Raw genomic sequence first — 53,537 nt, forward strand, 5'->3', positions numbered from 1 at the left:
CGAAGTCGACGTCGACTGCCTGTCAGACGGCACCAACGTCTACGTTGCCGGGATCATGGAGCATATCGAAGAGGCCGGCATCCACTCGGGCGACTCGGCCTGCTCGCTGCCGCCGCGCACGCTGTCGCCGGCCATGATCGATGAGCTGGAGCGCCAGGCAAAGGCCATGGCCAAGGCGCTGAACGTTGGCGGCTTGATGAACGTGCAGTTCGCCATCAAGGATGACACGGTCTACGTGCTTGAAGTCAACCCGCGCGCTTCGCGCACCGTACCCTTCGTCGCCAAGACCATCGGCGCGCCGATCGCCAAGATCGCCGCCCGCGTCATGGCCGGCGAAAAGCTGGACGCGACCTTCGCCGCCTATGGCGAAAAGCCCGATCCGCGTAAGCTGAAGCACATCGCCGTCAAGGAAGCCGTCTTCCCCTTCGCCCGCTTCCCCGGCGTCGACACCCTGCTTGGACCGGAAATGCGCTCGACCGGCGAAGTCATCGGGCTGGATACGGATTTTGCACTGGCCTTTGCCAAGTCGCAGCTCGGCGCCGGCGTCGAGTTGCCGCGCGACGGGACCGTCTTCGTCTCCGTTCGTGACGACGACAAGCCGCGTGTTCTGCCCGCTATCCGCATGTTGACCGAGCTAGGCTTCAAGGTGCTCGCAACCGGCGGCACCCAGCGTTTCCTCGCTGAAAATGGCATCGAGGCGACGAAGATCAACAAGGTTCTGGAAGGCCGCCCGCATATCGAGGACGCTATCCGCAACCGTCAGGTCCAGCTCGTCATCAACACGACCGACAGCAACAAGGCGATCTCGGATTCGAAATCGCTGCGCCGCGCGACGCTGATGCAGAAAGTGCCCTATTACACCACCATGGCCGGCGCCGAAGCCGCCGCCATGGCGATTAAGGCACTGAAGGCCGGCAACCTCGAAGTCCGGCCTCTGCAGAGTTACTTCTGAGAGCTGTTTTCACGATGACGGGGCCAAATAAGGCTTCGTCATCGCTAGCGCCGACGCTCGTTCCTCTCGTTTGAGTGGATAGGCGCTCTACGGACATAATCGCAAAAAGATTGCCGCGCCGCCCCAGGCGCAATTACACGTTCCTCCCAACGATGCAGGGTAAATCCGCCGCAGCGGTTGGCGCCGTTCGTCGCCGCCAACAAGCCCGTCGACGAGCGCATGAAATCACACCTCAACGAGGATCGGCGAAGATCAGCTTCGCCATAAGTCACCGAATTTTCTGGAAATCGGCCTTCGCAATCTGCTATAGATGACAGAATAATGGCTCTGTATGGTTCCGAAGTACCGCTTCGGGACCTGTTTTCTTTTTGTGTCTGCGACAGAGCAACGCAGGGAGTGAAGGACAAGAAAAATGGTTGAAAAGGTACCGATGACGCAGAACGGGTTCGTCAAGCTGCAGGAAGAACTGCGCTGGCGTCAGCAGGAAGAGCGCCCGCGAATCATCGAGGCAATTTCGGAAGCACGTGCCCATGGCGATCTCTCCGAAAACGCCGAGTACCACGCCGCCAAGGAAGCCCAGAGCCACAACGAGGGCCGCATCACCGAGCTTGAAGACCTGACGGCGCGCGCCGAAGTCATCGACCTTTCGAAGATGTCCGGTTCGAAGATCAAGTTCGGCGCCAAGGTGAAGCTCGTCGACGAGGACACCGAAGAAGAGAAGATCTATCAGATCGTCGGAGACCAGGAAGCGGATGTGAAGGCCGGCCGCATCTCCATTTCCTCGCCGATCGCCCGTGCGCTGATCGGCAAGGAGGTTGGCGATTCCATCGAGGTCAACGCGCCCGGCGGCGCCAAGGCCTACGAAATCCTCTCCGTCTCCTGGGGCTGATCGCCCGTGCGCGATCGCGACGTATCGCACTCAAGCGATCTCAGCGAAATCGAGGTCATCGCGACGAACTTCAAACGCCGGCTCTCCGGCGTTACCTCGACGATCGTGCAATTGATCCCGAAGCAGATCGAGCTTGGCTGTCATATCGCCACGCTCGGTCCGGGTTTGCCGGAAGACCTGCCAAAGCTTGGCTGGTCGCGGCTGCCCGGTCTCTGGACGAAACCGCGCCGCCACCGCGTTCGTGTCTGGCATGCCCGCCGCAACAATGAGATGCTGGTCGGGCTGTTGCTGCGCTCCGTGCTGCGCATGCCGCTGAAACTGGTCTTCACGTCGGCCGCCCAGCGCCGCCACACCGCCTATACGCGTTGGCTGATCCGCCGCATGGATGCCGTGATCGCCACCAGCACGCGCTCCGGCAGCTTCCTGCAGGTGCCGCACACCGTCATCCAGCACGGCATCGACTTGAACATGTTTCATCCGCCGGAAGTGCCACACGACCGCATGGCCGCTACCGGCCTGCCCGGCACCTATCTGATCGGCTGCTTCGGCCGCGTCCGCCATCAGAAGGGAACGGATCTCTTCGTCAAGGCGATGATCGAGCTTCTGCCGCGCTATCCGGACTGGACCGCCGTTATCTGCGGCAGGGTCACCGCCGAGCATCGCGGCTTCGGCGACGAATTGGTTAAGATGGTCGCTGCGGCCGGCCTCACCGACCGCATCCGTTTTCTCGGCGAAGTCGACGATATCAGGCCTTGGTATCGTCGCGCGACGCTTTATGTCGCCCCTTCCCGCAATGAAGGTTTCGGCCTGACGCCGCTGGAGGCCATGGCCTCCCGCACCGTCGTCGTCGCCTCCGATGCGGGCGCCTATGCCGAATTGGTCGTACCCGGAGAAACCGGCGCGATCGTGCCCGCCGGCGATGGCGAGGCGCTCACGAAAGCAATCGCCTTCTATCTCGCCAATCCCGAAGAGGCGCTTCGCCAAGGCGAAAATGCGGTGCGACACGTCCGCAGCGAGTTCGCTTTGGAAAAGGAAGCGACGGCGATCGGCGACATCTATCGACAATTGCTCGGCGGCGCCCGCTGAAACGACGGCTTACTGGCCAAGGTCGATGCGGTTGCGCTCGATGAAATCGACCATCGCCCGATCCTCGACCAGATCTTCTTCGATGCTTTTGACGACGGACAGCACCTTGTCCCGGTACTTGGTCGGCGAGGCGTCGTAGGACCATCCGCGCGCCAGCTTGGCCATCAGCTCTTCACGGGATTTGGTGTAGTAGTGGTTGAGCTGCAGGAACCGGTTCGAATAGAAATCCGCCGATTTTCGTGCGCGGCGCGTGAAACGCTTTCCGGCATCATTCGCCGTCAGATCGCCGAATGCTCGCGTCTGAAACTGATGCACGCTGACTTCCGTTACTTCGCAAGGATCGATGATGCATTTGAAATTGCTGGCATTTTCCTTGCGTGTCATCGGATCGGCACCACGCATCGTGTAGTTCAGCGCCAACGGACCATCTGGGCGCTTCTCGTGACCGCTCGTCGTGAACATATGCCATGGCAGCGAGACATTTGGAAAATCGCCGACCGCAGCCAACGCTTGTTCGACCGTTTGCCCTTCCTTCGGCAGCAGGAATTCGTCGACGTCGATGAAGGCCATCCAGCGGTACGCGCCGCCGAAATTGAGGATGGCGTGGGCGAAGACAATGACTTGACCGTTCAGGGGTGCTCCTGTGGTTGCATCGATCATACGTCCCGCCCAAGGGATGATCGTCAGCGTGTCGGCATCGAGGAGATCTCGCAGTATGGCGAGGGTCTCGTCCGTCGAACCGTTGTCATACATATAGAAGTGACGAATACCGACGGCCCGGTGGAAGCGCACCCACTCCTCGATATAGGGTGCCTCATCCTTGACGCAGGCGGCGATCGCGATGCCGTGCCTGCCCTCCTGCGGCTTCGGCGGATCGATCGTAAGCCGCTTCGCATCCGATATCTTCGGCTTCAGCCAACCCATGCGTCCATTCCCAGCAACTCAGATTATCGATACGGCGGCAAAGCGCGCATCATAACCAAATCCATGCTTCAACAGCGCCGAAACCGGCGAATAATTGACAAATGTCACGCCCCGCTCCGAGGCGATTTCCTTGGCCAGCACCAAGTGTTCGAGGATACGGCCTTCGGCCTGAGCGATTCCGGAAAAGGCGGTTTCATCGCTGGTCTCGTAAAAACGGGGCTCGCCGGCGTTGGAAATATCAATGCCCAGGAAGCCGATCGTTTTAGGCGAGCAATAAAGCGCGAACTGCAGCGCCGACACGGCCACCGAACCGCCTTGGAAAACACCGCGATCCGGCGCGAAGGAAAAGCCGGCGGAACCCGTTGCATTGAGTCGCACGAAATCGAGTTTCCTGATGTCATCCATGGAGCGACGGCGCGCGCCGTAAGGCTTGCGGATATCGTCGATCAGAATGACCGTCTTGTCCGCCAACCAGCGGCTGTCGAGCTCCGAGAGCGCCCTCAGCACGGCGACCGAAAACAGGCAAATCGTATCGGACTTGATCCTGCGTCGCATCATCTCGGAATGCCGCCAGACGAAACGCTCGTCCTCCACGGCGATGGCAAGCGGTTCGGCAATCTGTTTGCCGATCAACCGGATGGCACCGTTCAGCAGGATGGCGCTGCCCTTCTCAAGCCCGGTCAGATCGCAGTCGCGGATCGATGGGCCGGAGCCGACGATATGGATKACTTGGTCKGACTTTTCGTGCAGACGATCCACGGAAGAAAGGGCCGCGACTTTGGCGCGGTGATGATACACCTCACCTGCGCCGTTCCCTCGCACGATGTTGAGCCCCGGAAACCAATCCTGCGCATGGGCGCGCGAACCGCCAAGCAGCAGGCGTGCGCCCGTCTTGATAAGAGATCGGTGCCATGGGCGATCCGCCATGTCCTAGAGCTCCACCAGCCCGAGTTTCTTCACCTGCCGAATGGTCAGCATGGTGCGCACCGTGTCGACATGCTCGTTCGCCGTCAGCACCTCGATGACGAAATCCTGGAACCGGGTGAGATTTTCGGCGACGCAATGCAGCAGGAAATCGCTGTCGCCGGAAACCATCCATGCCTGCCGCACGAGCGGCCACTCCGCCGTCACCGCCGCGAAAGCTTTGAGATTGGCCTCCGACTGATGTTTGAGACCGACCATGCAGAAGGCGACGAGATCGAAGCCGAGCTTCGGGCTGTTCAGCATCGCATGATAGCCCTCGATGACGCCGGCTTCTTCCAGCTTGCGCACCCGGCGCAGGCAGGGCGGCGCGGAGATGCCGACGCGATCGGCGAGTTCGACATTGGTCATGCGCCCGTCGCGCTGGAGTTCCCGCAAGATCTTGATATCGATGGCGTCGAGTTCAGCCCGCAGCACTTTTCTTGCCTTTCTTTAATTCCCAATCGGCAGCTTCTATATAAAGCGGGAAAATACGCAAGAAAGTTTCCCTCGCGTAACCGAATCTTACACAAAGCAGATTTGCTCTGTTAGTAATGCAAGGCTGCCCTTGAATAAATGCATGCGGCAATCATAAATGGGGCGGCGGATCGTGAAATCGCCTGCTTTTACCCGTTTGAAGCCGCGGCTTCCGAAGCGCTTAGATTGAAAGGACTTCTTATGCCTGCCCGCCACACCAAGGTGCTCATCATCGGTTCCGGCCCTGCCGGCTATACGGCTGCCGTCTATGCCGCGCGCGCCATGCTGAAGCCGGTTCTGATCGCCGGCCTTGAACAAGGCGGCCAGCTCATGATCACCACGGATGTCGAAAACTATCCGGGCTTCGCCGATCCGATCCAAGGACCATGGCTGATGGAGCAGATGCTGCTGCAGGCCCAGCATGTCGGCGCGGAGATCGTCAACGATCTCGTGACCGAAGTCGATACCACCAAGCGCCCGTTTGTTGCGCGCACCGACAGCGGCCAGGTCTGGACCGCCGACACGCTAATCATCGCGACCGGCGCCAAGGCCAAGTGGCTCGGCATCGAAAGCGAGCAGCATTTCCAAGGCTTTGGCGTTTCCGCCTGCGCTACCTGCGACKGCTTCTTCTATCGCAATAAGGATGTGATCGTGGTCGGCGGCGGCAACAGCGCCGTCGAGGAAGCGCTCTATCTCTCCAATATCGCCAAGTCGGTGACGGTGGCGCATCGCCGCGATTCGTTCCGCGCCGAAAAGATCCTGCAGGAGCGCCTGTTCGCCAAGGAGAACGTCAAGGTCCTCTGGAATACCGAGGTTGCCGAAATCACTGGCACGCCGGCCAAGCCGCCGATGCCGCCGTCAGTTTCTGGCGCACGTCTGCGCGACACCCACACGGGCGTTGTTACGGACGTTACGATCGACGGCGTCTTTGTCGCTATCGGCCATGCGCCGGCCACCGAGCTTTTCAAGGGCAAACTGAAGCTCAAGGACAATGGTTATCTCTGGACCGCACCCGATTCGACTGCCACCAGCGTCGAAGGCATCTACGCCGCCGGCGACGTGACGGACGATACGTTCCGACAGGCGATCACGGCAGCCGGGATGGGCTGCATGGCAGCGCTTGAGGCGGAACGCTATTTGACCGGGCACATGCCCGTCGCCGTAGCTGCGGAGTGATGCAGCCGATGAGGGGGAACGGCATGCCACTGGACTGGGACAAGCTGCGTATCTTTCACGCGGCTGCCGAAGCGGGTTCGTTCACGCATGCGGCGGATAAATTGCATCTGTCCCAATCCGCCATCAGCCGCCAAGTCAGCGCTCTCGAGCAAGATGTCGGCATCAAGCTGTTCCATCGTCATGCCCGCGGCCTGATCCTGACCGAACAGGGCGAATTGCTGTATCGCACCGCGCATGACGTTCTCTTGAAACTCGAAACGGTCAAGATGCAATTGACCGAGACGACCGACAAGCCGAGCGGCAAGCTGCGCGTGACGACGACTGTCGGCCTCGGCCAGGGCTGGTTGACCGACAAGATCCAGGAATTCCTGCAGCTTTATCCCGACATGTCGATCCAGCTCATCCTCGACAATGAGGAGCTGGATGTGAACATGCGCCATGCGGATTGCGCTATCCGCCTGCGCCAGCCACAGCAGTCGGACCTGATCCAACGTAAGCTTTTCACCGTGCATATGCATGTCTACGCTGCCCCCTCTTACATCAACCGCTACGGCGAACCGCAGTCGGTGGAGGCTCTGGACGAGCATCGCATCATCAGCTTCGGCKAACCGGCGCCGAACTATCTGCTCGACGTCAATTGGCTGGAGATTGCCGGCCGCTCGTCTGACAACAAGCGCGTGCCGCATCTGCAGATCAACAGCCAGACATCGATCAAGCGCGCCTGCCTGCTCGGCATCGGCATCGCCGTTCTGCCGGACTACATCGTCGGTCGCGATCCGGGACTGATTCAGCTCGCGATCAATGCCGATGTGCCGTCCTTCGACACCTATTTCTGCTACCCTGACGAAATGAAAAATGCCGCCAAGCTCAAGGTTTTCCGGGATTTTATCGTCGCCAAGGCACGAAACTGGAACTTTTAGTTGAGCTAAGACTCTGTGCTACAAGCGTTTTTCGCCGTAACATATCTGTCACGCGTATGACGCATAGCTGATATGCACAAAACAGAGTTGAAGCCTGCCCAATTAACTACCATATCGCACATAGCTGATGCACATGGTGGCTTTTCCTCCCAGTTCCACCGCATTGGCTGTTCCCCTCTGGAGGTTTTTTAACCTTCATACCTATAGGGCCCTGGTTATTACCGGTGGCCCTTTTTTTTGCCTTTTTGCGCCAGAAGTCGCAAACGCATAACTGCCATGCACAAAAAAGCATTGCGCACTGCACAAATTAGCATCATACAGCACCTAGCTGATGCACATGGTGGCTTTTCCTCCCAGTTCCACCGCAGCAGCTGTTCCCCTCTGGAGGTTTTTACCTTCACACCTACAAGGGCCCTGGTTTTTCCGGTGGCCCTCTTTTTTTGCCCAAATTCTGAGCATGCCGCCGCCGTGAATTGCGTAAAATAATTTGCTGCGGCTCACCTTGATATATCGAAAATCGACGATACATAAATCGTCTCTTTTCGATATTCACTTGGTGAGCATCATGGACAGAACTGAGATACTGAAGGCATTGGCCCATCCCGCCAGGCTCGAAATCCTCAATCAGCTCAAAGATCCGCACACCCATTTTCCGACCCAGGAACACCCGCTGGAGCTGGGTGTCTGCGCCAGTCAGTTCGAGCGTTGCGGCCTGTCGCAATCCACTGTTTCCGCCCATCTCGGCACACTGCATCGTGCCGGCCTGGTAACCACCAAGCGCCTTGGCCAGTGGATTTTCTACAAGCGCAACGAGAAAACCATCGCCGAATTCCTTGCCACCCTACAGAAGGAGCTTTGACATGCCGCTCGCTCTCCTTGTCCTGGCGTTGAGTTCTTTTGCCATCGGAACGACCGAATTCGTCATCATGGGCCTGCTGCCCGAAGTTGCCACCGATTTGTCCATCAGCATCCCGCAAGCCGGCTGGTTGGTGACCGGCTATGCGCTGGCGGTGGCAATCGGTGCGCCGATCATGGCCATCTCCACAGCGCATCTGTGCCGCCGCTCGACGCTGATCATGTTGATGGGTCTCTTCATTCTCGGCAACCTGCTCTGCGCCATCGCACCCGGCTATTGGGTCCTGATGATCGCCCGCATCGTCACCGCGCTTTGCCATGGTGCCTTCTTCGGCATCGGTTCGGTTGTTGCTGCAAACCTCGTCACCGAGGACCGCAAGGCTCGCGCCCTCGCGCTGATGTTCACCGGTCTGACGCTCGCCAATGTGCTTGGTGTGCCGCTCGGTACCGCGCTCGGCCACGCTTTCGGCTGGCACACACCCTTTTGGATCATCACCCTGCTGGGCGTCGCCTCGCTTATCGGCTTGGTGCTTGTCCTGCCCAAAGGCGAAGAAGTCCGCCAGGGCAGCCTTGCCCGCGAACTCCTGGCGCTACGCGGTCTCGGCCTGTGGCTGTMGCTGATGACAACGGTATTTTTCGCCTCGTCCATGTTCGCGCTGTTCACGTATATTGCGCCGCTGCTGAGGGAAATCACCGGCGTTTCGCCGCGATGGGTAACCTTGACGCTATTGTGGATGGGCATCGGCCTCACCATCGGCAATCTCATCGGCGGCAAGCTCGCGGACTGGCGTCTCGGCACCACACTTGCCGGCACCTTCCTGGCGATCGCGCTGACCTCGGCCATCTTCAGCATCTCCAGCCATTTCTTCATCCCAGCCGAGATCACCCTCTTCCTCTGGTCTGCGGCAAGCTTCGCCGCAGTGCCGGCGCTGCAGATCAACGTCGTCGGTTTCGGCAAGGATGCGCCGAACCTCGTGTCGACCATCAATATCGGCGCCTTCAATACCGGCAACGCACTCGGAGCCTGGGTCGGTGGCGTCGTCATCGACGCCGGCTTCTCGCTGTCGCACGTACCGCTCGCCGGTGCCGCCATGGCCCTCCTCGGCCTTGCCACCGTGGCGTTGACCTTCGCGACCGTCAGAGCGAAGAGCGCCGCTGCCGCCTCCTCCTAAACTTTGCCTTCAACACTTCATTCCGTAAAACAGGAAAGGACCTCCCATGAGCAAACTCTTTGAACCGACTAAGCTTGGCGATATCTCCCTCGCCAACCGTATCGTCATGGCACCGCTGACGCGCAATCGCTCTCCGAATGCCGTGCCGAACGACTTGAACGTCAAATATTATGGTCAGCGCGCCACGGCCGGCCTGATCATCACCGAAGCAACCGCCATCACCCATCAGGGCCAGGGCTATGCCGACGTGCCCGGTCTCTACACAAAGGAAGCTCTCGACGGCTGGAAGAAAGTGACCGACGCCGTGCACGCAAACGGCGGCAAGATCGTCGTGCAGATGTGGCATGTCGGCCGTATCTCCCACACCACACTGCAGCCGAATGGCGGCAAGCCTGTTTCCTCCACCTCCAGGCGCGCCAATGCCAAGACCTATCTGGTCAACGGCGATGGCAGCGGCGCTTTTGCCGATGTCTCGGAACCGCGCGCCCTTGAGGCCTCGGAAATTCCGGGAATCATCGAGGATTACCGCAAGGCCGCTCGCGCCGCGATCGAAGCCGGATTTGACGGCGTCGAAATCCATGGCGCCAACGGCTATCTCATCGACCAGTTCCTCCGCGCCGACGTGAACGATCGTACAGACCAATATGGCGGCTCGATCGAAAACCGCGCCCGTTTCCTTTTCGAGGTTGTGGACGCCGTGACCAAGGAAGTCGGCGCCGGCCGCACCGCGATCCGCATCTCGCCGGTAACGCCGTCGGGCGATGCCAGCGATCCGCATCCGCAGGCGCTCTTTACCTACGTCATCGAAGGCCTGGCAAAATATGGTCTCGCCTACATCCACACCGTCGAAGGCCAGACGGGCGGCGCCCGTGACTTCCTGCCCTTTGACTATGACGCCCTGCACGCCGCCTATAAGGCTGCGGGCGGCAAGGCAGCCTGGATGCTCAACAACGGCTACAATCGCGAGATGGCCATCGAAGCGGTCGAAAGCGGCAAGGCCGACGTCGTTGCCTTCGGCAAGCCGTTCATCGCCAACCCGGACCTCGTCCGCCGTCTGAAGGAAAACGCCCCCCTCGCCGTCCTCAACCAGGCTACGCTCTATGGCGGCGGTGCAAACGGCTACGCTGACTACCCGACGCTCGACGAAGTGGCTTAACTCCCACCGCTCCGATCATGACGGAAAATCCCGCTGCCAGGCGGGATTTTCTTTTTGGGGATAGCCGTTAGAGTGCACGCATGTTTGAGCCCTATTTGAAGCGCTGGTCGCTCGCACCGGATGGCGAGGCGATTATCACCCGTTCCAGTCATCTTCTGCCAGTCATTTGGCGCGGCGTGCCCGCCATGCTGAAGGTCGCACTCGATATTGACGAGAAGCTCGGCAGCCAGGTCTTGCGCTGGTGGGATGGCGACGGTGCGGCGCAGGTCTTCGAACACGACACCGACGCAGCACTTCTGGAGAGAGCAACCGGACCAAGGTCCCTGCTGACGATGGCGATGGAAGGTGGTGATAACGAGGCAAGCCGGATCATCTGCCACACGGCCGCTAAGCTCCACGCGCCGCGGGCAACGCCGTTGCCGGATCTCGTCCCGCTTGACCGCTGGTTCCGAGAGCTGGAGCCGGCGGCGCGCGCCCATGGCGGCGTTCTCACCACCTGCGCCGAGATTGCCGGTCACCTGCTTGCGGATCAGCGCGACCTCACCGTTCTGCATGGCGATATCCACCATGAGAATATCATGGATTTCGGTCCGCGCGGCTGGCTCGCCATCGACCCGAAGCGCGTTCACGGTGAACGCGGCTACGATTTCGCCAATACCTTCTGCAATCCGGAACTCCCCATCGTCACCGCTCCCGGTCGTCTGCAGCGTCAATTGCCGATCGTCTGCACCGAAGCAAGATTGAAACCGAAGCGGATGCTGCAGTGGATCGTCGCCTATGCCGGTCTCTCTGCCGCCTGGTTTCTCAGCGACGGCGATACCAAGAATGCCGAGTCGGACTTTACCGTCGCCAGGATAGCGCTTGCCGAACTCCGGACCTAACGCGCCTTACCGTGCCGGCAGGCAGCCGAGTGCCGCCAGGCTCGTCTTCACCGCCTCGTCGATCGGAGTATGCGGCTCCTCGCCGAGCACAGCCAGCAGTTTGTCATTTCTCATCTGCAGCGGCACTTTCCAGAGATAGCGCATTTCACGCAGCTCTTTCATCAGCGGCACGAAAGGCGCGGCAAGCGGCAGTATCCACCAGGGAAAGGATTTCGCTTTCACCCTATGTCCGACCACCCGCTCGATCGCGCCAATCATCTGCTGGCCGTCACCATCCCAATGGCCGCGCATGTGGTAGACGGCAAAAGTGGGAAGCGCGTCACCCTTCTCGATCAGCCGGATCATTGTTTCGGCGACGTCAGGCAGATAGGCGCATTGATGGCCGATGCCCGCCCTACCCGGATTGGTCACCGACGCCACCGGCTTGCCGGGTTTTACAACGCCCTGAGAGAACCAGCTATTGGTGACGCGCTCGCCGAAGAAATCCCCGGCGCGGAGGATAATGACCGGCGTGCCGGCCTCTGCCGCCGCCTTCAGGCGCCGCTCCATTTCGACGCGGATCGCGCCCTTGCGTGTCTGCGGATGCTGCGGGCTGTCCTCGGTCACATTGGGAAGGACGTCCGGCCCGAAATTGTAGACTGTGCCCGGCAGGACAATCCTCGCGCCGACCGCTTTCGCCGCCGCGATCGTGCTGTCGAGCATTGGCAGGACCAATTGCCCCCAATTGCGATAGCCGGGCGGGTTGACGGCATGCACGATAACCTCAACGCCCGCCGCCGCCTTCAATACATCGCCCGCCTGCATTGCATCACCCTGCACCCAGTCGAATCCGGGCTCGCGGCGCGCGGCCTCGGCTGCGTTGCGGTTCAGCGCCCGGATGCGCCAGCCACGGGCAGCGAGCCCGCGAGCGACGGCGCCGCCGATACCGCCAGTGGCGCCTAGTACGAGAGCGGTCTTTCCAGTGTTCGTCTGCTCAGTCATCGTCATCTCCATCGGTTGATGAGATGACTATGCCGCGCAGCTGCGATAAACGAAATTGCCAAAAAATCTGCACATGATATACAAAAATATATGGCATCCACATCAGAACCAAGCTGGGATTTCTACCGCACCTTCCTCGCCGTGCTCCGTCACGGCTCGCTTTCGGCTGCCGCCCGGGAACTCGGCCTGACCCAGCCGACCATCGGCCGCCATATCGACGCGCTGGAAGCAACTGTAGGCGCCGAGCTCTTCACGCGCTCACAACAAGGCCTTCTTCCGACCGACGCGGCCCTCGCCCTCAAACCCTATGCGGAAACCCTGGCCAGCACGACTGCCGCACTGCTGCGCGTCGCGTCCGAAGCGCGCGATAGTGTCAGCGGCACCGTGCGCATTAGCGCCAGCGAGGTCATCGGCGCGGAAGTCTTGCCGCCGATCCTGGCGGAGCTGCAGGCCGCGCATCCCGATCTGATCATCGAGCTCTCCGCCTCCGACGCTGTTGAGGACCTATTGCAGCGAGAAGCAGATATCGCCGTGCGCATGGTCGCGCCCACACAGGATGCACTGCTTGCGCGCCGTATCGGCGTCATCCCCCTCGGCTTGTTCGCGCATCGCAACTATCTAAAGCGATACGGCGAACCCAAGAGCATTGCGGACCTGCGTCACCACAAGTTGATCGGTTTCGATCGCCAGACCGCTTACATCCGCACGATGTTGAAGCGCTATCCCCTGTTTGACGGCATCTCCTTTGCCTTCAAGTCGGATCACAGCATAGCGCTGCACAACGCATTATGCGCCGGCATCGGCATCAGCTTCTATCAAGTGCCGCTTGCAAAAAGGGATGAAAATCTTGTCCGGCTGCTGCCCGAGATCGAACTCGCGCTAGACACCTGGGTCGCCATGCATGAGAACCTGAAGACGTCACCGCGCTGCCGCGTGACGTTCGATGCGCTGGTGGCCGGATTGCTGGACTACGTCAAAGCTGACGCATAGTGGGGCCGCCGCGAAGCAAGACTTCATCGACATGAGTCGACCAGGCATCACGGGAGCGGTAGCGCTCAGGCGCCAGGAGCCGTATCGACAGGCGGGAAACGCACCTTACCGTCGACAACTTCCGTTTCCGGACGGTCGCCGCCATCGGTGTATTCTTCGTGCCATTTGCCCCGCTCGTCCTGCCAACTGATCTCTGCCGAATCGCCGCCAACCTGCTGTTCGGCCGCCACGATCCTGGCCGCCTCCACTGCTTCGGAATGAGTCGGAAACGCCTCGGAATAGACTTCGCCAAAACGATACGCCCATCCGCCGTCATGTGGCACAATTTCGTAAGTGACCTTGACCATTCACAGCCTCCTTCTCATCTGCCAAGACCTTAGGCTCCGGGTGCCACCCGGCAGGACCGCGGTCCATCTCAGACGAATTGCAAGGATGCCGCGATATTGGGTTGGGCAGACCGATCCGGACAGTATTCCATTAAACGCCGTGGACTGCAAATCTTGTCATCTACGCGCATGCTTGATGTGAGAAATCATTGATTTAGACTGAGAAAGTGAATCCGTGCGAAAGGTGAGGACTTGGCAATATCGAGCTGGCTGAAGCAGGAAAAGTTCCTGATCATCGCGTTTGCAGTCGCCGTCGTGGCCTATCTCGGCGAACATGCGGTGCTGGATATGGGGCGGATCGCATCGCTGTTGGCCGCCGCCGGACTGATTGCAACCATCGTCCTTGTCTCAATGCGCGTCGCCCATCACGCCGAGATTCTGGCGACCAAAGTCGGTGATCCCTATGGCACGATGATCCTCACTCTATCGGCCGTCGCTGTCGAAGTGATCATGCTGGCAATCCTGATGGGTGGCGAAAGCTCGCCAACGCTCGTGCGCGATACGATCTATTCCGCCGTCATGCTCGACATCAACGGCATCCTCGGTCTTGCCGCCCTGCTCGGCGGCCTGAAGCACGGCGAACAGCCCTATAATGACGATTCCGGCAAGACCTACGGCGTGATGATCCTAACCGCCATGGGCATTTCGATGATCGTGCCGGAGTTCATCCCCGATGCAAAATGGCACTATTACTCCGCCTTCACCATCGCCGCGATGATCGCGCTTTACGGTCTTTTCCTGCGCATGCAGGTCGGTCAGCACAGCTATTTCTTCAGCTACAGCTATCCGCGCGTCGAGAAGAAGCATGGCGCACAAGAGGATCATCATGGCGAAGACTCCACCGCAGCCTCCATCGTCACCATTCTGATCGGCGTCGTGTTGATCGGCGGCCTTGCCGAGTTCATGTCGGCCTTCATGGATGTCGGCCTCAGGGATAGCGGTGCGCCGCCGGCGATTGCCGCCATCGTGGTCGCCGCCATTTCCGCCGCCCCGGAAATCTTGACGGCACTGCGCGCGGCACTGCGAAACCGCATGCAGGCGACCATCAATATCGCCATGGGCGCCTCGCTGTCGACCGTCATCCTGACGGTGCCGGTCATGGAGGCAATCGCGCTCTATACGGGCCAGCCCTTCGTCATGGCCATGTCGCCGGTACAGACCGTGATGATCATGATCACGTTGATTGCCGCAGCGATCAATCTCAACGACGGCGAGACCAATGCCATCGAAGGCATGACCCATTTCATCCTCTTCGCCACGTTCATCATGCTGACGGCGCTCGGACTTTGATTCTGATTTCAAGGACTTGCGCCGACGGGCGGACTCAAATCGCGAAGCGCTTGACTCAATTGATGAACCCGAAACCATCGGCCTGAACGCAAAAAGCCCGCCATCTCTGGCGGGCTTTTTATTTGACTTATCTTCGACTGCTTACTTGCAGGCCGCGCAGAAGCGCTGAATGCGGCGGCAAGCTTCTTCGAGAAGGTCTTCCGAAGTCGCGTAGGAAATGCGGAAATTCGGGCCGAGGCCGAAGGCGGAGCCGTGGACCACGGCGACGCCTTCCGATTCCAGCAATTCCGACACGAAGTCTTCGTCCGTCTCGATGACCTTGCCGGTCGGCGAAGTCTTGCCGATCAGGCCGGCGCAGGACGGATAGACGTAGAATGCGCCTTCCGGAACCGGGCAGGAAATGCCCTTCGCCTGGTTCAGCATCGATACGACGAGATCGCGGCGGCCTTCGAAGATCTTCTTGTTGCGCGGAATGAAATCCTGCGGACCGTTCAGCGCTTCGACAGCAGCCCATTGCGCAATCGATGTCGCGCCCGAGGTCTGCTGGCCCTGGATCATGTCCATGGCCTTGATGAGCTGCAGCGGGCCTGCGGCGTAACCGATACGCCAGCCGGTCATCGCATAGGCCTTCGAGACACCGTTCATCGTCAGCGTGCGATCATAGAGGCTCGGCTCGACTTCAACCGGCGTGGCGAATTTGAACTCGCCATAGGTCAGGTGCTCGTACATGTCGTCCGTCAGAATCCAGACGTGCGGATGCTCGACCAGCACGTCCGTCAGCGCCTTCAGTTCGGCGTGCGTGTAAGCAGCGCCCGACGGGTTGGACGGCGAGTTGAACATGAACCACTTCGTCTTCGGCGTGATCGCCTTCTCAAGATCGGCAGGCTGGAGCTTGAAGCTGTTCTCCTGCGTCGTCGCGACAAAAACCGGAGTGCCGCCGCAAAGCGCCACCATTTCCGGGTAGGAAACCCAGTAAGGCGTCGGGATGATGACTTCATCGCCGGCATTCAGCGTCGCCATGAAGGCGTTGAACAAGATCTGCTTGCCGCCGGTGCCGACGATCGTCTGCTCCCAGGTATAGTCAAGATTGTTCTCGCGCTTGAACTTGGCAGCGATTGCCTTGCGCAGTTCCGGAATGCCGGAGACGGGCGTGTACTTCGTCTCGCCGCGGTTGATCGCGTCGATGGCGGCCTTCTTGATATTGTCAGGCGTATCGAAATCCGGCTCGCCGGCGCCGAGGCCGATCACGTCACGGCCTTTTGCTTTCAGCTCGCGCGCTTTCTGGGAAACGGCGATGGTGGCAGAAGGCTTTACACGGGAAAGAGCGTCGGCAAGAAAGGCCATGATGATCGGTCCTAATCGGTTGGAAGTGGGCAGAAAGCCTGTGGACCAGATTTCTGCGCTAAGCTCTATGTCGAATGTAGGCCGCCGTTTCAAGCACAAAGGCGTCACAGTGACGTTATTTCGAGACATGCAGACGGCGCGCCACACGCCATCGTTGGGCTGCCATACGCCCGCCATTTTCCGAAACGAAGCTCACCCACACGCTCCGGCTGAATAGAGCGATTGAAAAGCGGTCAGATGCGAACGCTCTGCCCGTCGGTTGAATCATTTTGTGAAGCGGCCGATTCAATCTCTGAAGCCGGCGGAAATTCTTCACGAAAATCATACAGATCGTTATACATCTTGATTGCCACAAATTAGCCTTAACAAATGCTTTACGGCGTCGCAATTCGGTCCTGAAGCAGCCTGCTTCCCACACTCTTATCGTGCAATCGCAGCCAGTCACGCAGGGGGTAGCCATGTTTCTGGATGACGAATGCACAACCGAGCGCCTGCGGGCGCGCAGTCTCCTTTCTTCTTTCTCAATCGTAATGATAACATTGGCCGCATTGGCGGTGATGATGCTGAGTCTCATCACGACCGCACGCGCCGAAATCGCGGATCAGCCAGGCCAATCCGGCCAGCAGCTCGCCGGCCTTATTCGCCCGAATGACGTCAACAGCGGCTCGCTGCTCTTCCCGTCCAAGGAGCCCGGCTATTATGTCGAAGCGCCGCGCCTGAAGACGGACGTCGAGATCGACGTCACCGGCCCTGTTTCCCGCGTGAAGGTGACGCAACGGTTCCAGAACCCGAGCAAGGGCTGGGTCGAAGGCACCTATGTCTTCCCGTTGCCGGACAATTCAGCCGTCGACACGCTGCGCATGCAGATCGGCGACCGCTTCATCGAGGGTCAGATCAAGCCGCGCGAAGAAGCACGGCAAATCTATGAGGACGCCAAAGCGCAGGGCAGGAAGACGGCGCTGCTCGAGCAGCAACGGCCGAACATCTTCACCAACCAGGTTGCCAATATCGGTCCCGGCGAAACCGTTGTCGTGCAGATCGAATACCAACAGACGGTCCATCAGTCGGCCGGCCAATTCTCGCTACGCTTCCCGATGGTTGTCGCTCCACGCTATAACCCGCAGCCGATCGTCCAGAGCGTCGAGTTCCACAACGGCACTGGTTTTGCCGTGCAGGACCCGGTCCCGAACAGGGAAAAGATCGAAGCCCCGGTTCTTGATCCGCGTGAAAACGCCAAGATCAATCCGGTATCGTTGACCATCAACCTCAGGGCTGGCTTCCCTCTCGGCGAGGTAAAATCCTCATTCCATGAGATCAATCTCACTGAGAACGGCGAACAGAGCCGCACGATTTCGCTGAAAGGCGACACCGTGCCCGCCGATCGCGATTTTGAGCTGACCTGGGAGGCGGCTCTGGGCAAGACGCCGAGCGCCGGCCTCTTCCGAGAGGTAAAGGACGGCAAAACCTATCTGCTGGCCTTTGTCACGCCGCCGTCGACGCCGGATGCGACGACCCAGCAGCCGAAGCGCGAGGTGGTCTTCGTCATCGACAACTCGGGCTCCATGTCCGGCCCGTCGATCGAACAGGCCCGTGCCAGCCTGGCGCTTGCAATCTCCAAGCTGCAGTCCGACGACCGCTTCAACGTCATCCGCTTCGACGACACGATGACCGATTATTTTCACGGCCTCGTCGCCGCCACGCCCAACAACCGGGAAAAAGCGATCGCCTATGTCAACGGCCTCGACGCTGCCGGCGGCACGGAAATGCTGCCGGCCCTGTCGGATGCGCTCCGCAATCAGGGACCGATCGCCAGCGGCGCGCTCCGCCAGGTCGTCTTCCTGACCGACGGCGCAATCGGCAATGAGCAGCAACTCTTCCAGGAAATCAGCCAGAACCGCGCCGACGCTCGCGTCTTCACCGTTGGCATCGGCTCCGCGCCAAACACCTACTTCATGACCAAGGCCGCCGAAGTCGGCCGCGGCACCTATACCGCCATCGGTTCGCAGGATCAGGTGGCCGAGCGCATGGGCGAGTTGTTCGCCAAGCTCGAAAATCCCGCCATGACCGACATTGCCGCCAGATTCGACAATGCCAAGGCGGACGATATCACACCGAACCCGATGCCTGACCTCTACACCGGCGAACCGGTCGTGCTGACAGCCGAACTCTCCGACGCACAACCGAATGGCAAGCTGCAGATATCGGGCAAGACCGGCGCCCAGCCCTGGCGTGTCGAAATGGATATTGCCGGCGCCGCCGAAGGCAAAGGCATTTCGCAGCTTTGGGCACGCCGCAAGATCGACGATATCGAAGCTCGCGCCTACGAGATCCAGGATCAGGGAGCGCTGGACAAGCAGGTCGAAGCGGTGGCGCTCGCCCACCACCTCGTCTCGCGCGTCACCAGCCTTGTCGCCGTCGACGTTACGCCTTCACGTCCCGCCGACCAGTCGCTCGGTTCTGCCAAACTGCCGCAGAACCTTCCCGCCGGTTGGGATTTCGGCAAGGTCTTCGGCGAAGGCGAAGCGCCGGTCACGGCACCTAGCGGCGAACGCAAGGCCTCGGTTGAGCCGATCGGCGCGGCGGATGAACAGGCAGAGGCGGATCAGGCCGATGTCAACGGCGCTATGCTCCCTAAGTATGGGTCAGCAAAGCGACAGGCGGCGCTGGCAAGCCAGATCGCCGCCGCGCCGACGCCGGCCACCGCCGGCATGATCGCCCGCCAGGCCACATCCAGCGTCAACCTGCCGCAAACGGCGACACCCGCCGAGCGCAACATCATGATCGGCTTGGCCCTGCTCCTTCTCGCGGCGATCATTACTGTGCTCATGATGCTGCGTCGCCGCGTGTTTGGACGGTGAACGCGATGAGGGACGACGGCCATTTCCAAATGTCCAAAGCCCCTCACCCCCACCTTCTCTCCGTGCGCGGGGAGAAGGTGGCCGAGAGGCCGCATGAGGGGCCTTTCCATCGTCTCACACACCTCGAAAAACTCGCTCTCGCCGGTATCATCGTCCTTGCAATGACGGGGCTGAGCTTTCTCGGCAATGGCCTCGATATGAAAGCCAAGGCCGAGCTCGCACAGGTCCTGCTGAAACGCGCCTTCGCCGCGGAGCTTCGCGGCGAAGATGCAAAGCCCTGGCCTTGGGCGGATTTCACCACCGAGGCTGAGGTGCGGGCACCGCGGATCGGCGCGGAAGCGATAGTGCTTGCCGGCGCCAGCGGCCAGGCGCTGGCTTTCGGGCCGGGCTGGCTGACGAATACGCCGCAGCCGGGAGAAGAAGGCACCGCCGTCATCGCCGCCCATCGCGACACGCATTTCCGCTGGTTGAAGGATGTCAAACCGGGCGATCTGATCGAAGTCACGCGCCATGACGGCAAGGTGCTCACCTTCCGGGCCGGTCAGGGCCGTGTCGCACCGTGGGACAAGAACGGCATCGATCCCGCCACGCCCGGTCGGCATCTGGCGCTGGCCACCTGCTGGCCGTTCGATGCCATCACGCGCGGGCCGCTGCGTTATATCGTGGACGCCGAGCTGGTGGAGACTGCCGAACAGACGGCCTTCGCAGACACAAAGACGTTACCCTCGCCATAGCGCGCCTTGACCGGCAATCCGCCCACCCCACGTTGCGTAAATAGTTCATGGAAGGGAGGAGACGGATTGAAGCGCTTTCACAGAATTAGCTGCTGCGCCGTTCTTACGGCTTCCACGCTGGCGATGGCGAATGCCGCCCCTGCCGATCCGGTCAAGACGATCGACACGCAGAAGGTCAAGGTCAAGATCGAGACGATCGCAAGCGGGCTCGACCATCCTTGGGCAGTCGAAGTGCTGCCGGACGGCGCCTACCTCGTGACGGAGCGGCCGGGCCGGATGCGCGTCATCTGCGACGGTAAGACCTCCGACCCGATCGCGGGACTGCCGGATGTCTATGCCCGCGGCCAAGGCGGCCTGCTCGACGTGGCCCTCGATCCGAAATTCGCTGGCAACCGCACCATCTATTTCACCGCCTCCATTGCCGCGGACGGCGGCAGTGGCACGGCGGTCTTCCGCGCGGTCCTGCCGCCGGACGAGCGGCGGCTGACCGATGTGAAGCGCATTTTCGTGATGAACAAGATGTCGCGCGGCAGCATCCAATATGGCTCGCGCATTGCAATCGCCAAGGACGGCAGCCTGTTCGTCAGCCTCGGCGACCGCGGTGAACAGGATCGCGCCCAGGATTTCCACGACGATGCCGGTTCGATCGTCCATATCAACGCCGACGGCGGCATTCCCACCGACAATCCGTTCAAGGACGGCGCAAAAGCCCTGCCGGAAATCTGGTCCAAGGGACATCGCAATCCGGAAGGCATTACCTTCGATACCGCCGATGGCAAGCTTTATACGGTCGAACACGGCGCCAGAGGTGGTGATGAAATCAACACTCCGGAGGCGGGCAAGAATTACGGCTGGCCGGTCATCTCCTACGGACGCAACTATTCCGGCACCAAGATTGGCGTCGGTACGGCAAAGGCAGGCATGGAGCAGCCGCTCTTCTATTGGGACCCGTCGATCGCGCCCGGCGCCATCGCCGTCTATCGCGGCAAAATGTTCCCGGAATGGAAAGGCGATTTCCTTGTCGCCGCGCTGAAATTCGAGCTGCTGTCCCGTCTCGATCGCAACAGTAGCGGCAAGGTGACCGAACGCGAACGCATATTCGACGGAGAATTCGGCCGGTTGCGCGATGTCGTGGTCGCGCCGGATGGAGCGTTGTTGCTGACGACCGACGAGGACGACGGCGCACTGCTGCGCGTTTCCAGGGCAGCGGAATAGGCTCACATCCTTCAGCCTTTTCACCTTGCCCCAAAGAAAAGCAACTGCTAACGGTCAGCCTCTTTCCCTCTCCCGTAGGATGCAGATGACTCGCATACAGGCGAATTTGGTATTGTTGTTGGCTGCCGCCATCTGGGGCGGAGGCTTCGTCGCGCAGTCTACCGCGATGAAGGCGATCGGACCGTTCTGGTTCATCGGCCTGCGCTTCGCCGTCGCCACCATCGTCGTCCTGCCCTTCGTCTGGATGGAAAACCGCAAGGCCAAGAAACCTCTGACGCGCCGGAACTGGCTTTCCTTTTTCCTCGTCGGCGTCGCGCTCTTCGGTGGAGCGGCAACGCAGCAGATCGGGCTTTTGACGACGACCGTCACCAATTCCAGTTTCATCACCGGCCTCTATGTCGTCTTCGTGCCGCTGATCGCCGTCGTCTTCCTGCGCCGCCCGCCGCATTGGATCGTCTGGCCGGCGGCACTGACGGCGCTTGCCGGGATCTATCTCTTGTCCGGTGGCTCCTTCTCGCGGCTGACGGTCGGCGATTTCCTGACCGTCATCTGCGCCCTCTTCTGGGCAGCGCAGATCACCCTCGCCGGCTCTTCCGTCAACGAAACCGGCCGGCCGCTCGGAATCTCCACGATGCAATTTGCGGTCACTGCAGTCGCAGCCCTTGGGGTCGCTGTGATTGCCGAGCCGATCAGCATCGCCGCTATCCAAGGCGCGCTGGGCGAAATCCTCTATGTCGGCATCTTTTCGTCCGGCCTCGCATTCGTGCTGCAGGTCATCGGCCAGCGTTACACAACCGCGCCGCAGGCTGCGATCTTCCTCTCTTCGGAGGCTCTGTTCGGTGCCTCGCTGGGCAGCCTGCTGCTCGGTGAAACCATGGGGCCGCTAGGCTATGCCGGCTGCTCCCTGATGTTTGTCGCCATGCTTGCMGTGGAATTGGTGCCGGAACTCGTTCGGCGACGCGGCGCCATCGCGTGAAAATTGTTGAAAATACGCGTTATGGCTGTTTTGAACGGCTCTTAATGAAATTTTTTCGAATGATCCAAAAGATGGATTTTGGCTATATCATTTGGGAAAATTTCGCCAAAATTATATCGCAAACGATACAAAAACCTTAGAAACCCATTCTCGGCGTGGGAAAATTTGCGATTCGCGCTAACACACTTGCATTACGGCAGTGTGCTCACCAGAACACGTTAAAAAACTTTTGCTTGCCAATTCCCAATAAACACAGCACTCTCACCGCTGTTCGGGCATTTTTAGAGCATGGGAAGTCCTTAATAGAGTTGCGCGCCGGAAACGCTAAATTATTCCGGTCAGCTTGGTTGAGAAACGGATGCGCGAATTCGCTTCGAAACCACGCCGAGGTATAGGGGACCTTTTCCTTCAAATTGCGAGAACTGCCTGCAAGCGCCCGCAAGGGCAATACAGCAATGCTGCCCGTGTGGATGGTGGGCAGAGAGAAAAGGACCTGAGGCATGGCCGAGACTGGCACTGTAAAGTTTTTCAATACCGATAAGGGCTTCGGTTTCATCAAACCGGACAAGGGTGGCGCGGACATCTTTGTGCACATTTCCGCAGTACAGGCTTCTGGTCTGGCAGGTTTGTCGGAAAACCAGAAGGTAAGCTTCGACACGGAACCGGATCGCCGCGGCAAGGGACCGAAGGCCGTCAATCTTCAGATTGCGGGCTGAGACGCCTTACGGCTTTCATTCGAGTTGAAGCCCGGCAGTGATGCCGGGTTTTGTCATTCAGTCTGCATTCAGCTTGCCGCGTCTAGTCATGGCCTCCATGAAAGATTGGGAACTACGGTCTTCCCGGTTCCCCTTAGAGGACAGACTAATGAACATGCTCGGCAAATCGCTCCTAATGTCCGCCGTCGCTGCAGCCCTGACGCTGACGACGATTTCCACAGCTTCGGCCGACGATCACTGGCATCATCACAATGGAGAGGGTTGGGCGATTGGCGCCGCAGGTCTCGCCACCGGCCTGATTGTCGGTTCGGCGATCGCCAGCCAGCCGCGCTATGTCGAACCTGACCCGGTCTACGTCGACCCCGACTATGCGCCCCAGCCCTACTACTATCGCGCCGCGCCGCGCCGCGTCTATGTCGAGCGTGACGTCAGTTATTACGCTCCGCAGCCTGTCGGCTTACGCCCGTGGTCTTCCCAGTGGATGCGCTATTGCTACGATCGCTACAGCAGCTTCGACGGCCGCAGCGGCACCTATCTCGGCTACGATGGCATGCGCCACTTCTGCACAGCCAACTAACCCTACACAAGCTAATCTCTTGAAAGAAAGCGCCGCCATCGAGCGGCGCTTTTATTTTGGCTCAGAGCGGTTCAGCGGTTCAAGGAACTGCTGAACCGCTCTATCCTTTTGTTTTTACGCAATTCCGGACGGAAAACCGCTGCTTTAAAGTCCACGCAGAAAAGGATTGGTGCGGCGCTCCTCGCCGATCTGGCCACCAGGGCCATGGCCGCAGATGAAGCCGACGTCGTCGCCTAAGGGAAATACCTTGTCGCGGATCGATTCCAAAAGCTGCTGGTGATTGCCGCCCGGCAGGTCGGTACGGCCGATCGAGCCATGAAACAGCACGTCGCCGACATGGGCGAATTTCTGCGCTCTGTTGAAATAGATGACATGGCCCGGGGCATGGCCGGGACAATGGAAGACTTCGAACTCATGCTCGCCGAAGGAAACCTTGTCACCGTCCTTCAGGAACCGATCCGGCACCACGTTGCGAACGCCCTCGATGTTGAACATCTTGCTCTTCGCCTCGATATCCTGCAGCAGCGGGCGATCGTCTTCATGCGGGCCAATGACCTCCAGACCGAGCGCCTCCCGAAGTTCGTCAGCGCCGCCGGCATGGTCGATATGACCGTGCGTCAGCCAGATCGCCTTCAGCACAATGCCATTTTCGCGCACCGTCTGCAGGACGACGTCGACGTCGCCGCCGGGATCCACCACGACTCCCTCCTTCGTTTCCGGATCGAACAAGATGGTGCAGTTCTGTTCGAAGGGTGTCACCGGAATGATGCCGGCCTGGAGCATGCCCATGGGAAGCGCCTCGTCTGTTGAATGCATATCCCGCCGATATAATCCCAAACACCAGGCAAAACAGCCCCTCCTCCCCGGAAAATGCCGAGACTGCCGGACAGTGCGGCGGAACCCTCCGCCTTTGCGAGCGTTTGCAAAGGTAGACTGCCAAAGCAAAGGAGAAAGGCCAATGTTTGCAAAGAGAAACTTGCTGCTGATGGGGGTGGTGCTCCTGGGCAGCGCCGGGTTGGCGCAAGCGCAGATGTCGGCGACAACTGCGACCGATCTCGACGTTCGCACCGGCCCTGGTCCGCAGTATCCAAGTGTCGGCATGGCAACCCGCGGCTCTGAAGCGAGCCTCGACGGCTGCATCCAAGGCAGTAGCTGGTGCCGCATCGATGTCAACGGCATGCGCGGCTGGGTAGACGCCGAGGCCTTGAGCGTCGAGCAGAACGGCAATCCGGTCGTCGTCGAGGAGCACTACAGTCAGCTCGGCGTACCAACCATAACCTATAGCACAACCGATCAGACGACGACGGGCAGCGTTTCCCCATCGCCGGACGACGAATTGATCGGCCCGGTGAGTGAGGTCGATGCCGTCGCCCCGCCGACTGAAGTCCGTACCTATATCACCCAGAACCGGGTCAACACCGTGCGGCTGCGCGGCAACGTCGTAGTCGGCGCCACCCTGCCGCAAAGCGTCGTCATCCACCGTATCCCGGATTATCAATACAGCTACGTGGAAGTGAACCGTCAGCCGGTGCTGGTCGATCCGAATACCCGCCGCATCGTCTACGTGTATCAATGAATCGCTGCTGCTAAGCAGCAATTCGTCAAAATCGCCGGCGGCCGAGGGGCCGCCGCTCTTTTTGCGCGGACTTTCCATCGGATTGTTGCGGAATTCTCCCGTGTGAGTTGCCTTCCTGTTTCCACCGGCCGATACATGATGTATTTCTAATATCGATAGAGATTACCGCCACTCCCGAGGCTCAATCCGGGACGTGGCAGAGGGCATTCCGGAAAGGGATTCCGGGACAAGGGGAGAAGGTAATCATGGAAAGTCTGGGGCCAATCATCACGCAACTGATCGCCGGTGCAATCGGCGGTAACGCGGCCAGCGCCGCCCTGAAGCAGGAAGGGATCAATATCGTCGCCAGAACGATTGCCGGCGCCGTCGGCGGTCTGGGCGGCGGCCTCATCCTCAACCTGATCGGCAGCGAGGCGCTGACCGGCCTTATCGCGCAGGGCATTTCCTCGCTGATCGCCGGTGGCGTGCTCTCGGCGATCGTCGGCGCGGTTCTCGGCCGGAAATAAGACGAGGCATCGGACAGAATAAAAGCCGGGGCGAACCAGCCGCACCCGGCTTTCGTAAGCTGTTCTACATCCTTATGCGGCGGCAGCCGCAGTCGGATACACTTCCTTCATGTAATCGTTCATCAGCGTTTCGCTGATCGATGCCGGCGTGAAACGATAAGGTCCGATTTCCGAGACCGGAGTTACTTCCGCCGCCGAACCGGTCAGGAAGCATTCGCTGAAATCGGGAAGTTCTTCCGGCATGATCGCCCGTTCGATCACCTGCAGTCCGCGGCGTTTGGCGAGTTCGATCACCGTCTGGCGCGTGATGCCGTTCAGGAAGCAATCCGGCGTCGGCGTATGGATGACACCGTCCTTGACGAAGAAGATATTGGCGCCCGTCGCCTCCGCCACCTGGCCGCGGTAATCGAGCATCATCGCGTCGGCATAGCCCTTGGCCTCGGCCGCATGTTTGGAGATGGTGCAGATCATGTAGAGGCCGGCGGCCTTCGAGGCGCAAGGCGCAGTCTTCGGATCGGGACGGCGATATTCGGCGATATCGAGGCGGATGCCCTTCAGCTTTTCGGCCGGATTGAAATAGCTGCCCCATTGCCAGATCGCGATCGCAACATTGATGCGGTTGTTCTGGGCGGACACGCCCATCATCTCGCTGCCGCGCCAGGCGATCGGGCGCACATAGGCCTCGGAAAAGCCCTGACGCTTCAACAATTCGATTGTCGCCGCATCCAACTCGGCAACGCTGTAGGGAATCTTGAAACCGAGGATGTCGGCGGACTTGTGAAGACGCTGATTGTGCTCCGTCAGCTTGAAGACCCGGCCGCCATAGGCGCGCTCGCCCTCGAAGACCGCGCTTGCATAGTGCAAACCATGGGTCAGCACATGAATCTTAGCGTCCTTCCAGGGCACGAACTCGCCGTTGAACCAGATCTCCCCATCCAGTTGATCAAAAGGAACCGATGCCATCTTGCTTCTCCTCCGGCGCCCGGACGCCATGACAGTTGATTGTTGTCCCCATTCCGCATTATCCACGATGCAAGTGGGGAAAATATGAGACGTGTTGGAGTTTTGCGCAGCCGGGCTTAGTTTCCAAATATGGCCATATCCGTCCGGGCGGCGCAAGATCGGCGAAAAACTAGCAGCGGCGTAAAAATACGTCAATAATGCTGACATATTTTTGCGTAAGTTTCCCGATTGCCCCAAAATAAGAAAGGAAATGCCAAGGTGCCACGACAGACGAGCCAAAAAGCAGCAAAACCGGAGCTGCTGGCGACGCCGATGGAGAATGCGGGGATCATCGATTTCGAGATCATCGAGCTGCTTTTCTTTGCCTATCGGGACTTCGTGTCCGATCCCGACCAGATTCTGGACAAGAGTGGATTCGGACGCGCCCATCACCGCGTCGTTCATTTCGTTAACCGCGAACCCGGCATGACGGTTGCGGACCTGTTGGAAACATTGAAGATCACCAAACAGAGTTTGGCGCGGGTTCTCAAACAATTGATCGATTCAGGGTATATTCATCAGGTAACCGGGCCTGAGGATCGTCGGCAGCGTAAGCTCTACCCCACACAAGCCGGCCGCGATTTGGCATTGGCGCTGGCCGAGCCGCAATCGCGCCGTATTGAACGGGCATTCGAAGGCGCGTCCGATGCGACGCGCGAAAGCGTCAAAAGGTTCCTGAGGGGAATGCAGGACTAAGTTATGGTCTCGGACCGAAGAGCCGCAAGGCGGTGTCTTGGATAAGATCATATCAATCAAACGGATAGAACAAGATCGAGACGGATTGAATGACGACAAAGACAGCAATTTCGGACGATGCAGCGCACCTCCTGGTCGTGGATGACGACACGCGTATCCGCGCCCTTCTCAACCGTTATCTCATGGAAAAGGGATTCCGCGTGACGGCCGCCGCCGATGGCGCCGAGGCCCGCCGCAAGCTCGAAGGGCTCGATTTCGACCTGATCATCATGGACGTGATGATGCCTGGCGAATCCGGAATCTCGCTGACCGCGAGCCTTCGCGCCATAAAGAACATCCCGATCATCATGCTGACCGCCCTTGCCGAGTCCGAAGCCCGCATCGCCGGCTTGGAAGCAGGCGCCGACGACTATCTGCCTAAGCCGTTCGATCCGCGCGAACTGGTACTGCGCATCAACAATATCCTGCGTCGCAACGCGCCTGCCGACGCGCCGAAGATCGAACAGGTGATGTTCGGCCCCTACACCTTCTCGCTGACCCGCAAGGAGCTGAAGAAGGCCTCCGAGCTTATCCGCCTGACCGACCGCGAGMAGGAAATCATGCTGCTCTTTGCCAAGCGCGCCGGCGACACGATCCCCCGCCACGAACTGATCGGCACCGACGCCGAAGTCGGCGAGCGCACCATCGACGTGCAGATCAACCGCCTGCGCCGCAAGATCGAGGACGATCCGGCCAACCCCATCTGGCTGCAGACGGTGCGCGGCATCGGCTACCGGCTGAGCATAGATTAACCTAGGATCAGCGGCGATGGTGACATTCGACTCGATCAGGCGCGATCAGGAGCACACGCCCTCCAATGGCATGCGCTGGCTTTCGCGCTGGTGGCGGCGACGGCTGCCGACCGGCCTTTTTGCGCGCACGCTGCTGATCTTCATTCTGCCCATGATCATCCTGCAGGCGGTCGTCACCATCGTCTTCATGGAGCGCCACTGGCAGATGGTGACCCAGCGCCTGTCGATGGCCACCACCCGCGACATTGCCGCCATCATCGACATTATCCAAACCTACCCGCAGGATGCCGACTATTCCGCTGTCACGCAGATGGCCCGGCAAAAGCTCGACCTCGCCATCTCGATCGAGCCGGGTGGCGAGCTGCCGCCGCCGCGCGAGAAACCGTTCTTCTCGATTCTCGATGGCATCTTGAGCGACGAAATCCGCGATCAGATCAATCTCCCCTTCTGGGTCGATACGGTCGGCAATTCCAGCCTGGTCGAAATTCGCGTCAAGCTGCCGGATAAAGTGCTGCGCGTCTTTGCCAAGCGCAGCCAGACCTACGCCTCGAATACGCATATCTTCATTCTTTGGATGGTCGGCACATCGCTGGTGCTGATCGGCATTGCCGTGCTGTTCCTGCGCGGCCAGATCCGGCCGATCCTGGCGCTGACGCAGGCTGCAGAGAGCTTCGGCAAGGGGCAGCGGCTGGAGAATTATTCGCCACGCGGCGCCGACGAGGTTCGCCGCGCCGGCCTCGCGTTCATCCTGATGCGCGAGCGCATCGAACGGCAGATCGAGCAGCGCACGGCGATGCTCTCCGGCGTCAGCCATGACCTGCGCACCGTGCTCACGCGCTTCAAACTGCAGCTCGCCCTTGTCGGCGACAATCCCGATCTCGTCGGCCTTAACGAGGACGTCGAGGATATGCAGAGCATGTTGGAAGGCTATATGGCCTTCGCTCGCGGCGAGGCGGAAGAGGATGTCGGCAAGCTTCGGCTCAGCGATATTCTCGACAAGGTCGAGCAGGACTTCTCGCTGCACGGCAAATCCATCAGCTTCTCCATCGATGGCGACGATGAAATCTCCGTCCGTCCGAACGCGTTTACACGGCTGGTGACGAACCTCGCCTCCAATGCACGCCGCTATGCGCACACGCTGCGCATCGAGGCCAAGCACAGTCCCAAATGGCTGACGATCAATTTCGACGATGACGGCCCCGGCATTCCCGTCAATGCGCGCGAGGATGTGTTCAAGCCGTTCTTCCGGCTGGACGAGGCGCGCAATCTCGACAATTCCGGCACGGGTCTCGGCCTTGCTATTGCCCGCGACATCGCGCGCAGCCATGGCGGCAACGTCACGCTCGGCGACAGCCCGCTCGGGGGCCTGCGCGCCACCATCCGCATTCCGGCCTAGAGCGGCTTAGCGTTTCACGGAATCGCTTTCCCACTCTATCCCTTTGTTTTACGCATTCCGGACGGAAAATCACTTCGCACTTTTCCTGGAATTGCTCAAAGAGAGGACAGTGCATGCCGATCGATATCAACGACATGCATTGGCTCAATCTGCCACCGACCTGGGAAATGAACAACGGCCGGCTTTTCGTCCGTTCCGGCGACAAGACCGATTTCTGGCAGGGAACCTATTACGGCTTCCACCGCGACGACGGCCATTTCCTCGGCCGGCAGTGGCACGGCGACTTTACCGCCGAGATCACCTTCATCGGCCACTATCGCGAACTCTACGATCAGGCCGGGCTGATGGTCCGCCATGACGACACGCACTGGATGAAATGCGGGATCGAATATACCGACGGCGCCAAACATTTCAGCGTTGTCGTCACCAACGGCAATTCCGACTGGTCCGCCTTCCGGCTCGATCATGAGTTTGAGGCGCTGTCGGCGCGGGTGACCCGCAACGGCGACGCGCTTTTCATCCAATACCGCACCGACAAGATGAGCGAGTGGCGCATGGCCCGCCTCGCCTGGTTCGATCCGGCCCTCGAAGACGTCTCCATCGGCCCCGTCTTCTGCTCACCCCAGCGCGAAGGTTTCGAGGCAGAATTTCTGGATTTCAGTGTGACAGATCCCGTGTCGCGGGAGATTCACTGACAGATTACCTTCTCCCCGAGGGGAGAAGGCAAAATCACATCATCTTCCTGCCATTCGGCACCGGCTGGGTCACTGCTGCAAGCACGATCGCGCCGGCTTCATCCTCGAAGCCGAGGGTCAGCACTTCGGAGCGGACGGGCCCGATCTGGCGCGGCGGAAAATTGACGACGCCGAGGACCTGGCGGCCGACGAGGGATTCCGGTGTGTAGTGGACGGTGATCTGCGCCGAGGAGCGCTTGATGCCGATCTCCGGTCCGAAATCGATCTTCAACTTGAAGGCCGGCTTGCGTGCTTCCGGAAAAGGCTCCGCCTCGATGATCGTGCCGACGCGGATATCCACCCGCTCGAAATCGCCATAGGTGATCTCTTCCGCCATACGCATACCTCTTGATACAGGGAGATTAGCCCGCCAGTTCCTGCGCGCGCTTGCGCGCTGCCTCCAGCGCCTCGTCGAACAGAGGCTGCATGCCATCTTCCGCCATCAGAACGGCAAGGGCGGCGGCAGTGGTTCCGCCGGGAGACGTCACATTCTGACGCAGACGCGAAGCGTCATCGGGGGACTGATGCAACAATTCACCAGCCCCCGCGACAGTTTCCCGTGCGAGGCGCATGGCGAGGTCCGCCTGCAGGCCGAGCTTCCGGCCTGCCTCCGCCATGCACTCGACGAGATAAAAGACATAAGCCGGCCCGCTGCCGGAAACGGCCGTTACGGCATCGATATCGGCCTCCGCCGGCACCCATTCGACTGGACCGGACACCTTCAGAAGATTTTGCACCAACTGTCGCTGGCGCTCGCCGACTTTGGCGTTGGCAAACGCGCCGGTGACGCCACGGCCGACCATCGCCGGCGTGTTCGGCATGGCGCGCACCATCGCCGCTTCACCCAGGCTTTGCTCAAGGAACGCAAGCGTCTTGCCGGCAGCGATCGACACCACCACCGTATTCGGTCCGATCGACGCCTTGAACGGCGGCAATACGGCTTCCATAACCTGCGGCTTCACCGCAATGAAGAGAACGCCGGCGATAACCCCTTCGGGAACGCCGGCAACATGCTTCGCGCCGGCATCGGCGATCAACTTCAGCATCGCCTCGGACGGCTTGGGATCGACGACAGTTACCGAGGAACCCGGCACGCCGTTTTTCAGCCACCCCGTCAACAGAGCGCCGCCCATGTTCCCGGCCCCGATCAGGATGATGGGATCGGAGGATGCAAAAGCGCTCGATGATGCCTCTGTTGCCATATCAGGCTTCGCCCACGGTTTCGAAAAGAACGGCTTCCATGGCGCGATTTGCGTCAAGGCCGGACCATACTACAAATTGGAAGGCCTGATAATAAGCCTCACAGGTGTCAAGGGCATTGGACAGCAGCACTTCCACCTGCCGGTTGGTCGGCTCGGCGCCGCCGGAAAGCAGCAGCGACTGACGGAAGATCACGATATCCTCCTGCCGCCACAGATCGAAATGTCCCATCAGCACCTGACCATTGATGCAGGACAGCAGCTTGATGACCTCGTTGACACGAGGATCGGGAACCTTGATGTCGAAGGCGCAGGCAATGTGCAACGCCTCGAACTCCTCCATCCACGAAAAGGAGACATGATAATCCGTCCATCGACCTTCGACGGTCATGGCGATTTCATCCTCGCCGGACCGCTCGAACGACCAGTCGTTATTGGCGGCTACGAATTCGATCATATCGACCGGATTCGATTGTCGTTCGATTTCCAATTCCATAAGGCTCATGCAGCACCTTTTTGACCGGAATGAATGCAGCTTCCCGTGCTCGAACACTGAAAGAACGCAAACAGTTTTACTCCGGAAACATCCTCGGGATGATGTTGAACGGCTGCCAGACTAACGCATCCACCCTGCCCGGAGCTTACCAAGTCCGTTTCGAATCATCATTTAAAATCAGTGTATAACGGCATGCCCGACATGCCAGCCCCTCATCGGAGATTTGGCGAAGGGCGCTGTGGACAGCTCCTCCGACGTCTATTCAGAAGGGAGTCATAACTGACTCTGACGATTGGCTTTTTTGCCTGTGTCCACAGGTGGAAAAACTGTCGAAAATTTTAGAGGAAAAATGCGCGGCAGACGCGTGCCGCGCCGATTTTACGCAAAATGAATTGCGATTACTTGCTTTCGGAGGAAAGACGCGCTTCCAGCGCTTCGATTCTGGCAAGCAGCGCTTCGTTTTCGTCGCGTGCCTTGATCGCCATTTCGCGAACGGCTTCGAACTCCTCGCGCTTGACGATATCCAGGCTGTTCAGCCAACGCTCGGCCTGGGCATTGAACGCGGTTTCGATCTCGCGGCGCACGCCCTGGGCAGCACCGGCGGCATCGGTCATCAGCTTGGCGAATTCATCCAAGATACGGTTCGGTCCAGTGCTCATAGTGATCTCCTTGCGGCCGTCGGCCCCGAAAATGGACGGCATCATATGAGGGGCCAGATAGATCTGAGGTAAGATTTCCCAGGGTCCGATGCAAGCAAATTGAGATAGAGCGGGACAACCAGTCCCGCTCTGCGAGACACACGAATAATCGACTTGACCGTTTCAATAGTGAACGCCATGTTCCGCGCACATTGGATTTAGCATGCTCTTATCCAAAAAAACGCACAGAGTTTTTGGGAATCATGCTGTAACGGACGCGAAAATCTTGCTGACATCAGCCAATCTTGCCGCCATCCTGCCGTTTCCGGATATCAATCCGATCGCCTTTTCGCTCGGCCCGCTGTCGGTCCACTGGTACGGTCTTGCCTATGTTGCTGGCATTCTGCTCGGCTGGTTCTATGCGAGACGGCTCGTCGACAATGGCAAGCTTTGGCTGAACGACACCGCGCCGGTGACGCGGGCGCACCTGGACGACTTTCTTCTGTGGGTGGCCTTCGGCATCGTGCTCGGCGGACGCATTGGTTACATCCTGTTCTACGATCTCGATCCGGTACTCGCCAATCCGATTCGCGCCATCGAGGTCTGGAATGGCGGCATGTCTTTCCACGGTGGATTGATTGGCACGACCATCGCCATGATTTTGTTTGCCAATCGCAACAAGATTCCGGCCTGGAGCCTGTTCGATATCGTCGCCGCCGTCGCCCCGATCGGCCTTTTCTTCGGCCGCATCGCMAATTTCATCAATGGCGAACTCTGGGGCCGGACCACCGATGTGCCCTGGGCAATGATTTTCTGCAGCCCGCATATCATCGCCGCTCACCAGGGCGCCTGCCCTGCCGGCCTTGATCCGCGCCACCCCAGCCAGCTCTATGAAGCCGGCATCGAGGGCATCGTGCTCTTCACCGTCCTCTTCATCCTCACGCGCTGGGCGTTGGCGCTGAAGAAGCCCGGCACCGTCAGCGGCGTCTTTGTCATCGGTTACGCCTGCTCGCGCATTTTCGTCGAATTCTTCCGTCAGCCTGACGAACAGCTCGGCTATCTGCTTGGCACGAACTGGCTGACCATGGGCATGGTGCTCTCCCTGCCGATGGTAGCGATCGGCCTGTGGGCCGTGATCCGCGCCCGCCACGTTGCAGCCAGACAGACGGCTTGAACTCTAGGTTTAATGTCGCATGATCCGCCCGGAAGCCGTTTCATATTTTTCGGGACCATGCTTTAGCGAGACCAAATGATGACGACCGCGCTCGGAGAAAAAATCAAAGCCATCATCCGCGCCAACGGACCGATCAGCATCACCGACTTTTTCTCGCTCTGCCTCGCCGATCCGCAGCATGGCTACTACAAGACGCGTGAGCCCTTCGGCCGCATGGGCGATTTTGTCACGGCACCCGAGATCAGCCAGCTTTTCGGCGAGATGATCGGCGTCTTCATGGTGCATGCCTGGCAGCGCCACGGCACGCCGGCCGATATCCGCCTCGTCGAAATCGGCCCCGGCCGCGGCACGATGATGGCGGATATGCTGCGCGTCATCGCCAAGCTCGCGCCGCCGCTCTATGACGCGATGAGCGTGCATCTGGTCGAGACCAGCGAGCGGCTGCAGGGGTTTCAGCGCCAGACGCTTGAAGCGCATGGCGATAAGGTTTCCTGGCATTCGGATTTCGATGACGTACCGGCGGGCTTCACGCTTCTTGCCGCCAACGAACTGTTCGACGCCATTCCCATTCGCCAGTTCGTCCGCACCGCTAACGGTTTTCGCGAGCGCACGGTGGGGCTCGACGTCGATGACGAGCTGACTTTCACGGCCGGCGTCGCGAGCCTCGACCCCGCGCTTCTTCCCGCCGGGCCGCTGCCGCCGATCGGCACGATCTTCGAGATCGCCCCTGCCCGTCAGGCGGTCATGACGACGATCTGCGACCGGATCGCAGCCCATGGCGGCACAGCGCTCGCCATAGATTACGGCCATATGGCAACAGGCTTCGGCGATACGCTGCAGGCCGTGCGCATGCATGAATACGACCCACCACTGGAGCACCCCGGCGAAGCGGACCTTACCAGCCATGTCGATTTCCAGCATCTGGCCGAAACCGCTCTCGCATCCGGCCTGCATATCAACGGATGCTGTCATCAAGGCGATTTTCTCATCGGCCTTGGACTGCTGGAGCGGGCTGCAGCGCTTGGCCGCGACCACGACGCCGCTATGCAAGAGAACATCCGCGCCGCCGCCGAACGGCTCGCTGGCGCCGGCGAAGGCAAGATGGGTGAGCTTTTCAAGGTGCTGGCCGTCTCCAGTCCGGCGATCGATCTTTTGCCCTTTCGTCCAGTCCGCTGATCAACACTATTGACTTCCGCGGATTGACAGAACGCGCATCGCTGGGCCAACATCCCCCTCAAATCGAACCGCTTCGCCACAGAAGCGTTATTTCCAGCACGAAAGAACATATCAAGGGACGCAGCATTGCCGACTCCGATCGAAAGCACGCTGCTGAGCGCCGCCAAGAGCGCCGGCATCCGTCACGGTTATTTCACCCGTGACGGCGGCGTTTCAGAGGGCCTTTATCGCGGATTGAATGTCGGCCTCGGTTCCAACGACAGTCGGGAGCATGTCCAGGAAAATCGTCGTCGCGTCGCCGCCTGGTTCGGCCTGCCGTTGGAACGGCTTGCAACCGTACATCAAATCCATTCGCCCGACGTGATTGCAGTCKACGCGAACTATGACGGCACTCGCCCGCAAGCCGACGCCATGGTGACGGCGACGCCGGGGATTGTGCTCGGCGTGCTCGCCGCCGATTGCGGGCCGATCCTCTTCGCCGATCCTGCAAACCGGGTGATCGGTGCCGCCCATGCCGGCTGGAAGGGCGCACTGACAGGCGTCCTGGAAAACACCATCGAAGCCATGCTTGCGCTTGGCGCCAAGCGGGAGACGATTATGGCCTGCCTTGGCCCCTCGATCAGCCAGGCGAGCTACGAGGTCGGCCCGGAATTCGTGGATCGTTTCGTCAGCCACGATCCAAGCTATGCCAAGTACTTCATTCCGTCCGAGCGGACCGGTCATGCGATGTTCAACCTGCCAAATCTGACGATCGACCGCCTGCGCAAGGCCGGCGTGATCGCCGAAAACCTCAATCTCTGTACCTATCCCGATCCCGACCGCTTCTTCTCCTATCGCCGCACCACGCACGCGAAGGAGCCGGATTACGGCCGGCAGATTTCCGCCATTGCCATCGAGGAGACGTTCTAAAATGGCCCTGCATTTCGAGCGCAGCGAATTCGACGCCCGCCTAGCCCGCCTTCTTGCAAAAATGCAGGAGGAAAAACTCGACGCCATGCTGCTCTTCGCGCAGGAAAGCATGTACTGGCTGACCGGCTACGACACCTTTGGCTACTGCTTCTTCCAGACGCTGGTGGTCAAGGCTGACGGCACGATGGTGCTGCTGACCCGCTCGGCCGACCTTCGCCAGGCACAGCTCACATCGGTCATTTCCGACATCCGCATCTGGGTTGATCGCGTCAACGCCGATCCGACGCTCGATCTCAAGGAATTGCTGGTCGAGCTCGATCTCCTCGGCAGCCGCATCGGCGTCGAATACGACACCCATGGCATGACTGGCCGCGTGGCGCGCTTGCTTGACAACCAGATTTCCACCTTCGGCCAGATCATCGACGCCTCCTACCTCGTCAGCCGGCTGCGCCTCGTCAAAAGCCCGACGGAAATTGCCTATGTCGAGCGCGCCGCCGCGCTCGCCGATGATGCGCTGGACGCAGCGCTTGCCTTGATCAAGCCCGGCGCCGATGAGGCCGACATTCTCGCCGCCATGCAGGGCGCGATTTTTTCAGGCGGCGGCGATTATCCCGCCAATGAATTCATCATCGGCTCCGGCGCAGAGGCCCTGCTCTGCCGCTACAAGGCCGGCCGCCGCAAGCTGGATGCCCATGACCAGTTGACCCTCGAATGGGCTGGCACCTATGCCCATTACCACGCCGCCATGATGCGCACGGTCGTCATTGGCGACCCCACGCACCGCCACCGCGAACTCTACAATGCCTGCCTCGAGACCATTCAGGCGATCGAAACGGTGCTGAAGCCTGGCCATACCTTCGGCGACGTCTTCGATATGCATGCCAAGATCATGGACGAGCGCGGCCTTGCCCGCCACAGGCTGAATGCCTGCGGCTACTCGCTCGGCGCCCGCTTCTCGCCCTCCTGGATGGAGCACCAGATGTTCCATATCGGCAATCCGCAGGAGATCGAAGAAGGCATGTCGCTCTTCATCCACATGATCATCATGGACTCCGACACCGGCACCGCGATGACGCTCGGCCAGACCTACCTGACGACCTCTCAGGCTCCAAAATCTTTGTCGCGTCACCAGCTCGAATTTCTTAACCGTTAGCGGCTTAAAATAGCGATCCTGAACGGGGTGACCGTCTAAGGAAGGGATCGCGTAAATGGGACTGGTCAGGACAACGTTTGTTTCCGTTGGCTTCTGCTTCGCGCTCGCCGCCTGCAACACGACGGATGCCCTGACCCCGCCCGAGACGATCGGCGATGCCGGCTCCAGCCCCGTCACCCAGCGCGATGTCGAGCGCATGGCCGCCGCGCCGCAACGCCAGCAGAACTATGAAACCGCGCAGGACAGCTACAGCTATCAGCGGCAGGGCTATCAGCAGCAGGGATATCAGTCGCAAAACTATGGCGGCGGTGGCTCGCTCGACGATCAGGCGGCTGCGCTGAGAAGCGGCGGCCGCAATCCCTATGCCTCCCGCCCGCTCGACGGCTCGCGGACCGCCTCCATCCAGTCACAGGATTCGCAGGCTTCGGAAACCGACGAGCAGCGCGAGGCCGACCGCCGCCTCTCCGATGATCCTCAGCCACAGCCGCAGCGGCAACAAGCGGCTGAAGACCAGCAGGACGATCAGCAGCCTGAACAACAGCAACAACAGCAAGCCTCCCGTCCCCCTGCCGCAGCGACGGATAGAAACAGCGTCCGCTTCCTGCCGATCATCGGCGCCCCGGTTGAGGCAGTAACACCGCTGTCGCGTCAGCTTGGCGCAGAGGCCCGCGCGCTCGGCCTGACGATCAAGAGCTCCAGCGATTCCAGCGCGAGCTTTATCCTGAAGGGCTATCTCTCGGCCTTCCAGGACGGGCCGCAGATTTCCGTGACCTATGTCTGGGACGTTCTCGACAACAGTGGTGCCCGCCTGCACCGAATCCAGGGATCGGAAAGCGCGCCGCTGAAGCGTGGCGATCCGTGGGCCGCCATCCCGCCCTCCGTCATGCAAAAAATCGCCACTGAAACCATGTCGGAATTCAATTCTTGGCGCGACTCTCGCCGTGGATAGCCACAAGCTTTTCAGAAATATGAAAGCTATCGCACTCTAGCCCCTTGCATTCGAGAGCAAGGCGGTTAAAAGCGCGGCTATCAGGTTGGTAATAGGCGGGCCACAATGAAGGTTTTCGCAGGGAATTCGAACCGGCATCTCGCCGAAGCGATCTGCAATTATCTCAACGTTCCCTTGGGAAAGGCCAGTGTCCGGCGTTTCGCGGACCAGGAAATTTTCGTTGAAATTCAGGAAAACGTGCGTGGCGAGGATGTTTTCGTCGTCCAGCCGACCTCGTTTCCGACCAACGATCATCTCATGGAACTGCTGATCATGATCGATGCGATGCGCCGCTCGTCGGCGCGGCGCATAACGGCAGTCATCCCCTATTTCGGCTATGCCCGCCAGGATCGCCGCGCCTCGGGGCGCACGCCGATCTCGGCCAAGCTGGTAGCCAATCTGATCACCGAGGCAGGCGCCGACCGCGTTCTCACCCTCGACCTGCACGCAGGCCAGATCCAGGGCTTCTTCGATATCCCGACCGACAATCTCTATGCGATTCCGGTGCTGACCCGTGACATCAAGGCCAATTACGACATCAGCAATGTCATGGTTGTCTCCCCTGACGTCGGCGGTGTCGTGCGCGCCCGTGCGCTCGCTAAACGCCTCGACTGTCTGTTGGCGATCGTGGACAAACGCCGCGACCGCCCGGGCGAATCCGAAGTGATGAACATCATCGGCGAAGTGGCCGGCAAGGATTGCATCCTGATCGACGATATCGTCGATTCCGGCGGCACGCTCTGCAACGCAGCCGATGCCCTGCTCGCACAAGGCGCGGCAAGCGTCACCGCCTATATCACCCACGGCGTTCTCTCCGGCGGCGCCGTGACCCGCGTGGCAAACTCGAAACTGAAGGAACTGGTGATCACTGATTCCATTCAGCCGACKACCGCCGTGCAATCGGCGCCCAATATCCGCGTCATCACCACTGCAAGCCTTATCGGCGAAGCCATTAATCGTACCAGCCAGGAAGAATCGGTTTCGAGCCTGTTCGACTAAAGGCCACCGGATTTTCTCATGCGGGTTTCGCATCGACTGGATGGCTTTGCCTCCAGGCGAGCAATCCTATGCCAATAAGCCCGGAGACAAAGACCGCCGCACCGGCACCCATAATCGATGGGCCGATGCCGAACCAGGCAAATAGGCTGGGCGACATGAGATAGGCCAGGAAAAGGCCGAGGAAGATCGCGCACATCAGCAAGCGATAGACCTGCGCCAATCGATGCGGCTCGCTGCGCGTCTGCATCAGGTGCAGCATGGCGAGGTTCTCGAACGGGCCATTGATGGCGGCGAGAGATGCGACGACCATCAGCCATATCCGGTCATGCATCAGCGGCAGCAGAAAGACGCCGGCGCCAAAAATAAGCTTCGCCGCAATGATCCACACCACCGGTCGACGCGGTTTGACACTGCTGAGGATCAAATTGGTCGTCAGATTGCCAACGCCGTAAGCCGTCATCATCAGACTGTAATCCGTCAAGGGATCGGCGCTGGTCTCACGCAGGTGCAGCAGCATTCCGAGCAAAATGCCCATCGCCCAGGCGATATTCCCCATCAGGTTCGTAAACAGCCCATAGAGTATGGCGGCATGGCCCCGCGCCATCCGCCAGCCGCCCAACACGCCGTCGATCACCGCCGCCGTTCCCGAGAAATCGCGACGCCGCGGCGCGGACGGCAATTTGGCGACGGCCAGCCACACCGCGAGAGCCGAAAGCAGGAAAGTCGCCGCCGTCACCGTGAAGAACTGCGATTTCGGCAGGAAGCCGTTGACCAGCGCAATCATGCTCGGCCCGAGGATACGGGCCATGCGCCTCGTCGCGTCGAACAATCCATTGGTCGCATGACGAATATCGGGATCGACCGCGATGGTGGGCAACGTTGCCTGGAGCGACGGATCGAAGGCGGCCGTCAGCAAGGCAATGCACCCGGCGAGCACCATCAACAATGGCAAGCTCATGAAATGCATGAGGCCGGTGACGGATAGCACCAGCAATAGAAGCGTACGCAGCACGTCGGCCGAGATCATCGTCGTGCTGTGCCGCCAGCGATCCGTTAGAATGCCACCGAACAGGCTGCCGAAGAGAAGCGCCCCCGATTGCAAGGCGGAAACGTAACCCGCATCACGGCCGATGAAATCCGCCGCAATCCAGACGACGGCGACCATGTAGAACTCGGATCCGGTCGCCGCCAAAACCTGACCGGCCCACAAAAGCGAAATCGAGCGTTGGGCCAGCGGCTTCAAGACAAACATAGTGGCATTCTGAAATTTGGGCGGCTTATTTGATGGCTTGCCCGTTGATCGTTATGGACTCGTCGTCGGCGATGCTGACGTCCCAACGCGCGCGCCCGTCGGGATCGGTCTTTGCAAACCCCTTGGCCATCATCAGGCCGAAGGACAATTGGCTGAGGTCCGGCTCCGTTTTCGCCGCGTCTTGGACGGCTGCGATGGTCTTGTCGAGATCGCGCGCAAGCACCGTCATCGTCATGGAGACACGATCCTTGTCGTTCAACCAGCCGCGCATGCTGCCGGAAGCCTGGATGTCATAGAGGCCTGAGACCGCACTGATTTTCGGGAAATTGATCGTCATCGTTCCGTCCGGGAACATCGCCTGCTGCAACTTTTCATCCATGGATGCCGTTCCCGCAGAATTGTTGAAATCGGTCTGCTGCAGAACATCCATCAGGGCGGAAAAATTCAGGTTGGGGAACTGCATCTGCAGTTCGGCGGCATCGGGAATGAAGGCGACATAATCCTGAGGCACCAGGCCGGAGGCCAGGGTAAGCTTCTCGGCCCGCATGCCGAAATCGGCATTCATCGCATTAGCCGGCCCCGCGATCTTGAACGAGTAGCCCATCTGCTGCAGTCCGCCGTTGCCGAGCGGAGTCGTCACGGAAATATCCTTGGCGGAGACAGACTCTTCAAGCGAGCCGACCAGCGGCATCGCGTTCCGCAGCAATGCCTTGAGCGCCGCACTTTCGCTGTCAGACAGGGTTTTCGTGTCCTTGTGGTCGGAAACGAAGCGCAAGATCTCGTTCAGCGCCTTAAGCGGCAGCTTGGTCGCATTGGCCCTGAAATCGATCGCTCCGATCTTGAATTCGCCCAAAGTTGCGTCATCGGAAGAAACCTTATCGTGGAAGGATTGCAGGCCCCCCATCATCTGAAGGTCGAGCTTATCCGGCTCGCCGCTGCTGGATGAGGAGAGCGCGTAGTTGATACCATCGATCGTGATATCGTTGTTCTCGACACCGTTGGTGTCGGTGGTCTTGGTGGCAAGCGTAATGCCGTTGCCCTTCACGTCCATCGAACGAACATAGTGGATGGCAGGGTCGAAGACGCCGGAGAAACTGGATGATGCCACCGCATAACGGAGCGCGACATCCGGGCTGCTGCCGGGCTTCGAACGGGCCGTGACGTCGATCGCATTGTTCCCCTCGATGTTCCAAAGGCCGCCGTCCTGCGGCGTGGCAAGGGCCATCAGCGGCTTGAGCCCCGCAACGTCGAAACCGCTGATATTCAATTTGTCGAAGAGCTTCTGCAGGTCATAGGTGATTTCGTAGTGACCGCTCGCCGGCGTCACAGTCACAAAGCCGCTTTTAACGAGATCGTCGGGCAGGAAATGCGTCAGGTTGCCGAGCAGGTCCTTGGCCCCCTGCTCATTGACGTCAGCCGCCTGCGAGGCGCCGGCCAAGCCGACGGCAAAAGCCGCGGCAGCGGCAACTGTTCTAAAACGCATAATTCACCCCCGTGATACTAGGAAAAACAATTTGAAAGCGGGAAAACCCTAAACGTGATTCTCAATTGAATGATGACGGTGCATGCGCGCTGGCGCCCAAGCTGGACGTGGCCTCAAAGCCCCTTCATCACCTGCCCGTTCACCGTGACGGTCCGGTTTTCGTCCATCGTGACATCCCAGCGCAGGCGGCCATCCGGATCGGTCTTGGCAAAGCCCTTGGCGGCCATCAGGCTGAAGGAAACGCCGTTCAGTTGCGGGTCCGTCTTTGCTGCATCCTGAATGGCAGCAACCGTCTTGTCGAAATTGCGCGCGAGGACCGTCGCCTGCAGCGAATAGCTTGGATGGTGCTTCGTGGAGCCCTTCAACGCGCCGGAGACCTCGAGGTCATAGACGCCGGAAGCCGCGCTGATCCTCGGGAATTCGAGGGTCCCGTAACCGCTCGGGAACATGGTGCGCTTCAATGCTTCGCCGGAAACCGGCGTTGCACGCGTCGACACTGCGTCCAGAACCGTGTCGATGATCCCTTCGAAATTGACGTTGGGAATTCCGAGCTGCACATCGACCGTTTCCGGCAGGAAAGGCGCGTAGGCCGGCGGAATAAGGCCGGCATCCGGTGTGAAATGCTCCGCCCGCAAGCCGAAATTGATGTTGGAGGCCTTTGTCAGACCATCCATCTTGAAACTGTAGTCCAACGTCTTGAGGCCGACCTTCCCTTTGTCGGTCGATACCTCTGCGTTGTTCAGCGTCACCGTCTCGTTCAGCGAACCGAATCCCGGCAAGGCGCGGCGCACCAGCTCCTCGAACTTTTCGCTGCCGCTCTCCGATAACTGTTTTGCCTTCACATGCTGGACGAAGAAGCGGATGAGCTCACGCAACTCCTTCGCCGGCAAGCTCGTTGCGGTCACTTTGACATCGACGCTATCGGCGCTCAGGCCGACGGATGGCGCGCCGGGTGCCGTGATCTGCTCGTTGAGATGCTGCAGCATGCCCTGCGATTGCAGGTCCACCTTGCCGGTCTCGCTGCTGTCGGTCACCGCATGGCTGAAGGACGCGCTGTCGATGGTGGCATCCACCTTGCGCCCGCTATTTTTACCGCTGCCGATGCTGGAAAACTTGGCACCGTTGCTCTTCACATCGATCGACCGCATCATCTCGATCGACGGGTCGAAAATGCCGTCAAGCGAGCTGGATGCGACCGAATAGGTTATGTCCGACGCCGGCGAATGAACCGAGACGTCGATGCTGTTGTCGCCCTTCAGATGCCATCTGCCTTGATCCAGCGGCTGCGCGAACAGCGACAGCGGCTTCAGGCCGGTAACGGAAAGCGCGCTGGAATTGACCTTGTCGAAGAATTTCGCGAGATCGTAGGTAATCTCATACTGATCGCCGGCCGGTTTGACGGCGACAAAACCGCTGCGGGCGAGATCCCGCGAGAGCGAATGCGTCAGGATACCGCGCAGTTCCTTTGCGCCCTGCTCGTTGACTTCAGCCGCCTGCGAAACGCCAGCGAGACCGATGGAAAAAACTGCGGCGGCGGCGATAGCCTTGGGGCCCATACCCGACCTCTCCCTTTGACGCTGATCGATTGGAGTCGACTGTTGAAGAGGCCGAACGTATATGTCAAGCCATTGATAGAAATAGCATCGTCGGCTCTTTATCATGAGTTGCATTGTCATCACAGATGCGCTTTCTCCGGAGATGCTTGCACCGTCGGCATCTTTGTATTATACGCCACGCGTCCGCGTAGACACCCTTGGAGGCAACGCGGATGAGGTAGGGCTTGCCCTCCTCCAGTTCAACCGGTTCTGATGAACGGATGAACTCTCCAAATAACCTCGAAAGGAATAGCCATGAGCCACGAAAGCTACGAGCTCAAGGCCGAGGCGCGCGAACGGGTTGGTAAGGGGTCCGCCCGTGAACTTCGCCGCAACGGTTTCATTCCCGCTGTCATCTATGGTGACAAGCAGGCCCCTATTTCGATCGCTCTCAACACCAATGAGGTGACGAAGCGCATTCATGCCGGTGGTTTCCTCACCACGATCGCGACGATCGACGTCGACGGCAAGAAGATCAAGGTTCTGCCGAAGGACTACCAGCTCGATCCGGTCCGCGACTTCACGGTCCACGTCGATTTCCTGCGCGTCTCCGGCAACACCCAGGTGACCGTTGAAATCCCGGTTCACTTCGAAAACCATGAAAAGTCCCCGGGCCTCAAGGCTGGCGGCGTGCTGAACATCGTTCGCCACGAAGTCGAAGTCCATTGCCCGGCCGATGCGATCCCCGAATTCTTCACTGTTGATCTGTCCGGTCACAAGGGCGGCGCCAGCATCCACATTTCGGATATTACGCTGCCGAAGGGCGTGTCCCCGGTCATCGCCGACCGCGACTTCACGATCGCAACGATCGTCGCTCCGGCTGCCGGTCTTGCAGAAGAAGAAGCTGGCGAAGAAGAAGCCGGCGCTTAATCGGCATCTTCATCGTGACGCATTCAGACCCGCCTCCCCTCTGGGGATGGCGGGTTTTTCATGTATAACTTCTAATAAAAGCAAAAAKAAATCTATTCGTTTTTGAAATTAATACTCGATTTAAATCCATTAACTCCCCGGTTTTTCAGCAACATTTAACAAATTCGTGAAAGTTTACGCGAAAGAGTTGTAGAGAACGGCCAACCCCAAGATCAGCCGGTCTACGACTGGGGAGCAAGCGGAACTATGAGTCATTCCGTCGAAAACAGGTTTTTCGCGATCGTCTGCGGCGCGCTGCTGGTTTTCGTCGCGCCGCTCTTCGTGCTGTTCCTCTTCCTTTCGTCCGAACGCGCCGAAAAGGAAATCAAAGACCATATCTCCGTCCTGCTCGTCGCCAATGCCCAGGCGCTGGCAAAGCCGCTGTGGGACCTCGATGAAGACAGCGTCACTCAGATCAGCGCGACGACGGTCGCCGAGGGTGCGATCGTCAAGGTCAATGTCCGCGACGTCTCCGGCCAGCTCGATGTTACGCAGACGACCATCCCGAGGTCCTACAAGGGCCTGCTGGAGTCCATCGCCCGCCCGATCATCTACAACGGTGTGGACGGCCCGAAAAATCTCGGCACCATTACCGTCTATTACCCCGCGCTCGGCCTCTTCGACGGCTTGAAGAATGAGGAGATCGTTTTCATCTCGATCTTCATCTTCGCCGTGCTGACCGTCTTTGGCGCGGCCCTCATCGGCAACCGCATCTTCATCATCCAGCCGCTGATGCGGCTGACCCACGCCGTCGAAGCGACCCGGCGGCTCGGCTCGCGCCATCATGTGGATTGGCAGTCGAACGACGAAATGGGCCGCCTCGCCAGCAGCTTCAACGACATGCAGAGCAAGCTGGAGCGTGAGGAAACCGAACTGAAGCTTGCCCACCGCCGCGCAACGGACACCTATAACCTGACGCCGGCCATGCTCTTTTCGCTCKACAAGGACGATTACATCGCCGCCGTCAGCGATTATTGGCTCGCCGCGACCGGCTATGCCCGCTCCGAGGTGCTGGGACGTAAATTCGCAAGCTTGGTCCTGCCGGAATCGCGCGAGAAATATACCGAACGCAAACGCAGCCGTTTGGACAGCGCCGCCCGTCTCGACGTTACGGTTAAATTCCTGTGCCGGGATGACCGGATCATGGACGTGCTGATCCTCGAAACCACGGCGATCCAGGATGGTGTTTCGCTCTCGGTCATGACCGACGTCACCGACCTCAAGCAGTCCGAAGACCGCAACCTCCGCCAGGCGATCACCGACCATCTGACCGGCCTTTTGAACCGTCAGGGTTTCGAAACGGCGCTCGATGCCAAGATCAACGAGGCGGATCTGCGCAAGCGCGAACTCGCCTGCCTCTTCGTCGATCTCGACCGCTTCAAATGGATCAACGACAATATGGGCCATGCCGCCGGTGACGCAGCGCTCCGCGAGCTGGTTTCGCGCATGCAGTCGCGATTGGTCCCGGGTGATATTGCCGCCCGCCTCGGCGGCGACGAATTCGCCATCCTGCTGCTCGCCGAAGATGCCGAGAAGAGAGCGATCGACATGGCCGCCCGGATCGCGGAGGTCTTCGACACGCCTTTCGGTGGCGACGCCCGCCTCAGCGCCAGCATCGGCATCGCCATCTACCCGCGTCATGCCGCCAACGCCGCAGAACTGCTGCTGAAATCCGACATCGCGATGTATGCGAAAAAGCGCGACGGCAAGAACGGCGCGCAGATCTTCGACAACAGCATGCTGGACGATTCCCGCCGCCGCGCCGAGCTGGAAAGCCATATCGAAAGCGGCCTGAGCGACGACTGGTTCGAGGCGCATCTTCAGCCGATCGTCAATATCGATGATCGCTCCATCGCCGGCTTCGAAGCGCTGATGCGCCTGCATCACCCGCAGAAGGGCATCCTGCCGCCGGCACGGATCATCGACGTTGCCGAGGAGACCGGCTCGATCGTGCGCATCGGCAATCGCGTCATGGAAAAGGCGATCTCCCACTTTGCCCGTCTCTCGCGCCTCGACGGCATGCAGGACACCTATCTCGCCATCAATTTCTCGCCGCTGCAATTCGAGTCCGGACTGCCGATGCGCATCGCGGCCCTGCTGTCCCGCTACGATATCCGCCCCGAACGCATCGTCGTCGAAATCACCGAAGCCGTGCTCATGGACGACAATCCGGAGACACGCACGGTCATCAACGAGATCTGCCGCTACGGCTGCCGCATCGCGCTCGACGACTTTGGCACCGGCTACTCTTCGCTGAGCTACATCAACCGCTTCCCGGTCGACATCATCAAGATCGACCAATCCTTCATCCGCGCGATCAACGACATTGCCTCGGATGTCAGTCTCAAGAGCCGTATGCTGGTCGAAAGCATCACGACCTTGTCGCACAAGATGAACTGCACCGTGATTGCAGAAGGCATCGAGACCGAGGAAGAGTGCGCTACCCTGCGCGCCATGGGGCTCGACTACGGTCAGGGCTACCTGTTCCACCGGCCGCAGCATCCGAACGACCTGATGAAGGCGCTTGCGGGACCGCGAGCTGATCACCTTACCCCTGTGGCGCAAGCATCATAGAGAAACGAGGAACTACATGCGAAAACTGCTGCTCCTGGTATTTTTCGGCCTGTCCTCCCTCACGCTCCTCCACGGGGCGCAAGCCGCAACCGTCAACTTTACCACGGAAGAATATCCGCCCTTCAACTATCGCGACGGCAAGACTCCCGTCGGCGCGACTGTCGAGCAGGTGGAAAAGATAATGACGGACATCGGCGTCGACTATTCGATCGAGGTGCTGCCCTGGGCGCGAGCCTATAATGAGGCACTGACGGCACCGATGACCTGCGTCTTTGTCGCCGCTCACAACAATGAGCGCGACAAGCTGTTCAAATGGGTCGAGCCGCTGCTGGTCGATCGCAACGTCCTGATCAAGCATACCGGATCCAGCGTCACCGCCACGACGCTGGACGAAGCGCGGAAGTATCTCGTCGGCACATGGCGGGGCGATTATACCGAGACGACGCTGCGGCAAGCCAATTTTGCAAGGATCGATATCGGCGCCGACTTCAAGGCAACACTCAAAAAGCTTATGAGCGACCGTATCGACCTGATGCCGATATCTGAATTCTATTTTGACAAGCTGAAGCAGGACGGAGACGCCGTTGAAAAGGTCACCGTTCTCTCCGAACAGCCGATGAGCATCGCCTGCCACAAGGATTTCCCGAACGATCTTCTGAAGAAGATGCAGGCCGCGCTGGACAAGCTGATCGCCGACGGCACGCAGAAGCAGATATTCCTGAAGTACGGCCTGCACCTCGGCAACTGACGCGGTTGCTGCCTTGACTTTGCCGCCAATTCGCTGTCGTGAAGGGCATCGGCATTTTCCAAGGGGTGAAGCGCAATGCTTCTTATCGCGGGTCTCGGCAATCCCGGCGCCAAATATCAGGGCAATCGTCACAATATCGGCTTCATGGCCGTGGACGCGATCCATCGCCGCCACAGCTTTTCGCCCTGGTCGAAGAAATTCAGGGCGGAGATTGCCGAAGGCGAACTCGGGGGCCAGAAAGTTCTGCTGATCAAGCCGCAGACCTTCATGAATCTCTCGGGTGAATCCGTCGGCGAGGCCATGCGCTTCTACAAGCTGGAGCCTTCCGATCTCGTCGTGATCTATGACGAACTCGATCTGGTGGCCGGCAAGGCACGGCTGAAGACCGGCGGCGGCCATGGCGGCCATAACGGCATCAAATCGATCGACGCCCATTGCGGGCGCGAATACCGGCGGCTGCGTCTCGGCATCGGTCATCCCGGCGTCAAGGAGCTGGTGCACAATCACGTACTCGGCGATTTCGCCAAGGCGGACCGGAGCTGGCTGGAGCCGCTGTTCGACGCGCTCGCCGACAATGCCGACATGCTGGTGCGTGGCGAAGATTCGCAGCTCATGAACAAGATCGCTCTGGCCCTCGGCGGCAAGGCGGAAGAAGAAGCGCCGAAGCCGGAAAAGAAGGCCGTGGCCAAATCGCACATCCACCAGGCGCGCAGTCACAATCAGCCGCGGATGCCTGAGAGCGGCCCGATGGCCGAGATGCTGAAGAGAATGTTCGGCAAGAAGGGCGATTGAAATGGCGGAGCCAGCAGGAGACGGGGCCGCGGACATTGTAATCCGTCCGGCCGCCACCGGCGACCTGCTAGCGCTGCTGGCTCTCTACCGCCATCTCAACCACGACGATCCCGACATGGATTTGGGCTTTGCGGAGGACCGCTTCGCGGCGATTTTAGCCCATCCGGGCATGACGATCTTCGTCGCCTTCGAAGGCAACCTCGCGGTTTCCTCCATCACCCTGGTCGTCATCCCCAACCTGACGCGTCGTGGCGCTTCCTATGCGCTGATCGAAAACGTCGTCACCCATGCCGACCATCGCCAGCGTGGCCACGCACGGGCGCTGATCAAAACGGCCATCGCAACGGCCTGGGAGAAGAATTGCTATAAGGTGATGCTGCTCACAGGATCGAAGGAGCCGGCGACGCTGCGCTTCTATGCCAAATGCGGCTTCACGCAGGACAAGACCGGTTTCCAGATCCGGCGTCCTGCCGCAGGCTGATAGCTCTGCCCGAGCCTATTCTTCCGGTTCCGTGGTGAACATCAGCGGGAAACCGGCGCTCTTCGCCAGATCGATCGCTTCCTTTGCCCTGGTTTCGGCAATATCCCTGGCGCAGACCATGACAACGCAGGTGCCGAGCTTATGCGCGGTCATCATGACGCGATAACCGGTCTCCTCGCTCATACGGAAGACCGCCTTCAGCACCATGATGACGAATTCGCGCGGGGTGTAATCGTCATTGACGAGAATGATCTTGTAAAGCTTCGGCCGATCGAGCTTCGGCTTCGTCTTAGTCTTCGGTTTTAGGACGACATCATTGTCACTCATCGGGCTCACCGTTGATGACAGGGAAAAAGGATTTGTGGCTGATAGCAAATTTATACTGCACCGCAACCAGTCATTCAAGGAAAACAACGTTTTCGGTAGGACCGGCAGATCAATCGATCGTGAGGAACAGCTCCTATCGCTGGCGCTTCCGGCTTCCCTTCTCTACAGAAAAACGGCGCATCCGCCCTGCAAGGCTTGACCCGCAACGGCCCTTCGCCCATACGCACAGCAAAGTTTTTCAAGATATGGACAAGGTGCCATGGGTTTCAAATGCGGTATCGTCGGATTGCCGAATGTCGGCAAGTCCACTCTCTTCAATGCGCTCACCAAAACGGCGGCGGCGCAGGCGGCGAATTATCCCTTCTGCACGATCGAGCCGAACACGGGTGAAGTGGCGGTTCCCGATCCGCGCATGCGCAAGCTTGCCGACGTCGCCAAGTCGAAAGAGCTGATCCCGACGCGTATCTCCTTCGTCGACATCGCCGGTCTGGTGCGCGGCGCGTCGAAGGGCGAAGGCTTGGGCAACCAGTTCCTCGCCAATATCCGCGAAGTCGACGCCATCGTTCATGTGCTGCGCTGCTTCGAAGACAGCGACATCACCCACGTCGAAGGCCGCATCAATCCGGTCGCCGACGCCGAGACGATCGAGACCGAGCTGATGCTCGCCGACCTCGAAAGCCTGGAGCGCCGCACCGAGCAGACGCGCAAGCGCGCCACCGGCAAGGACAAGGAATCCATGGCGATGCTGCCGATCATGGATGCCTCGCTCCAACTGCTGAACGAAGGCAAGCCGGTGCGCACCCTGCTGTCGAAGCTCGACGCTGAGGAAATCCGCATCCTCAAGGGCTTGAACCTTCTGACCTCGCACCCGGTCCTCTATGTCTGCAACGTCGCCGAGGCCGATGCCGCAACCGGCAACGAGCACACAGCCGCCGTCGCCGCCATGGCGAAGGAACAGAATTCCGAAGTGGTGATCATTTCCGCCGCCATCGAAGCGGAAGTGGCGCAGCTCCCCGAAGACGAATCCAAGGAATTCCTCTCCGCTCTCGGCCTAGACGAAGCCGGCCTCGACCGGCTGATCCGCGCCGGCTATAAGCTGCTGCACCTCATTACCTATTTCACCGTAGGTCCGAAGGAAACACGCGCCTGGACGATCGAACGGGGCACCAAGGCCCCGCAGGCCGCCGGCGTCATCCATTCCGACTTCGAACGCGGCTTCATTCGCGCCAACACCATCGCCTATGACGACTACATCGCCTTCAACGGTGAAACGGGCGCCAAGGAAGCCGGCAAGGCGCGCGACGAAGGCAAGGAATACGTCGTCCAGGACGGCGACGTCATCCACTTCCGCTTCAACACGTAAGACAGGATTACCGGCCTCAGCGGAGCGCCGGCAGCCTCCCCTGGACGGATGCCGGCAGCAGCCGGACGACAGCGCGGCGCAGATGTGGCCAGCCGACACCGATCACCAGCACGATCAGGCCGACAATCATCAGCACGATGAAGCTGACCTTGTCGAGCCCGGCATTGTTCTGCCGGAGAATGGCCCCGATGGCGACGCCTAGCGACGTCAGCCCTGCGGTCACGAAAGCACGTCTGTCGATGATCAGACCGACCAGCATCATGATCACCACAATGGCGACGATGATCAGCGCCTGCGCGTAGCCGCCATACTCGGCGGTGGCAGCGAAAAATGTGCCGCTGCTGCCGGCCCTAATCTGAAATGCCAGCAGGATCGCGGTGTAAAGCAGCGCCGGCGCCGTGACGAGATGCAGCCAGAAAGCCACATCCGAGCGACGCGTCCTGCGGCTGGGATCGCTGAGATCGAAACGCATCGCCACGGCAAATGCCCCAAGTGCGGCCGCAAACATGATGCCGAGCGACGGCAGCGGATAATTCAGCACGACATCCGATGTGCCGGTGGCAAGACCGATCAGATAGAAAACGGCGGCGAGCAATAGCGTGAACAGCGAGAAGAGCAGCATCGCCAGTGACAGGGGCACGCGATAGCGCCAATAAAAGAGCGCAAGCAGCGGCGGGAACGGCAAGGCAATCGTCATCCAGGAGGTCATGAGGCCCAGGCCGCCGGCATTTTGCGTACCGAAATGCATGACGGCTACCCAGAAGGTCCAATGGACCAACGCGATCGTCAACACGACGGCGGGAAGCGCCAGACGTTGGCGGCGGACCAGGATTTCGGCCAGGATGATGATGGCCGGTAGTGGACCATAATAGCCGGTGAGCCCCCACAGGCCAACAAGCAGGACGATGATGCCGATGGTGATTAGCACGTCATGGAAGCCACGAATGAAACGCGGCGCTTCGCTGTCCTCCAGCGGGTTCGCCACGTCGTCCTCGCGAGGCTGCGAAAGATCGTGCCTGATGGTCGCCCCTTTGACGCCGATATTTCGCTCGGCGAGATAAGGCAAAAGCCGTGTGGCCTGATCCGAGGAGATGATCCCCTCGCCGGCGGCGCCTTCCAGCGCGGTCTTGAGATCGCTCATGTCATTCCTGCCTGATGATATCGTTGCCCAGCCTCATCATATCGCCGGTACACAATCAAGGGCTGCGAGGCAGCCGACACCATTCGCCGCGCCTCTTTTCCCATAGCGGCCATGAAAATGCTTGCACCATTGCCGCCTCGCATGCGATTGCGCACGGACGGAATGAAGAGACTGGTGACGGATATGGCAAAATTGACATATGAGGATTTTCAGCCCGAACAAGTGTTTCCGCTCGGCCCGAAACATGTGACCGCGGAAGAGATCGTCGAGTTTGCGCGCGAGTTCGATCCGCAACCGATGCATCTCGACGAAGCTGCCGGTCGCGCCAGCATCCTGGGCGGGCTCGCAGCCTCCGGCTGGCACACCTCGGCAATGTTCATGCGCATGATGACCGACAGTTATCTGCTGAACACCGAGGCCGAAGGCGCACCGGGCATCGACTTCATGGACTGGAAGAAGCCGGTTCTGGCAGGCGATACGCTCTCGGGACGGTCGATCGTGCTCGAATCCCGCGCCATGCGTTCCCGCCCCGGCATCGGCATTGTCCGATTCCGTCATGAGGTGGAAAACCAACGCGGCGAGCTCGTTTGCCTCGGCGAAAACGCGACGATGATCCGCATGCGCTTACCCATGGAGGTTTCCGCATGAAGATGACGGAGCTTTATCCGATCGGTGCGCGCGCCGAGATCGGCAACCATACGTTCACCGCCGAAAATATCGTCCGTTTCGCCTCGCGCTTCGATCCGCAGATTTTCCACATGGATGCGGAAGCGGCCAAACACACATTGTTCGGTGGGCTCTGCGCCTCCGGTTGGCATACCTGCGCGGTCTGGATGCGCACCTTCGTCGACTATTGGAAAAGCGAAACCGCGCGCCTCCAGGCCGAAGGCAAAAAACCGCCAAATCTCGGCCCTTCTCCCGGGTTCCAGAAGCTGCAATGGCTTCGCCCGGTCTTTGCCGGCGACACCGTCGCCTACGGCGTGACCTTGCTTGCCAGCCGCCCCTTGGCGTCACGCCCCGGCTGGACGCTCAACACCATCCTCTGCGATGGAGCCAACCAGCACGGCGCGGCAGTGTTGCGGTTCGAAAGCACCGTGCTGGAATTCGAGTAAAGCCTTCGCCCCTTTTGGAGGTGAAGGCATGCTGTTCTTCAATGCCCTGCGAATTCCACCAGGGTGTGAACCGGCACATCGAGCGCTTCCAGCTTCTTGCGGCCACCGAGATCCGGCAGGTCGATGACGAAGCAGGCGGCAACGACCTGGGCGCCGATCTGGCGCAGCAATTGGGTGGCGCCCACTGCGGTGCCGCCGGTAGCGATGAGGTCGTCGACCAGGATCACCTTCTCGCCGGGATTCACCGCATCGCGATGCATCTCCATCTCATCGACACCATATTCCAGGCTATAGGCGATGCGCACGATATCGTGCGGCAGCTTGCCCTTCTTGCGGATCGGCACGAAGCCGGCCGACAACTGATGCGCCACCGCGCCGCCCAGAATGAAACCGCGTGCCTCCATGCCGGCGACCTTGTCGATCTTGGTGCCGGCGTAGGGCTGCACCAGCGCGTCGACTGCACGGCGAAATGCCTTGGCATTGCCGAGCATCGTGGTGATGTCACGGAAGATGATGCCGGGTTTTGGATAATCCGGAATGGAGCGGATGCTGGCGGCAAGCTCCGAAGCGATAGTGTCCATGTAAATATGTGCTCTCAGGCTATGATTGGGCGCGGCGCACACTATCAAGACGGCGTGCTCGATACCAACAAAAAAGGCGACCCTGAAGGCCGCCTTTCGCTGATTGCATGGCTGAGGCGCTTAGTGGGCGCCGGCCTTGGCATAGACCGAACGCTTGGTGAGGTAGATCAGCGCCGAGAAGATCAGCAGGAAGATGATGACCATGAAGCCGAGTTGCTTGCGGTCTTCGAG

At 59.8% G+C, this 53,537-nt stretch carries 56 protein-coding genes (1 of these 56 running past the window's edge); 37 read left to right on the forward strand and 19 right to left on the reverse strand.

Annotation, left to right across the window (positions count from 1 at the left end):
- From carB to QD357_RS04845, 3 genes are all read left to right on the forward strand, one after another.
- A protein-coding gene (carB, locus tag QD357_RS04835) for a carbamoyl-phosphate synthase large subunit (RefSeq protein ID WP_107108621.1) crosses the window boundary here: on the forward strand, window positions 1-952 show its final stretch. It extends 2,534 nt beyond the left edge of the window; 952 of the gene's 3,486 nt are visible here — the last part of the coding sequence; its start codon lies off the left edge, out of view; it ends in the stop codon at window positions 950-952.
- A 412-nt stretch (window positions 953-1,364) separates the two neighbouring features.
- Window positions 1,365-1,841, forward strand: a complete 477-nt coding sequence (gene greA, locus QD357_RS04840; protein WP_107108622.1) for a transcription elongation factor GreA — start codon at window positions 1,365-1,367, stop codon at window positions 1,839-1,841.
- 6 nt (window positions 1,842-1,847) lie between these two features.
- Complete coding sequence (locus tag QD357_RS04845) at window positions 1,848-2,927, forward strand: glycosyltransferase family 4 protein (RefSeq protein ID WP_107108623.1); 1,080 nt, start codon at window positions 1,848-1,850, stop codon at window positions 2,925-2,927.
- 9 nt (window positions 2,928-2,936) lie between these two features.
- On the opposite strand, the gene QD357_RS04850 is transcribed toward QD357_RS04845, so the two are convergent.
- Genes QD357_RS04850 through QD357_RS04860 form a run of 3 tightly spaced genes read right to left on the reverse strand, consistent with a single transcriptional unit; the run spans window position 2,937 to window position 5,249 of the window.
- Window positions 2,937-3,851 carry a glycosyltransferase family 92 protein gene (locus tag QD357_RS04850; protein ID WP_107108624.1) on the reverse strand — a complete coding sequence of 305 codons (915 nt, stop codon included), beginning with the start codon at window positions 3,849-3,851 and terminating at the stop codon, window positions 2,937-2,939.
- 18 nt (window positions 3,852-3,869) lie between these two features.
- On the reverse strand, window positions 3,870-4,778 hold the full coding sequence (locus tag QD357_RS04855; protein ID WP_414124080.1) for a glycosyl transferase: 909 nt from the start codon (window positions 4,776-4,778) through the stop codon (window positions 3,870-3,872).
- A 3-nt stretch (window positions 4,779-4,781) separates the two neighbouring features.
- Window positions 4,782-5,249 carry an Lrp/AsnC family transcriptional regulator gene (locus QD357_RS04860; protein ID WP_104823707.1) on the reverse strand — a complete coding sequence of 156 codons (468 nt, stop codon included), beginning with the start codon at window positions 5,247-5,249 and terminating at the stop codon, window positions 4,782-4,784.
- Between the two features lie 240 nt (window positions 5,250-5,489).
- Here QD357_RS04860 and trxB point away from each other — a divergent pair, with 240 nt between their 5' ends.
- The 6 genes from trxB (at window position 5,490) to QD357_RS04890 (ending at window position 11,448) form a co-directional block, all read left to right on the forward strand.
- Window positions 5,490-6,464, forward strand: coding sequence for a thioredoxin-disulfide reductase (gene trxB, locus QD357_RS04865; protein WP_414124081.1), 975 nt, complete (start codon window positions 5,490-5,492; stop codon window positions 6,462-6,464).
- Between the two features lie 23 nt (window positions 6,465-6,487).
- The gene (locus QD357_RS04870) at window positions 6,488-7,384 is read left to right on the forward strand and encodes a LysR family transcriptional regulator VtlR (RefSeq protein WP_414124082.1); all 897 of its coding nucleotides are present in this window, start codon (window positions 6,488-6,490) and stop codon (window positions 7,382-7,384) included.
- Window positions 7,385-7,949: 565 nt separating this feature from the next.
- Window positions 7,950-8,243, forward strand: a complete 294-nt coding sequence (locus QD357_RS04875; RefSeq protein ID WP_414124083.1) for an ArsR/SmtB family transcription factor — start codon at window positions 7,950-7,952, stop codon at window positions 8,241-8,243.
- Window position 8,244: 1 nt separating this feature from the next.
- Complete coding sequence (locus QD357_RS04880) at window positions 8,245-9,411, forward strand: MFS transporter (protein WP_414124084.1); 1,167 nt, start codon at window positions 8,245-8,247, stop codon at window positions 9,409-9,411.
- A gap of 46 nt (window positions 9,412-9,457) precedes the next feature.
- Entirely contained in the window at window positions 9,458-10,567 is a 1,110-nt protein-coding gene (locus QD357_RS04885; RefSeq protein ID WP_107108628.1) for an alkene reductase, read from the forward strand.
- Window positions 10,568-10,647: 80 nt separating this feature from the next.
- Window positions 10,648-11,448: an aminoglycoside phosphotransferase family protein gene (locus QD357_RS04890; RefSeq protein ID WP_107108629.1), complete on the forward strand. Its 801-nt coding sequence runs from the start codon at window positions 10,648-10,650 to the stop codon at window positions 11,446-11,448.
- A 6-nt stretch (window positions 11,449-11,454) separates the two neighbouring features.
- On the opposite strand, the gene QD357_RS04895 is transcribed toward QD357_RS04890, so the two are convergent.
- Complete coding sequence (locus tag QD357_RS04895) at window positions 11,455-12,429, reverse strand: NAD-dependent epimerase/dehydratase family protein (protein WP_414124085.1); 975 nt, start codon at window positions 12,427-12,429, stop codon at window positions 11,455-11,457.
- A 90-nt stretch (window positions 12,430-12,519) separates the two neighbouring features.
- Between QD357_RS04895 and QD357_RS04900 the strand changes: the two genes are divergently transcribed.
- A complete protein-coding gene (locus QD357_RS04900) occupies window positions 12,520-13,419 on the forward strand; it encodes a LysR family transcriptional regulator (protein WP_107108631.1) in 900 nt (299 codons plus the stop codon).
- Window positions 13,420-13,484: 65 nt separating this feature from the next.
- Here the strand turns inward: QD357_RS04900 and QD357_RS04905 are convergent, their stop codons facing one another.
- On the reverse strand, window positions 13,485-13,766 hold the full coding sequence (locus QD357_RS04905; RefSeq protein ID WP_028751637.1) for a DUF2188 domain-containing protein: 282 nt from the start codon (window positions 13,764-13,766) through the stop codon (window positions 13,485-13,487).
- A 231-nt stretch (window positions 13,767-13,997) separates the two neighbouring features.
- Between QD357_RS04905 and QD357_RS04910 the strand changes: the two genes are divergently transcribed.
- Entirely contained in the window at window positions 13,998-15,095 is a 1,098-nt protein-coding gene (locus tag QD357_RS04910) for a calcium:proton antiporter (protein WP_107108632.1), read from the forward strand.
- A gap of 141 nt (window positions 15,096-15,236) precedes the next feature.
- On the opposite strand, the gene QD357_RS04915 is transcribed toward QD357_RS04910, so the two are convergent.
- Window positions 15,237-16,439, reverse strand: a complete 1,203-nt coding sequence (locus tag QD357_RS04915) for a pyridoxal phosphate-dependent aminotransferase (protein ID WP_107108633.1) — start codon at window positions 16,437-16,439, stop codon at window positions 15,237-15,239.
- Between the two features lie 458 nt (window positions 16,440-16,897).
- On the opposite strand from QD357_RS04915, the gene QD357_RS04920 reads away from it, so the two are divergent.
- The 6 genes from QD357_RS04920 (at window position 16,898) to QD357_RS04945 (ending at window position 23,515) form a co-directional block, all read left to right on the forward strand.
- Window positions 16,898-19,297, forward strand: coding sequence for a marine proteobacterial sortase target protein (locus QD357_RS04920; RefSeq protein ID WP_107108634.1), 2,400 nt, complete (start codon window positions 16,898-16,900; stop codon window positions 19,295-19,297).
- Window positions 19,298-19,326: 29 nt separating this feature from the next.
- Complete coding sequence (locus QD357_RS04925; protein WP_245407483.1) at window positions 19,327-20,031, forward strand: class GN sortase; 705 nt, start codon at window positions 19,327-19,329, stop codon at window positions 20,029-20,031.
- A 123-nt stretch (window positions 20,032-20,154) separates the two neighbouring features.
- A complete protein-coding gene (locus QD357_RS04930) occupies window positions 20,155-21,246 on the forward strand; it encodes a PQQ-dependent sugar dehydrogenase (RefSeq protein WP_107108842.1) in 1,092 nt (363 codons plus the stop codon).
- 85 nt (window positions 21,247-21,331) lie between these two features.
- A complete protein-coding gene (locus QD357_RS04935) occupies window positions 21,332-22,222 on the forward strand; it encodes a DMT family transporter (RefSeq protein WP_107108636.1) in 891 nt (296 codons plus the stop codon).
- Between the two features lie 500 nt (window positions 22,223-22,722).
- Complete coding sequence (locus QD357_RS04940; RefSeq protein ID WP_004116423.1) at window positions 22,723-22,938, forward strand: cold-shock protein; 216 nt, start codon at window positions 22,723-22,725, stop codon at window positions 22,936-22,938.
- Between the two features lie 148 nt (window positions 22,939-23,086).
- Window positions 23,087-23,515, forward strand: a complete 429-nt coding sequence (locus QD357_RS04945; protein ID WP_107108637.1) for a BA14K family protein — start codon at window positions 23,087-23,089, stop codon at window positions 23,513-23,515.
- 144 nt (window positions 23,516-23,659) lie between these two features.
- Here QD357_RS04945 and QD357_RS04950 read toward each other — a convergent pair whose 3' ends face one another.
- Window positions 23,660-24,304, reverse strand: coding sequence for an MBL fold metallo-hydrolase (locus QD357_RS04950; RefSeq protein ID WP_245407484.1), 645 nt, complete (start codon window positions 24,302-24,304; stop codon window positions 23,660-23,662).
- A 169-nt stretch (window positions 24,305-24,473) separates the two neighbouring features.
- On the opposite strand from QD357_RS04950, the gene QD357_RS04955 reads away from it, so the two are divergent.
- Together QD357_RS04955 and QD357_RS04960 are read left to right on the forward strand one after the other, a co-directional pair.
- Window positions 24,474-25,091, forward strand: coding sequence for a DUF1236 domain-containing protein (locus tag QD357_RS04955; protein WP_107108638.1), 618 nt, complete (start codon window positions 24,474-24,476; stop codon window positions 25,089-25,091).
- Window positions 25,092-25,336: 245 nt separating this feature from the next.
- Window positions 25,337-25,597: a hypothetical protein gene (locus QD357_RS04960; protein WP_107108639.1), complete on the forward strand. Its 261-nt coding sequence runs from the start codon at window positions 25,337-25,339 to the stop codon at window positions 25,595-25,597.
- Between the two features lie 72 nt (window positions 25,598-25,669).
- Here QD357_RS04960 and QD357_RS04965 read toward each other — a convergent pair whose 3' ends face one another.
- The gene (locus QD357_RS04965) at window positions 25,670-26,560 is read right to left on the reverse strand and encodes a branched-chain amino acid aminotransferase (protein WP_107108640.1); all 891 of its coding nucleotides are present in this window, start codon (window positions 26,558-26,560) and stop codon (window positions 25,670-25,672) included.
- Window positions 26,561-26,818: 258 nt separating this feature from the next.
- Between QD357_RS04965 and QD357_RS04970 the strand changes: the two genes are divergently transcribed.
- From QD357_RS04970 to QD357_RS04985, 4 genes are all read left to right on the forward strand, one after another.
- Window positions 26,819-27,295 (forward strand): MarR family winged helix-turn-helix transcriptional regulator, encoded by a 477-nt coding sequence (locus tag QD357_RS04970; protein WP_107108641.1) that lies wholly within the window; start codon window positions 26,819-26,821, stop codon window positions 27,293-27,295.
- Between the two features lie 89 nt (window positions 27,296-27,384).
- A complete protein-coding gene (locus QD357_RS04975; protein ID WP_414124086.1) occupies window positions 27,385-28,086 on the forward strand; it encodes a response regulator in 702 nt (233 codons plus the stop codon).
- 16 nt (window positions 28,087-28,102) lie between these two features.
- Window positions 28,103-29,482, forward strand: a complete 1,380-nt coding sequence (locus QD357_RS04980) for an ATP-binding protein (protein WP_107108643.1) — start codon at window positions 28,103-28,105, stop codon at window positions 29,480-29,482.
- A 113-nt stretch (window positions 29,483-29,595) separates the two neighbouring features.
- Window positions 29,596-30,177 carry a DUF1349 domain-containing protein gene (locus tag QD357_RS04985; RefSeq protein ID WP_107108644.1) on the forward strand — a complete coding sequence of 194 codons (582 nt, stop codon included), beginning with the start codon at window positions 29,596-29,598 and terminating at the stop codon, window positions 30,175-30,177.
- A gap of 34 nt (window positions 30,178-30,211) precedes the next feature.
- On the opposite strand, the gene QD357_RS04990 is transcribed toward QD357_RS04985, so the two are convergent.
- The 4 genes from QD357_RS04990 to QD357_RS05005 all read right to left on the reverse strand — a co-directional run bounded on the left by QD357_RS04990 (window position 30,212) and on the right by QD357_RS05005 (window position 32,570).
- Window positions 30,212-30,553, reverse strand: a complete 342-nt coding sequence (locus QD357_RS04990) for a tRNA-binding protein (RefSeq protein ID WP_107108844.1) — start codon at window positions 30,551-30,553, stop codon at window positions 30,212-30,214.
- 25 nt (window positions 30,554-30,578) lie between these two features.
- Window positions 30,579-31,418, reverse strand: coding sequence for a pyrroline-5-carboxylate reductase (proC, locus tag QD357_RS04995; protein ID WP_414124087.1), 840 nt, complete (start codon window positions 31,416-31,418; stop codon window positions 30,579-30,581).
- A gap of 1 nt (window position 31,419) precedes the next feature.
- Window positions 31,420-31,920 (reverse strand): YbjN domain-containing protein, encoded by a 501-nt coding sequence (locus QD357_RS05000; protein ID WP_107108646.1) that lies wholly within the window; start codon window positions 31,918-31,920, stop codon window positions 31,420-31,422.
- Window positions 31,921-32,309: 389 nt separating this feature from the next.
- A complete protein-coding gene (locus QD357_RS05005; protein WP_107108845.1) occupies window positions 32,310-32,570 on the reverse strand; it encodes an accessory factor UbiK family protein in 261 nt (86 codons plus the stop codon).
- 265 nt (window positions 32,571-32,835) lie between these two features.
- On the opposite strand from QD357_RS05005, the gene lgt reads away from it, so the two are divergent.
- The 6 genes from lgt to QD357_RS05035 all read left to right on the forward strand — a co-directional run bounded on the left by lgt (window position 32,836) and on the right by QD357_RS05035 (window position 38,948).
- Window positions 32,836-33,723: a prolipoprotein diacylglyceryl transferase gene (gene lgt / locus QD357_RS05010; protein WP_107108647.1), complete on the forward strand. Its 888-nt coding sequence runs from the start codon at window positions 32,836-32,838 to the stop codon at window positions 33,721-33,723.
- A gap of 78 nt (window positions 33,724-33,801) precedes the next feature.
- Window positions 33,802-34,899 (forward strand): class I SAM-dependent methyltransferase, encoded by a 1,098-nt coding sequence (locus QD357_RS05015; protein WP_107108846.1) that lies wholly within the window; start codon window positions 33,802-33,804, stop codon window positions 34,897-34,899.
- 126 nt (window positions 34,900-35,025) lie between these two features.
- On the forward strand, window positions 35,026-35,808 hold the full coding sequence (gene pgeF, locus QD357_RS05020) for a peptidoglycan editing factor PgeF (RefSeq protein WP_414124088.1): 783 nt from the start codon (window positions 35,026-35,028) through the stop codon (window positions 35,806-35,808).
- Between the two features lies 1 nt (window position 35,809).
- A complete protein-coding gene (locus QD357_RS05025) occupies window positions 35,810-36,961 on the forward strand; it encodes a M24 family metallopeptidase (protein ID WP_107108649.1) in 1,152 nt (383 codons plus the stop codon).
- A gap of 55 nt (window positions 36,962-37,016) precedes the next feature.
- Window positions 37,017-37,910, forward strand: a complete 894-nt coding sequence (locus QD357_RS05030) for a hypothetical protein (RefSeq protein ID WP_107108650.1) — start codon at window positions 37,017-37,019, stop codon at window positions 37,908-37,910.
- A gap of 105 nt (window positions 37,911-38,015) precedes the next feature.
- Entirely contained in the window at window positions 38,016-38,948 is a 933-nt protein-coding gene (locus QD357_RS05035) for a ribose-phosphate pyrophosphokinase (RefSeq protein WP_028751659.1), read from the forward strand.
- Window positions 38,949-38,964: 16 nt separating this feature from the next.
- On the opposite strand, the gene QD357_RS05040 is transcribed toward QD357_RS05035, so the two are convergent.
- From QD357_RS05040 to QD357_RS05050, 3 genes are all read right to left on the reverse strand, one after another.
- Window positions 38,965-40,200: an MFS transporter gene (locus tag QD357_RS05040; RefSeq protein WP_107108651.1), complete on the reverse strand. Its 1,236-nt coding sequence runs from the start codon at window positions 40,198-40,200 to the stop codon at window positions 38,965-38,967.
- 25 nt (window positions 40,201-40,225) lie between these two features.
- On the reverse strand, window positions 40,226-41,683 hold the full coding sequence (locus tag QD357_RS05045; protein WP_107108652.1) for a hypothetical protein: 1,458 nt from the start codon (window positions 41,681-41,683) through the stop codon (window positions 40,226-40,228).
- Window positions 41,684-41,796: 113 nt separating this feature from the next.
- A complete protein-coding gene (locus tag QD357_RS05050; RefSeq protein ID WP_107108653.1) occupies window positions 41,797-43,239 on the reverse strand; it encodes a hypothetical protein in 1,443 nt (480 codons plus the stop codon).
- Between the two features lie 294 nt (window positions 43,240-43,533).
- Between QD357_RS05050 and QD357_RS05055 the strand changes: the two genes are divergently transcribed.
- The 5 genes from QD357_RS05055 (at window position 43,534) to QD357_RS05075 (ending at window position 48,782) form a co-directional block, all read left to right on the forward strand.
- On the forward strand, window positions 43,534-44,148 hold the full coding sequence (locus QD357_RS05055) for a 50S ribosomal protein L25/general stress protein Ctc (protein WP_107108654.1): 615 nt from the start codon (window positions 43,534-43,536) through the stop codon (window positions 44,146-44,148).
- 246 nt (window positions 44,149-44,394) lie between these two features.
- Window positions 44,395-46,761: an EAL domain-containing protein gene (locus QD357_RS05060; protein ID WP_414124089.1), complete on the forward strand. Its 2,367-nt coding sequence runs from the start codon at window positions 44,395-44,397 to the stop codon at window positions 46,759-46,761.
- Between the two features lie 16 nt (window positions 46,762-46,777).
- Window positions 46,778-47,509, forward strand: a complete 732-nt coding sequence (locus tag QD357_RS05065) for a substrate-binding periplasmic protein (protein WP_107108656.1) — start codon at window positions 46,778-46,780, stop codon at window positions 47,507-47,509.
- 75 nt (window positions 47,510-47,584) lie between these two features.
- A complete protein-coding gene (gene pth / locus QD357_RS05070; RefSeq protein WP_107108657.1) occupies window positions 47,585-48,301 on the forward strand; it encodes an aminoacyl-tRNA hydrolase in 717 nt (238 codons plus the stop codon).
- Between the two features lies 1 nt (window position 48,302).
- Entirely contained in the window at window positions 48,303-48,782 is a 480-nt protein-coding gene (locus QD357_RS05075) for a GNAT family N-acetyltransferase (protein ID WP_107108658.1), read from the forward strand.
- A gap of 15 nt (window positions 48,783-48,797) precedes the next feature.
- Here QD357_RS05075 and clpS read toward each other — a convergent pair whose 3' ends face one another.
- Entirely contained in the window at window positions 48,798-49,109 is a 312-nt protein-coding gene (gene clpS, locus QD357_RS05080) for an ATP-dependent Clp protease adapter ClpS (RefSeq protein ID WP_107108659.1), read from the reverse strand.
- Between the two features lie 259 nt (window positions 49,110-49,368).
- On the opposite strand from clpS, the gene ychF reads away from it, so the two are divergent.
- Window positions 49,369-50,472: a redox-regulated ATPase YchF gene (gene ychF, locus QD357_RS05085; protein ID WP_107108660.1), complete on the forward strand. Its 1,104-nt coding sequence runs from the start codon at window positions 49,369-49,371 to the stop codon at window positions 50,470-50,472.
- 16 nt (window positions 50,473-50,488) lie between these two features.
- Here ychF and QD357_RS05090 read toward each other — a convergent pair whose 3' ends face one another.
- Window positions 50,489-51,613, reverse strand: a complete 1,125-nt coding sequence (locus QD357_RS05090) for a hypothetical protein (protein WP_107108661.1) — start codon at window positions 51,611-51,613, stop codon at window positions 50,489-50,491.
- 183 nt (window positions 51,614-51,796) lie between these two features.
- Between QD357_RS05090 and QD357_RS05095 the strand changes: the two genes are divergently transcribed.
- Together QD357_RS05095 and QD357_RS05100 are read left to right on the forward strand one after the other, a co-directional pair.
- On the forward strand, window positions 51,797-52,261 hold the full coding sequence (locus tag QD357_RS05095; RefSeq protein WP_107108847.1) for a MaoC family dehydratase: 465 nt from the start codon (window positions 51,797-51,799) through the stop codon (window positions 52,259-52,261).
- Complete coding sequence (locus QD357_RS05100; RefSeq protein ID WP_107108662.1) at window positions 52,258-52,725, forward strand: MaoC family dehydratase; 468 nt, start codon at window positions 52,258-52,260, stop codon at window positions 52,723-52,725. The genes QD357_RS05095 and QD357_RS05100 overlap by 4 nt, the downstream gene beginning before the upstream one ends.
- A gap of 38 nt (window positions 52,726-52,763) precedes the next feature.
- On the opposite strand, the gene QD357_RS05105 is transcribed toward QD357_RS05100, so the two are convergent.
- Window positions 52,764-53,306: an adenine phosphoribosyltransferase gene (locus QD357_RS05105; protein WP_107108663.1), complete on the reverse strand. Its 543-nt coding sequence runs from the start codon at window positions 53,304-53,306 to the stop codon at window positions 52,764-52,766.
- Between the two features lie 120 nt (window positions 53,307-53,426).
- Window positions 53,427-53,537: cytochrome c1 (locus QD357_RS05110; RefSeq protein ID WP_414124095.1), on the reverse strand; the 111-nt coding region annotated here is incomplete at its 5' end.

Origin of the sequence: Rhizobium sp. BR 317 (assembly GCF_047445835.1) — a bacterium.
GTDB classification, from domain to species: domain Bacteria; phylum Pseudomonadota; class Alphaproteobacteria; order Rhizobiales; family Rhizobiaceae; genus Rhizobium; species Rhizobium paranaense.

Excerpts from the sequence above, each read along its gene's own strand:
- QD357_RS04990 (WP_107108844.1), bottom strand. The coding sequence starts at position 30,553 with ATGGCGGAAGAGATCACCTATGGCGATTTCGAGCGGGTGGATATCCGC.
- QD357_RS04985 (WP_107108644.1), top strand. The coding sequence starts at position 29,596 with ATGCCGATCGATATCAACGACATGCATTGGCTCAATCTGCCACCGACC.
- QD357_RS05100 (WP_107108662.1), top strand. The coding sequence starts at position 52,258 with ATGAAGATGACGGAGCTTTATCCGATCGGTGCGCGCGCCGAGATCGGC.
- QD357_RS04905 (WP_028751637.1), bottom strand. The coding sequence starts at position 13,766 with ATGGTCAAGGTCACTTACGAAATTGTGCCACATGACGGCGGATGGGCG.
- QD357_RS04960 (WP_107108639.1), top strand. The coding sequence starts at position 25,337 with ATGGAAAGTCTGGGGCCAATCATCACGCAACTGATCGCCGGTGCAATC.
- QD357_RS04900 (WP_107108631.1), top strand. The coding sequence starts at position 12,520 with ATGGCATCCACATCAGAACCAAGCTGGGATTTCTACCGCACCTTCCTC.
- QD357_RS04945 (WP_107108637.1), top strand. The coding sequence starts at position 23,087 with ATGAACATGCTCGGCAAATCGCTCCTAATGTCCGCCGTCGCTGCAGCC.
- QD357_RS05050 (WP_107108653.1), bottom strand. The coding sequence starts at position 43,239 with ATGGGCCCCAAGGCTATCGCCGCCGCCGCAGTTTTTTCCATCGGTCTC.
- QD357_RS04850 (WP_107108624.1), bottom strand. The coding sequence starts at position 3,851 with ATGGGTTGGCTGAAGCCGAAGATATCGGATGCGAAGCGGCTTACGATC.
- QD357_RS05065 (WP_107108656.1), top strand. The coding sequence starts at position 46,778 with ATGCGAAAACTGCTGCTCCTGGTATTTTTCGGCCTGTCCTCCCTCACG.
- QD357_RS04885 (WP_107108628.1), top strand. The coding sequence starts at position 9,458 with ATGAGCAAACTCTTTGAACCGACTAAGCTTGGCGATATCTCCCTCGCC.
- QD357_RS05040 (WP_107108651.1), bottom strand. The coding sequence starts at position 40,200 with ATGTTTGTCTTGAAGCCGCTGGCCCAACGCTCGATTTCGCTTTTGTGG.
- QD357_RS05000 (WP_107108646.1), bottom strand. The coding sequence starts at position 31,920 with ATGAGCCTTATGGAATTGGAAATCGAACGACAATCGAATCCGGTCGAT.
- QD357_RS05095 (WP_107108847.1), top strand. The coding sequence starts at position 51,797 with ATGGCAAAATTGACATATGAGGATTTTCAGCCCGAACAAGTGTTTCCG.
- QD357_RS04895 (WP_414124085.1), bottom strand. The coding sequence starts at position 12,429 with ATGACTGAGCAGACGAACACTGGAAAGACCGCTCTCGTACTAGGCGCC.
- proC (WP_414124087.1), bottom strand. The coding sequence starts at position 31,418 with ATGGCAACAGAGGCATCATCGAGCGCTTTTGCATCCTCCGATCCCATC.
- QD357_RS04940 (WP_004116423.1), top strand. The coding sequence starts at position 22,723 with ATGGCCGAGACTGGCACTGTAAAGTTTTTCAATACCGATAAGGGCTTC.
- QD357_RS04890 (WP_107108629.1), top strand. The coding sequence starts at position 10,648 with ATGTTTGAGCCCTATTTGAAGCGCTGGTCGCTCGCACCGGATGGCGAG.
- QD357_RS05045 (WP_107108652.1), bottom strand. The coding sequence starts at position 41,683 with ATGCGTTTTAGAACAGTTGCCGCTGCCGCGGCTTTTGCCGTCGGCTTG.
- QD357_RS05030 (WP_107108650.1), top strand. The coding sequence starts at position 37,017 with ATGGGACTGGTCAGGACAACGTTTGTTTCCGTTGGCTTCTGCTTCGCG.
- QD357_RS04875 (WP_414124083.1), top strand. The coding sequence starts at position 7,950 with ATGGACAGAACTGAGATACTGAAGGCATTGGCCCATCCCGCCAGGCTC.
- QD357_RS04965 (WP_107108640.1), bottom strand. The coding sequence starts at position 26,560 with ATGGCATCGGTTCCTTTTGATCAACTGGATGGGGAGATCTGGTTCAAC.
- QD357_RS05105 (WP_107108663.1), bottom strand. The coding sequence starts at position 53,306 with ATGGACACTATCGCTTCGGAGCTTGCCGCCAGCATCCGCTCCATTCCG.
- QD357_RS05015 (WP_107108846.1), top strand. The coding sequence starts at position 33,802 with ATGACGACCGCGCTCGGAGAAAAAATCAAAGCCATCATCCGCGCCAAC.
- QD357_RS05025 (WP_107108649.1), top strand. The coding sequence starts at position 35,810 with ATGGCCCTGCATTTCGAGCGCAGCGAATTCGACGCCCGCCTAGCCCGC.
- QD357_RS04930 (WP_107108842.1), top strand. The coding sequence starts at position 20,155 with ATGGCGAATGCCGCCCCTGCCGATCCGGTCAAGACGATCGACACGCAG.
- QD357_RS05075 (WP_107108658.1), top strand. The coding sequence starts at position 48,303 with ATGGCGGAGCCAGCAGGAGACGGGGCCGCGGACATTGTAATCCGTCCG.
- pth (WP_107108657.1), top strand. The coding sequence starts at position 47,585 with ATGCTTCTTATCGCGGGTCTCGGCAATCCCGGCGCCAAATATCAGGGC.
- QD357_RS05005 (WP_107108845.1), bottom strand. The coding sequence starts at position 32,570 with ATGAGCACTGGACCGAACCGTATCTTGGATGAATTCGCCAAGCTGATG.
- QD357_RS04950 (WP_245407484.1), bottom strand. The coding sequence starts at position 24,304 with ATGGGCATGCTCCAGGCCGGCATCATTCCGGTGACACCCTTCGAACAG.
- QD357_RS04915 (WP_107108633.1), bottom strand. The coding sequence starts at position 16,439 with ATGGCCTTTCTTGCCGACGCTCTTTCCCGTGTAAAGCCTTCTGCCACC.
- QD357_RS04925 (WP_245407483.1), top strand. The coding sequence starts at position 19,327 with ATGTCCAAAGCCCCTCACCCCCACCTTCTCTCCGTGCGCGGGGAGAAG.
- ychF (WP_107108660.1), top strand. The coding sequence starts at position 49,369 with ATGGGTTTCAAATGCGGTATCGTCGGATTGCCGAATGTCGGCAAGTCC.
- greA (WP_107108622.1), top strand. The coding sequence starts at position 1,365 with ATGGTTGAAAAGGTACCGATGACGCAGAACGGGTTCGTCAAGCTGCAG.
- QD357_RS04920 (WP_107108634.1), top strand. The coding sequence starts at position 16,898 with ATGTTTCTGGATGACGAATGCACAACCGAGCGCCTGCGGGCGCGCAGT.
- clpS (WP_107108659.1), bottom strand. The coding sequence starts at position 49,109 with ATGAGTGACAATGATGTCGTCCTAAAACCGAAGACTAAGACGAAGCCG.
- QD357_RS05055 (WP_107108654.1), top strand. The coding sequence starts at position 43,534 with ATGAGCCACGAAAGCTACGAGCTCAAGGCCGAGGCGCGCGAACGGGTT.
- QD357_RS04955 (WP_107108638.1), top strand. The coding sequence starts at position 24,474 with ATGTTTGCAAAGAGAAACTTGCTGCTGATGGGGGTGGTGCTCCTGGGC.
- QD357_RS05090 (WP_107108661.1), bottom strand. The coding sequence starts at position 51,613 with ATGAGCGATCTCAAGACCGCGCTGGAAGGCGCCGCCGGCGAGGGGATC.
- QD357_RS04980 (WP_107108643.1), top strand. The coding sequence starts at position 28,103 with ATGGTGACATTCGACTCGATCAGGCGCGATCAGGAGCACACGCCCTCC.